General features: G+C 75.1%; 49 protein-coding genes (1 of these 49 cut by a window edge). 18 read left to right on the top strand and 31 right to left on the bottom strand.

The window, feature by feature from the left end:
• The 4 genes from ABT014_RS16640 to ABT014_RS16625 form a co-directional block, all read right to left on the bottom strand.
• Positions 1–731 carry the beginning of a beta-ketoacyl synthase N-terminal-like domain-containing protein gene (locus ABT014_RS16640; RefSeq protein ID WP_350639483.1) on the bottom strand. Its footprint begins 2,035 nt before the window's first position, so only the first 731 of its 2,766 coding nucleotides appear in the window; the start codon lies at positions 729–731; the stop codon falls past the left edge of the window.
• Positions 724–3,903 carry a non-ribosomal peptide synthetase gene (locus ABT014_RS16635; protein WP_350639482.1) on the bottom strand — a complete coding sequence of 1,060 codons (3,180 nt, stop codon included), beginning with the start codon at positions 3,901–3,903 and terminating at the stop codon, positions 724–726. Before ABT014_RS16635 ends, ABT014_RS16640 begins: the two co-directional genes overlap by 8 nt.
• A gap of 333 nt (positions 3,904–4,236) precedes the next feature.
• On the bottom strand, positions 4,237–5,331 hold the full coding sequence (locus tag ABT014_RS16630; protein ID WP_350639481.1) for an alpha/beta hydrolase: 1,095 nt from the start codon (positions 5,329–5,331) through the stop codon (positions 4,237–4,239).
• 82 nt (positions 5,332–5,413) lie between these two features.
• The gene (locus ABT014_RS16625) at positions 5,414–5,662 is read right to left on the bottom strand and encodes a hypothetical protein (RefSeq protein WP_350639480.1); all 249 of its coding nucleotides are present in this window, start codon (positions 5,660–5,662) and stop codon (positions 5,414–5,416) included.
• A 206-nt stretch (positions 5,663–5,868) separates the two neighbouring features.
• Between ABT014_RS16625 and ABT014_RS16620 the strand changes: the two genes are divergently transcribed.
• The 3 genes from ABT014_RS16620 (at position 5,869) to ABT014_RS16610 (ending at position 11,822) form a co-directional block, all read left to right on the top strand.
• Positions 5,869–8,325, top strand: a complete 2,457-nt coding sequence (locus tag ABT014_RS16620) for a helix-turn-helix domain-containing protein (RefSeq protein ID WP_350639479.1) — start codon at positions 5,869–5,871, stop codon at positions 8,323–8,325.
• Between the two features lie 107 nt (positions 8,326–8,432).
• Positions 8,433–11,168 (top strand): SpoIIE family protein phosphatase, encoded by a 2,736-nt coding sequence (locus tag ABT014_RS16615; protein WP_350639478.1) that lies wholly within the window; start codon positions 8,433–8,435, stop codon positions 11,166–11,168.
• 87 nt (positions 11,169–11,255) lie between these two features.
• Positions 11,256–11,822 (top strand): GNAT family N-acetyltransferase, encoded by a 567-nt coding sequence (locus tag ABT014_RS16610; RefSeq protein ID WP_350639477.1) that lies wholly within the window; start codon positions 11,256–11,258, stop codon positions 11,820–11,822.
• Between the two features lie 75 nt (positions 11,823–11,897).
• Here the strand turns inward: ABT014_RS16610 and ABT014_RS16605 are convergent, their stop codons facing one another.
• The gene (locus ABT014_RS16605) at positions 11,898–12,518 is read right to left on the bottom strand and encodes a hypothetical protein (RefSeq protein ID WP_350639476.1); all 621 of its coding nucleotides are present in this window, start codon (positions 12,516–12,518) and stop codon (positions 11,898–11,900) included.
• A gap of 94 nt (positions 12,519–12,612) precedes the next feature.
• Here ABT014_RS16605 and ABT014_RS16600 point away from each other — a divergent pair, with 94 nt between their 5' ends.
• Both ABT014_RS16600 and ABT014_RS16595 read left to right on the top strand, forming a co-directional pair.
• On the top strand, positions 12,613–13,032 hold the full coding sequence (locus ABT014_RS16600) for a helix-turn-helix transcriptional regulator (protein ID WP_350639475.1): 420 nt from the start codon (positions 12,613–12,615) through the stop codon (positions 13,030–13,032).
• 10 nt (positions 13,033–13,042) lie between these two features.
• A complete protein-coding gene (locus tag ABT014_RS16595) occupies positions 13,043–13,459 on the top strand; it encodes a VOC family protein (RefSeq protein ID WP_350639474.1) in 417 nt (138 codons plus the stop codon).
• A gap of 43 nt (positions 13,460–13,502) precedes the next feature.
• On the opposite strand, the gene ABT014_RS16590 is transcribed toward ABT014_RS16595, so the two are convergent.
• The 7 genes from ABT014_RS16590 to ABT014_RS16560 form a co-directional block, all read right to left on the bottom strand.
• Entirely contained in the window at positions 13,503–16,406 is a 2,904-nt protein-coding gene (locus tag ABT014_RS16590) for an ATP-binding protein (protein ID WP_350639473.1), read from the bottom strand.
• Between the two features lie 185 nt (positions 16,407–16,591).
• The gene (locus tag ABT014_RS16585; RefSeq protein WP_350639472.1) at positions 16,592–17,341 is read right to left on the bottom strand and encodes a hypothetical protein; all 750 of its coding nucleotides are present in this window, start codon (positions 17,339–17,341) and stop codon (positions 16,592–16,594) included.
• 64 nt (positions 17,342–17,405) lie between these two features.
• Entirely contained in the window at positions 17,406–17,894 is a 489-nt protein-coding gene (locus ABT014_RS16580) for an NUDIX domain-containing protein (RefSeq protein WP_350639471.1), read from the bottom strand.
• A complete protein-coding gene (locus tag ABT014_RS16575; protein ID WP_350639470.1) occupies positions 17,891–18,406 on the bottom strand; it encodes a DUF5958 family protein in 516 nt (171 codons plus the stop codon). Before ABT014_RS16575 ends, ABT014_RS16580 begins: the two co-directional genes overlap by 4 nt.
• A gap of 128 nt (positions 18,407–18,534) precedes the next feature.
• A complete protein-coding gene (locus ABT014_RS16570) occupies positions 18,535–21,003 on the bottom strand; it encodes an RICIN domain-containing protein (RefSeq protein WP_350639469.1) in 2,469 nt (822 codons plus the stop codon).
• 562 nt (positions 21,004–21,565) lie between these two features.
• Positions 21,566–23,149, bottom strand: a complete 1,584-nt coding sequence (locus ABT014_RS16565) for an MFS transporter (protein WP_350639468.1) — start codon at positions 23,147–23,149, stop codon at positions 21,566–21,568.
• A gap of 161 nt (positions 23,150–23,310) precedes the next feature.
• On the bottom strand, positions 23,311–23,763 hold the full coding sequence (locus ABT014_RS16560; protein WP_350639467.1) for a DoxX family membrane protein: 453 nt from the start codon (positions 23,761–23,763) through the stop codon (positions 23,311–23,313).
• Positions 23,764–23,988: 225 nt separating this feature from the next.
• Here ABT014_RS16560 and ABT014_RS16555 point away from each other — a divergent pair, with 225 nt between their 5' ends.
• Positions 23,989–25,122, top strand: a complete 1,134-nt coding sequence (locus ABT014_RS16555; RefSeq protein ID WP_350639466.1) for a magnesium and cobalt transport protein CorA — start codon at positions 23,989–23,991, stop codon at positions 25,120–25,122.
• 77 nt (positions 25,123–25,199) lie between these two features.
• Here the strand turns inward: ABT014_RS16555 and ABT014_RS16550 are convergent, their stop codons facing one another.
• From ABT014_RS16550 to ABT014_RS16520, 7 genes are all read right to left on the bottom strand, one after another.
• A complete protein-coding gene (locus tag ABT014_RS16550) occupies positions 25,200–26,027 on the bottom strand; it encodes an RNA polymerase sigma factor (RefSeq protein WP_350639465.1) in 828 nt (275 codons plus the stop codon).
• A 533-nt stretch (positions 26,028–26,560) separates the two neighbouring features.
• The gene (locus ABT014_RS16545) at positions 26,561–27,067 is read right to left on the bottom strand and encodes a hypothetical protein (RefSeq protein ID WP_350639464.1); all 507 of its coding nucleotides are present in this window, start codon (positions 27,065–27,067) and stop codon (positions 26,561–26,563) included.
• Positions 27,064–28,095 (bottom strand): SCO0930 family lipoprotein, encoded by a 1,032-nt coding sequence (locus ABT014_RS16540; protein WP_350639463.1) that lies wholly within the window; start codon positions 28,093–28,095, stop codon positions 27,064–27,066. Before ABT014_RS16540 ends, ABT014_RS16545 begins: the two co-directional genes overlap by 4 nt.
• 166 nt (positions 28,096–28,261) lie before the next feature.
• Positions 28,262–29,698 (bottom strand): NADH-ubiquinone oxidoreductase-F iron-sulfur binding region domain-containing protein, encoded by a 1,437-nt coding sequence (locus ABT014_RS16535; protein WP_350639462.1) that lies wholly within the window; start codon positions 29,696–29,698, stop codon positions 28,262–28,264.
• Positions 29,695–30,444, bottom strand: coding sequence for a ferric reductase-like transmembrane domain-containing protein (locus tag ABT014_RS16530; RefSeq protein ID WP_350639461.1), 750 nt, complete (start codon positions 30,442–30,444; stop codon positions 29,695–29,697). Before ABT014_RS16530 ends, ABT014_RS16535 begins: the two co-directional genes overlap by 4 nt.
• Before the next feature lie 217 nt (positions 30,445–30,661).
• Positions 30,662–32,047, bottom strand: coding sequence for a DUF1996 domain-containing protein (locus tag ABT014_RS16525; protein ID WP_350639460.1), 1,386 nt, complete (start codon positions 32,045–32,047; stop codon positions 30,662–30,664).
• An 82-nt stretch (positions 32,048–32,129) separates the two neighbouring features.
• The gene (locus ABT014_RS16520) at positions 32,130–32,861 is read right to left on the bottom strand and encodes a DUF4142 domain-containing protein (RefSeq protein ID WP_350639459.1); all 732 of its coding nucleotides are present in this window, start codon (positions 32,859–32,861) and stop codon (positions 32,130–32,132) included.
• Positions 32,862–33,450: 589 nt separating this feature from the next.
• Between ABT014_RS16520 and ABT014_RS16515 the strand changes: the two genes are divergently transcribed.
• Together ABT014_RS16515 and ABT014_RS16510 are read left to right on the top strand one after the other, a co-directional pair.
• Positions 33,451–34,353, top strand: coding sequence for a LysR family transcriptional regulator (locus ABT014_RS16515; RefSeq protein ID WP_350639458.1), 903 nt, complete (start codon positions 33,451–33,453; stop codon positions 34,351–34,353).
• Positions 34,354–34,418: 65 nt separating this feature from the next.
• Positions 34,419–35,477 carry an alpha/beta hydrolase gene (locus ABT014_RS16510; protein WP_350639457.1) on the top strand — a complete coding sequence of 353 codons (1,059 nt, stop codon included), beginning with the start codon at positions 34,419–34,421 and terminating at the stop codon, positions 35,475–35,477.
• 41 nt (positions 35,478–35,518) lie between these two features.
• Here the strand turns inward: ABT014_RS16510 and ABT014_RS16505 are convergent, their stop codons facing one another.
• Positions 35,519–36,112, bottom strand: coding sequence for a TetR/AcrR family transcriptional regulator (locus ABT014_RS16505; protein WP_350639456.1), 594 nt, complete (start codon positions 36,110–36,112; stop codon positions 35,519–35,521).
• A 124-nt stretch (positions 36,113–36,236) separates the two neighbouring features.
• Between ABT014_RS16505 and ABT014_RS16500 the strand changes: the two genes are divergently transcribed.
• Entirely contained in the window at positions 36,237–37,346 is a 1,110-nt protein-coding gene (locus ABT014_RS16500) for an FAD-dependent oxidoreductase (protein ID WP_350639455.1), read from the top strand.
• Positions 37,347–37,382: 36 nt separating this feature from the next.
• Here the strand turns inward: ABT014_RS16500 and ABT014_RS16495 are convergent, their stop codons facing one another.
• Positions 37,383–38,150: an AraC family transcriptional regulator gene (locus ABT014_RS16495; protein WP_350639454.1), complete on the bottom strand. Its 768-nt coding sequence runs from the start codon at positions 38,148–38,150 to the stop codon at positions 37,383–37,385.
• 55 nt (positions 38,151–38,205) lie between these two features.
• On the opposite strand from ABT014_RS16495, the gene ABT014_RS16490 reads away from it, so the two are divergent.
• Positions 38,206–38,778 (top strand): class I SAM-dependent methyltransferase, encoded by a 573-nt coding sequence (locus ABT014_RS16490; protein ID WP_350639453.1) that lies wholly within the window; start codon positions 38,206–38,208, stop codon positions 38,776–38,778.
• A gap of 83 nt (positions 38,779–38,861) precedes the next feature.
• On the opposite strand, the gene ABT014_RS16485 is transcribed toward ABT014_RS16490, so the two are convergent.
• Both ABT014_RS16485 and ABT014_RS16480 read right to left on the bottom strand, forming a co-directional pair.
• Complete coding sequence (locus ABT014_RS16485) at positions 38,862–39,386, bottom strand: carboxymuconolactone decarboxylase family protein (protein ID WP_350639452.1); 525 nt, start codon at positions 39,384–39,386, stop codon at positions 38,862–38,864.
• A 143-nt stretch (positions 39,387–39,529) separates the two neighbouring features.
• Positions 39,530–40,207 (bottom strand): Tat pathway signal sequence domain protein, encoded by a 678-nt coding sequence (locus ABT014_RS16480; RefSeq protein ID WP_350639451.1) that lies wholly within the window; start codon positions 40,205–40,207, stop codon positions 39,530–39,532.
• Between the two features lie 249 nt (positions 40,208–40,456).
• Between ABT014_RS16480 and ABT014_RS16475 the strand changes: the two genes are divergently transcribed.
• Complete coding sequence (locus ABT014_RS16475; RefSeq protein ID WP_350639450.1) at positions 40,457–40,945, top strand: glutathione peroxidase; 489 nt, start codon at positions 40,457–40,459, stop codon at positions 40,943–40,945.
• An 82-nt stretch (positions 40,946–41,027) separates the two neighbouring features.
• Here ABT014_RS16475 and ABT014_RS16470 read toward each other — a convergent pair whose 3' ends face one another.
• A complete protein-coding gene (locus ABT014_RS16470) occupies positions 41,028–41,672 on the bottom strand; it encodes an HNH endonuclease family protein (protein WP_350639449.1) in 645 nt (214 codons plus the stop codon).
• A 333-nt stretch (positions 41,673–42,005) separates the two neighbouring features.
• Between ABT014_RS16470 and ABT014_RS16465 the strand changes: the two genes are divergently transcribed.
• Positions 42,006–44,096, top strand: coding sequence for an AMP-binding protein (locus ABT014_RS16465; protein ID WP_350639448.1), 2,091 nt, complete (start codon positions 42,006–42,008; stop codon positions 44,094–44,096).
• 25 nt (positions 44,097–44,121) lie between these two features.
• Here the strand turns inward: ABT014_RS16465 and ABT014_RS16460 are convergent, their stop codons facing one another.
• From ABT014_RS16460 to ABT014_RS16450, 3 genes are all read right to left on the bottom strand, one after another.
• Positions 44,122–45,603 carry a cytochrome P450 gene (locus ABT014_RS16460; protein ID WP_350639447.1) on the bottom strand — a complete coding sequence of 494 codons (1,482 nt, stop codon included), beginning with the start codon at positions 45,601–45,603 and terminating at the stop codon, positions 44,122–44,124.
• 440 nt (positions 45,604–46,043) lie between these two features.
• Positions 46,044–47,423, bottom strand: a complete 1,380-nt coding sequence (locus ABT014_RS16455) for an ATP-grasp domain-containing protein (protein ID WP_350639446.1) — start codon at positions 47,421–47,423, stop codon at positions 46,044–46,046.
• A gap of 75 nt (positions 47,424–47,498) precedes the next feature.
• Positions 47,499–47,771 carry a hypothetical protein gene (locus tag ABT014_RS16450; RefSeq protein ID WP_350639445.1) on the bottom strand — a complete coding sequence of 91 codons (273 nt, stop codon included), beginning with the start codon at positions 47,769–47,771 and terminating at the stop codon, positions 47,499–47,501.
• Between the two features lie 150 nt (positions 47,772–47,921).
• On the opposite strand from ABT014_RS16450, the gene ABT014_RS16445 reads away from it, so the two are divergent.
• Together ABT014_RS16445 and ABT014_RS16440 are read left to right on the top strand one after the other, a co-directional pair.
• A complete protein-coding gene (locus tag ABT014_RS16445; RefSeq protein ID WP_350639444.1) occupies positions 47,922–48,521 on the top strand; it encodes a hypothetical protein in 600 nt (199 codons plus the stop codon).
• Between the two features lie 136 nt (positions 48,522–48,657).
• A complete protein-coding gene (locus tag ABT014_RS16440; RefSeq protein WP_350639443.1) occupies positions 48,658–49,068 on the top strand; it encodes a YkvA family protein in 411 nt (136 codons plus the stop codon).
• 71 nt (positions 49,069–49,139) lie between these two features.
• Here the strand turns inward: ABT014_RS16440 and ABT014_RS16435 are convergent, their stop codons facing one another.
• A complete protein-coding gene (locus tag ABT014_RS16435) occupies positions 49,140–49,676 on the bottom strand; it encodes a GNAT family N-acetyltransferase (protein WP_350639442.1) in 537 nt (178 codons plus the stop codon).
• A 152-nt stretch (positions 49,677–49,828) separates the two neighbouring features.
• Here ABT014_RS16435 and ABT014_RS16430 point away from each other — a divergent pair, with 152 nt between their 5' ends.
• From ABT014_RS16430 to ABT014_RS16415, 4 genes are all read left to right on the top strand, one after another.
• Positions 49,829–50,158 carry a hypothetical protein gene (locus ABT014_RS16430; protein WP_350639441.1) on the top strand — a complete coding sequence of 110 codons (330 nt, stop codon included), beginning with the start codon at positions 49,829–49,831 and terminating at the stop codon, positions 50,156–50,158.
• Positions 50,155–51,099, top strand: a complete 945-nt coding sequence (locus tag ABT014_RS16425) for an aminoglycoside phosphotransferase family protein (RefSeq protein ID WP_350639440.1) — start codon at positions 50,155–50,157, stop codon at positions 51,097–51,099. The genes ABT014_RS16430 and ABT014_RS16425 overlap by 4 nt, the downstream gene beginning before the upstream one ends.
• A gap of 129 nt (positions 51,100–51,228) precedes the next feature.
• Positions 51,229–52,317, top strand: coding sequence for a hypothetical protein (locus ABT014_RS16420; protein WP_350639439.1), 1,089 nt, complete (start codon positions 51,229–51,231; stop codon positions 52,315–52,317).
• Positions 52,318–52,417: 100 nt separating this feature from the next.
• Positions 52,418–53,593: an alpha-hydroxy-acid oxidizing protein gene (locus tag ABT014_RS16415; RefSeq protein ID WP_350639438.1), complete on the top strand. Its 1,176-nt coding sequence runs from the start codon at positions 52,418–52,420 to the stop codon at positions 53,591–53,593.
• Positions 53,594–53,738: 145 nt separating this feature from the next.
• On the opposite strand, the gene ABT014_RS16410 is transcribed toward ABT014_RS16415, so the two are convergent.
• The 3 genes from ABT014_RS16410 to ABT014_RS16400 form a co-directional block, all read right to left on the bottom strand.
• On the bottom strand, positions 53,739–54,890 hold the full coding sequence (locus tag ABT014_RS16410) for an ATP-binding protein (protein WP_350639437.1): 1,152 nt from the start codon (positions 54,888–54,890) through the stop codon (positions 53,739–53,741).
• 407 nt (positions 54,891–55,297) lie between these two features.
• Complete coding sequence (locus ABT014_RS16405) at positions 55,298–56,200, bottom strand: Gfo/Idh/MocA family protein (protein ID WP_350639436.1); 903 nt, start codon at positions 56,198–56,200, stop codon at positions 55,298–55,300.
• A 73-nt stretch (positions 56,201–56,273) separates the two neighbouring features.
• Entirely contained in the window at positions 56,274–56,942 is a 669-nt protein-coding gene (locus ABT014_RS16400; protein ID WP_350639435.1) for an O-methyltransferase, read from the bottom strand.
• Positions 56,943–56,994 lie beyond the last annotated feature (52 nt).

Here is a 56,994-nt window from a genome sequence, read left to right as displayed (position 1 = left end):
TTGACCGTGCCGGAGGAGGCGGCGTCGAAGACCCGGCAGTGGCCGTCGCGGGACAGGATGCCGCCTTCCTGGTAGGCGTGGCCGGCGGTCTGCGGCAGGGTGATGCTGACGCCGCCGGCGAGGGCCAGGTCGCTCTCGCCGCGGCGCAGCGAGGCGCAGGCGAGGTGCACCGCGGTCAGCGAGCCGGAGCAGGCGCTCTGCACGGCCATGCTGGGGCCGGTCAGGCCGAGGCGGTAGGAGACCCGGGTGGTCAGGAAGTCCTTGTCGTTGCCGATCAGCACGGGGTAGCTCAGCGCGGAGTCGGCGTACTCGGCGCTGCGCAGGACGTTGGTGAGCAGGTAGGTGCTCAGGGTGGTGCTGCCGAAGACGCCGGTGCGCCCGGTGAGGCGGGTGGGCGGGTTGCCGGAGTCCTGGAGGGCCTCCCAGGCGCAGGTGAGGAACAGCCGTTGCTGGGGGTCGGTCAGCATGGCGTCGCGGGGTGTCATGCCGAAGAACTCGGCGTCGAACAGGTCGGCGTCGGCCAGGTCGGCGCCGTACGGGACGTGGGTGGCGGCGGCTGCCTGCCCGTCCGGGACGCCGGCGGCGCGCAGCTCGTCGGGCTTGAACTCCCGTACCTGCTCCACTCCTTGCAGCAGGCCGGCCCAGAAGGCGCGGACGTCGGCGGCGCCGGGGAAGCGGCCGGCCATGCCGACGACGGCGATCGCGGGGCCGGTGGCGGTGGGCTCAGGCACGGGGGTTCACCTCCGCCGCGGCGAGCGGGGCGTCGGCGCCGAGCGCGTCCAGGTGGGCGGCGAGCCGGCGGACGGTGGTGTGCGCGAACAGGTCGGTGATCTCCAACTCCTTGGCTCCGGCCTGCTCCTGGAGGCGCTGGAAGACCTCGATCACGTGGGCGGAGGAGCCGCCGAGGTCGAAGAGGTTGTCGTCCGGGCCGACGGCGGCGCCGGGCAGGGCCTGCTGCCAGGCGGCGCGGACCAGTTCGTGGTTACCGTGGTTGCCGTGGCAGCGCGGGGCGGCGGGCGCGGGCGCGTCGTCGGTCGGGAAGGGCAGGGCCCGGTCGTCGACCTTGCCGTTGACGGTGAGCGGGAGCGCGTCCAGCCGGACCAGCCGGCCGGGGACCATGTACCCGGGGAGCAGGTCGCGCAGTGCGGCGCGGACCCGGGCGTCGGGGCCGATCGCGCGGCCGGCCAGGAAGCCGACCAGCTCCGGCTCGCCGCTCGCCGAGCTGGACAGCCGCACGGCGCACTCGCGGACGCCGTCGACGGCCAGCAGTGCGGACTCGATCTCGCCGAGCTCGATCCGGAAGCCGCGCAGCTGCACCTGCCGGTCGATCCGCCCGAGGTAGACCAGGGTGCCGTCCGGGCGGACCACCCCGAGGTCGCCGGAGCGGTAGAGCCGCTCCCCCGGCCGCTCCCCCGGCCGCGCGCCGGGCCCCGCGGCGGACCGGGTGCCGGGCAGGAAGCGCTGGGCGGTGAGTTCGGGCCGGTCGAGGTAGCCGAGCGCGACGCCGGGGCCGCCGACCAGGAGTTCCCCGGGCACCCCGATCGGGCAGGGGTGCAGGTCGCGGTCGACGACGGTGACGGTCAGGTCGGCCAGCGGCCGGCCGATCACCGACTCCCGGGTGTGCCGGGCGTCCTGCTGCCGCACCGGGTGGTAGGTGGTGTGCACGGTGGTCTCGGTGATGCCGTACATGTTGACCACCTGGGCCCGCTCGCCCATCAGCTCGTACCAGGGGCGCAGCGCGGCGAAGGACAGCGCCTCGCCGGCCAGCACGACCTGCCGCACGGCGAGCGCCTCGGCCCGCTCCGGGGTGAGCACCTTGAGCAACTGCCGGAAGGCGGAGGGGGTCTGGTTGAGCACGGTGACGCCGGTGCCGGCCAGCAGGGCGAGCAGGCGGTCCGGGGACTTGGCGGTCAGCTCCGGCACCACGACCAGGCGCCCGCCGTGCAGCAGCGCGCCGAACAGCTCCCACACGGACACGTCGAAGGCGTACGAGTGGAACAGGCACCAGGTGTCGGCCGGCCCGAAGCCGAAGTGCCGCCGGGCGGCGAGGAACAGGCGCATCACGTTGGCGTGGGTCACCCGGACGCCCTTGGGGCGGCCGGTGGAACCGGAGGTGAAGATGATGTACGCGGGCTCGGCCCGGCGGTCCCCCGCGCCGGGCGGCTCGTGGTCGGCGCCCGCCGGCTCGTGGTCAGCGCCGGGGGCGAGCAGCTCGCCGGCGTCCAGCAGCCGCATCCCGGTGTCCGGCCAGCGGACCTGGTCGGCGACCAGCGGCAGGCCGCCCGGGAAGTCGGCGACGATGTGGGCGATCCGGGCGGCGGGTGAGGCGGGGTCCAGCGGCACGTACGTCTTGCCCGCCTTGAGCACGCCGAGCAGCACGGCGACCAGGTCGGTGCCGCGGCGCATGGCGACCGCGACGCAGTCGCCGGGGACCAGGGCCGCGATCCGGCGTGCCGCCCGGTCGGCCCGGGCGTTCAGCTCGGCGTAGCTCAGCCGCTCCTCGCCGTCCTGGACAGCGGTGCGCCCGGGGTGCTCGGCGGCGGTCCGCGCGAACCAGGCCGCGAGCGACGGTGGCAGCTCGAACTCCTCGGGCTCGCCGATCAGTTGCCGGATCCGCTGTTCCTGCTCGGGGGCCATCGCGGGCAGCGCGCGCAGCTCGGCCCCCGGGTCGTCGGCGACCAGGGTGAGCAGGTGGCGCAGCATGCCCTCGGGGTCGGCCTCGGCCAGGCAGTGCCCGTACTCCAGGTTGACCGCGAAGCGGCCGCCGAAGTCCTCCACGGTCATCCCGAACGGGTACCGGACCTGCCGCCTGGGCACCGCCAGCGGCTCCACCGCGCAGCCGGGGATGCGGAGTTCGAGCGGCTGGCGGTAGTAGGTGAACGCGTTGTCGAGGGTCAGCAGGGTGCTCTGCATGCCCCCGGCGACGGTGCGCAGGTTGGCGCCGAGGTCGAAGTCCTGGTGCCGCAGCATGCCGACCGAGGCGTCCTGCACGGCGCGCACCAGGTCGACGAAGCTGCGGTGCGCGGTCAGGTCGACGGCCAGCGGCAGGGTGTTGACGAAGTAGCCGAACGCCCGGCGCAGCCGCAACCCGCGCCGGTTGCCGAGCGGCACGCCCGCGACCAGCTCCCGGTTGCCGGTGAGCCGGGAGAGCATCACCAGGTGGGTGGCGAGGAAGAAGGCGAACGGGCTGACGCCGTGCTCGGTGAGCCGGGCGCGGATCCGCGCGGACAGCTCCTCGTCCAGCTCCAGGCGGCGCTGGGTGCCGGTCAGCACCCCGCCGGAACGCGGCTGCCCGAGCCCGTCGTTGGTGAGCGAGGAGAGCGCGCCGAGGGTGCGGCCGAAGTACTCCAGCGCGGCCGGGCCGGCCGGCGCCGACGCCACCAGATCGGCGGGGTGCAGGGCGGCGGTGTCGGGCAGGTCGGCGTCCGGGTCCTGGTAGAGCTGCTCGACGGCGTCCACGAAGTTGTAGAAGGTGTAGGCGTCGGCGACCAGGTGGGAGAAGAGCAGCGAAACGTGGACGCCGTCCGCGGCCCGGTGCAGGGCGAAGTCCACCTGCGGCCGGTCCTGCGGGGCGATCGGCGTGTCGGCCAGCGCGGTGAGCCGCTCGACGACGGGCACCCGGCCGGGGCCGGGCAGGTCGATCACGGGCACGGTGAACCGGGCCGCCCGGTCGGCGTCCTCGACGCTGACGGTCGTACCGGCCCGGTCCTGGAAGCCGACCCCGAAGGCCGCGATCCCGCGGCCCAGCCGCTCCAGCACCGAGCGCAGCCGCTCGACGTCCACCTCGCCCGTCACCCGCAGGCAGACCGGCAGGTTGAACGAGGCGTCGTCCGGGAAGAGGCGGTGGTGCGTGACCAGCCGGAGCTGCGCGGGCGTGGTCGGGCGGACGGTCTCCGCTGTCATTGGTCCCCCATGGATGATGACGAGTTCGGATCAGGACGGCCTGGGCGTGCCGGGCCGCCGACGGCAGTTCAACCGGGAGCGCTGGGGCGTCGCTGGAGCGCGCGTTCGGCGGCGGTCGACATCGGGTCGCGGACGCACGGTCGCTGCGGCGTGCGGACGGGCGGATCGCCGGGGCGTCCGGGCACGCCGGCATCCCCGGCGGACGCGAGGTCCGCCGGGGATGCCGCGCCGGGTCGGGTCGGGCCGGTTCCCCCGCGTCGGGCGCGGCCGTTCCCCGGCCGGCGCCGGGTCGGCCGGCCCGGCCGCGACCGGTGCCCGCCCGCCCGGCGCGGGTCAGGCGGTCGTGGGGAAGGCGCTCTGCAGCCGGTTCACGTAGTCGGCGAGGGCGGGGGCCCAGCAGCCGTAGTCGTGGCCGCCGTCGCAGCCGGGGTCGAGCGCGGCGCCGGTGCCGTAGTCGACCAGGCGGCCGGGCAGCCCGAGCTGGTCGAGGCGGCCCTTGACGGTGGCGGCGGCGATCTCGGTGAAGTGGTCGATCAGGCCCTGGCTGCCGGTGTACAGCGTGATCCCGGTGCCGGACAGCCTGGCCAGGTTGGTGGCGGCGGCCGGGTTGACGGCGTTCCAGACCCGGTCCGCGCCGAAGAACGGGTAGGGCGAGCCGTAGACCGCGTCACTGTCGACGGTGGGCCCGTAGCCGGTGCAGGTGCCGGTGCCGGACGGGGTGGAGGTGCTGACGGCGCACCAGGCGCCGGTGAGGTTCAGCTCGGTGGCCAGGACGGCGCCGCGGATCTCCGCCATGCCGAAGTCCAGGCCGCCGGAGAGCGAGGCGACCTGGCCGAACAGGTCGGGCCGCGCCTCGGCGTAGTGCAGTGCGCCGGAGCCGCCCATCGACAGCCCGGCGACGGCCCGGTGCGACCGGTCGGCGGCGGTGCGCAGGTTGGCGTCGATGAACGGGACGACCTGGCCGAGGTGGAAGGACTCCCAGTTGGCCGCACCGACGGGGGTGTTCTGCATGACCCAGTCGGCGTACCAGCCCTTCAGGCCGCCGTCCGGCACCACCGTGATCATCGAGTCCGAGTGCAGGGCCGGGGCGGCCGCGGCGTCGTCCACGGTGCCGCCGCCGCCGTGCAGGAAGTACAGCACCGGCCAGCGGCGGCCGGGGTCGGCCGCGTAGCCGCTGGGCAGGAAGATCCGGATCTTGTGCAGGCCGGCCACCTGGCGGGTGGTCACGGTGATGGTGAAGTCGGTGGCGGAGTGCACCTCGGTGGCGCCGGGCACCTGGGTCAGCCCGTACCCGTCGGTCAGCACCGGCGGGGCCGCGCTCGCGGCGTGGGCGGCGGGCACCGGCGCGAGCAGCGCCGTCACGGCGAGCGCGGCGGCGGCGACGGCCGCCCTCGCGTGCCGGAGCCAGGTGGTGGGGAGCGTGGTCATCAAGGAGTCCCTCTCTGGGAGCGGTCGGGTGTCCGTGCGGTGCGCGCCCGGCCGGAATACGGCGTTCGGCGGTGGCAGGCGGTCAGCGGTGGCAGGCGGCCGCGAGGACGAGCAGGAGCAGCAGGACGCCGGCCACCTGCAGGCAGCCGGAGCCGCAGCCACCGCCGCCGCTTTGGCTCACCGGGGATCTCTGGTTGGTCTCGACCTGCCCGCCGGGCAGAATTCCCGGATGGTGCTTGGCGTAGTGCTCGATCTGCTGGTCCGCGCCCTGGGATTCGGTGAGCCAGGCCGTTTTGAATCCGCACTCGCCGCACCAGTAGCGATAGGCCATCTCGTCTCCTCGGGTGCCGTACCGGAATGGGATTCGTACGCGATGGCCGGCCGCCGCGCTCCCCGGGGCCGCTGCCGGACCGGGGCGGCTGCCACCGATCCTGCTGTTCCCGCTGGTCCGGGGGACAGGCCATGGCACCGGCCATCCGTGGCCGGTCGTACCGGTAGGCTGCTCGCCGCCGCGCACGGCGGTCGAGGGGGTGCGAAGTGACGGATCAGGTGGGGACGTTGTTACGCCGGCTGCGCAGCCGGGCCGGGCTGACGCAGGAACAGGTGGCGGAGCGCTCCGGGGTCAGCGTGCGGACCATCCGGCGGCTGGAGACCGGAAAATCCAACGACCACCGGATGGGGACGCTGAACCTGCTGGCGAACGCGCTGGAGGCCGGGCCCGAGGACCGGCAGCGGTTGATGGCCACCCTGACGAACGCGCGGAACCCGGCGGACGGTGATCCGGTCACCGGAATTCCGGCGCAGCATTCCGCACCGGCACCGATAGCCGCATTCGCTCCCGAACAATCCGCGCCGCCGCCCGAGATCGCCGCGCCGCCGCCCGGGCCGATCCGGGCCGCGCTCACCGCCGCCACGGAGGAGCTGGCGGCGGAGGTCCGGCGCCGCTGGAAGCGCGAGGAGGAGCAGCGCGGGGTGCACGACCCGTTCCCGCTGCCGGTGCGCTGGCAGGCGGCGCCGGCCGCGCTCACCGACCACTCGGAGAACATCCAGCGCCTGCCGCCGGGCGCGACCTCGCCCGGGGTGGACCTCAGCGGCGACCTGCGCAGCGTGACCGAGGTGTACCGGCGGATCTCCTCCGGACGGCTGGTGGTGCTCGGCCGGGCGGGCTCGGGCAAGTCGGTCCTGACGATCAGGTTCGTGCTGGACCTGCTGGCGGCCGCGGCCCCGGCCGACCGAGTGCCGGTGATCTTCAGCCTGGGCTCCTGGGACCCGACCGCCAGCACCCTCCGCGACTGGCTGATCGACCGGCTGCTGCGCGACCATCCGTACCTGGCCCGCCGGGCGCCGGGCGGCTCGACGCTGGCGTCCGCGCTGGTCGACGCCGATCTGGTGCTGCCGGTCCTGGACGGCTTCGACGAGCTCGCGGAAGGCCTGCGCCGCCCCGCGCTCGAGGCGCTCAACGCCACCTCGTTGCCGCTGGTGCTGACCAGCCGCCGGGGCGAGTTCGCCGAGGCCGTGCAGGCGGCGCGGGCGCCCCTGGTCTGGGCCGCCGGCATCGAGCTCACCGATCTCACCCCGGACGACCTGGCCGCCTACCTGCCCAGGACCGCCCGCCCGGTCACCCGGGCCGCCGGTGGCGGAAGCGGCAAGGAGGACGGCGGCACGCTGTGGGACGCGGTCCTGGCGGAGCTGCGGGCCCGGTCCGGCGACCGCGGCCCGCACCTCGCCCGGGCGCTCGGCACCCCGCTGATGGTCGTCCTGGCCCGGACGATGTACAGCGAGGCACCCGAGCGGGACCCGGCGGAACTGCTGGACGCCGGGCGGTTCCCGGCCGAGCACGCGATCGAGGAGCACCTGCTGGCCGGTTTCGTGCCAGCGGTCTACCGGCGCCGGATCCCCGAGCGCCACGCGGGCCCCCGCCGGCGGCCGGAGCCCGACCCCGGCCCGGAGCGCGCCGAGCGCTGGCTCGGCTTCCTGGCCCACCACCTGGTCCGGCTCGACCGCGAGCGGCACGACCTCGCCTGGTGGCAGCTGGGCGACTCGCTGCGGCGATCGACCCGGATCCTGGCGGTGGTGCTGACGACGGCGCTGTGCGTCGCCGTCACCGAGTGCCTGCTGGCCTCCTCGTCCGGGCCGATCGGGTGGGGCGAGATCCTGCTCCAGGGCGTCCTGACGGGGCCGGCGGCGGGCCTCGCCTTCGGCGCCGTGTACGCGGCGATGACCTGGTCCGGCGGCGGATCGTTCCCACCGGTCCAGGTACGGCTGCGGCTGCCCGGCCGGCACGCCGGGATCGGCCGGCGGCCGGTGCGTGCCTTCGCCGCCCGGTTCGGGTCGGTGCTGCTGGGCGGTTTCGTGCTCGGGGTCGGGGTGGCGAGCGCGATCACCCTGGAGCGCGGGCTGTACGACCGGCTGGAGCTGCTGAACCCCGCCGTGCTGCAGGGCACGCTGATCAACATGCTGGTGTTCGGCCTGATCTTCGGCTCCGGCGCCGGGCTGGTCTTCGGGCTGCTGGCCGCCCTCGAAGCACCGCTGGACGTCAGCTCGGCGGCCACCCCGTCGGCCCTGCTGGCCACCGACCGCGCCACCGTGTGCCGCCAGCTGCTGGTCCTCGCACCGCTGCTCACGGTGGCGATCGCGCTCGGCGGCCGGGTGGTGGTGGTCCTGCTGGACGGGCTGCTCGGGCCGCTCACCTGGCCGCTCGCGGACGGGCTCTTCGTGGGCGCCGTCGGCGGGATCGGCGGCGCGCTGGCGTACACCTTCTCGTTCACCGCGTGGGGGCAGTGGGTGGTGGTGTGCCGGGTGTGGCTGCCGCTGACCGGCCGGCTGCCGTGGGATCCGGTCGCCTTCCTGGACGACGCCTACCGCCGGGGCGTGCTCCGCCAGACCGGCGCGGTGTACCAGTTCCGGCACGTCCGGCTGCAGCACCACCTCGGGCGCTCGTTCCGCGAGCGGCACGCCCGGTACGCCCCGGCCCGGTTCGCGCGCCGCCCGTAGCGGTGCCGCCCGTAGCGGGTGCCGCGATGGGCCCGCGCGCGAGCCGGCCGCCGGGGCCCGGCGTCGACACCTCGTGGTCACTCGGGAAGCGGTGCTAGAAAGGAGCCATGGTCGAACAGCCCGACCGACCCCGGACCGTGTCGAACCGGTCGCCGACCGCCAGGGGCTCCCGACGCAAGAGCCCCCGCAGCGTCGCCGGCCAGGTCTTCGTGCTCCAGGTGTCGGTGGTGGTGCTGCTCGTCCTCGGCGCGATCCTGGCGCTGGTGCTGGAGTCGCGCCGGGCCAGCACCGACGAGGCCGTGAACCGGTCGGTGGCGGTCGCACAGACCTTCGCCAACTCCCCCGGCGTGCAGGTGGCGCTCAAGTCGCCCGACCCGAGCGCGATCCTGCAGCCGGTGACCGAGAAGACCCGGCAGAAGGCCGGGGTCGACTTCATCGTCGTGATGGACACCCACGGGATCCGCTACACGCACCCGCTGCCCGACCGGATCGGCAAACCCTTCGTCGGCACCATCGGCCCGTCGCTGGCCGGCCAGGTCTACACCGAGAGCGTGCACGGCCCGCTCGGGCACGAGGTGCAGGCGATCGTCCCGGTCACCTCCCCCGACGGCTCGGTGATCGCCCTGGTGTCGGCCGGCATGAAGGTCAAGAACGTCACCACCGCCGGCGACCGGCAGCTGCCCGTCATCCTCGGCACCGGCGCCGCCGCGCTGGCCCTGGCCACCGGGGGCACGGCCCTGGTCGCCAGGCGGCTGAAGCGGCAGACCCGGGGGCTCGGCCCGGCCGAGATGACCCGCATGTACGAGCACCACGACGCGGTGCTGCACGCGGTCCGCGAGGGCGTGGTGATCGTCTCGCCGGACGGCCGGCTGCTGCTCGCCAACGACGAGGCCAAGGAGCTGCTGGGCCTGCCGGCCGACGCGGACGGGCGGCACCTGGACGACCTGACCGGCCTCGACCCCGACACCGCCGAGCTGCTCCGCTCGGGCCGGACGGCCACCGACGAGATGCACCAGTGCGGCGGGCGGCTGCTCGCCGTCAACCAGCGGCCGACCGACCGGCACGGCGGCGCGATGGGCACGGTGGCGACCATCCGCGACTCCACCGAGCTGCTGGCGCTGTCCGGCAAGGCGGAGGTGGCGGGCAAGCGGCTGGCCCTGCTCTACGAGGCCGGGGTGGGCATCGGCGCCAAGCTGGACGTGGCCCGCACCGCCGAGGACCTGGCCCAGGTCGCGGTGCCGGGGTTCGCCGACTTCGTCACCGTCGACCTCGCCGACCCGGTGCTCCGGGGCGAGGAGCCGACCGGCGGCGGTGACCTGCGCCGGGTCGCGGTCAACGGCATCCACGAGGATCACCCGTTCTACCCGCGCGGCCGGCTGATCGCCTTCGTCCCGTCCACCCCGCAGGCCCGCGGGTTCGGCAGCGGCCGCTCCCAGGTGGTGCCCGACCTGTCGACCGACCTCGGCTGGCAGGCCCAGGACCCGCAGTGGACCCGCCGGATTCTCGACCACGGCGTCCACTCTCTGATCGCCACCCCGCTCACGGCGCGCGGCATCGTACTCGGCGTCGCCAACTTCTGGCGGTCGCAGAAGCCGGAGCCGTTCGACGACGAGGACCGCTCGCTGGCCGAGGAGCTGGTGGCGCGGGCCGCGGTCTCCATCGACAACGCCCGCCGCTACACCCGCGAGCACGCGATGGCCGTCACGCTGCAGCGCAGCCTGCTGCCGCACGCCCTGCCGCCGCAGAGCGCGCTGGAGGTCGCGCACCGCTACCTGCCCGCGCAGTCCGGCGTCAGCGGCGACTGGTTCGACGTGATCCCACTGCCCGGCTGCCGGGTCGCGCTGGTGGTCGGCGACGTGGTCGGCCACGGCCTGCACGCGGCGGCCACCATGGGCCGGCTGCGCACCGCCGTGCACAACTTCGCCGCGCTGGACCTGCCCCCCGACGAGCTGCTCGGCCACCTCGACGAGCTGGTCAACCGGATCGACCAGGAGGAGACCGACAGCCGCACCGGGATCGGCGTCACCGGCGCCACCTGCCTGTACGCGATCTACGACCCGACCTCGCGGCAGTGCACCGTCGCCCGGGCCGGGCACCCGGCCCCCGCCCTGGTGCGGCCCGACGGCAGCGTGGACTTCCCGGACCTGCCGGTCGGACCGCCGCTGGGCGCCGGCGGCATGCCGTACGAGACGGCGCAGGTCCTGCTGGCCGAGGGCACCCAGATCGTGCTGTACACCGACGGCCTGGTCGAGGAGCGCACCCGGGACTTCGACGTCGGCATGGAGCTGCTGCGCACGGCGCTGGCCGAGCGCCCGCGGGAGCCCGAGGAGCACTGCCGGGCGGTGCTGGAGGCCCTGCTGCCGGCCCGCCCGCAGGACGACGTGGCGCTGCTGATCGCGCGGACCCGGGTGCTGGGCGCGGACCACGTGGCGGAGCTGGAGGTGCCGCCCGACCCGGCCGCGGTCGCCGACGTCCGGGCCTGGAGCAGCGCCACCCTGGAACGCTGGGGCCTGGACGAGCTGGCCTTCGCCACCGAGCTGGCGCTCAGCGAGCTGGTCACCAACGCCATCCGGTACGGCACCCCGCCCGTGCGGGTACGGCTGCTGCGCGACCGCACCCTGATCTGCGAGGTCTCCGACGGCAGCAACACCTCGCCGCACCTGAAGTACGCGGCGGCGACCGACGAGGGCGGCCGCGGCCTGTTCCTGGTGGCGCAGCTGACCGACCACTGGGGCACCCGCTACACCCCCGAAGGCAAGATCATCTGGGCCGAGCAGCCGCTGCCCGCCCCGGCCGCGGGCGAGGACGAGCAGCAGCGGGCCCCGTCGGCGGCCCTCGGCTGAGCCCGGCCGCCGGGCGCCGGGCGCCGGGCGCCGGGTGCCGGGTGCCGGGTGCCGCCCTCCTCGCGGCCGCGGGCCGGCGGGGGCATCATGGCCAGCAGGGACACCGAGGAGGTACCGGCGATGGGCATCCCGTTGACCACCGATCGGCTCATCGTCCGGGACTGGTCGGTCGACGACGCCGAGGACGCCCTGGCGATCTACGGGTCGCCGGACGTCGCGCACTGGCTCACGCCGGTGATGGAACAGGTCGCCGACCTGGCGGCGATGCGGGCGGTGCTGCGGGCCTGGCAGGAGGCGCAGCCGAACCTCGCCCCGCCGCGCGGGCGCTGGGCGGTGCAGCGCCGCGAGGACGGCAAGGTGGTCGGCGGGCTGGGGATCCGGCTGCTGCCGCCCTTCGAGGACGACCTCGAGATGGGCTGGCAGCTTGCCCCCGGCGCGTGGGGGCACGGCTACGCCACCGAGGCCGGCCGGGCGCTGATCGCCTGGGCCTTCACCCACGACGCCGAGGAACTGTTCGCGGTCGCCCGGCCGAACAACGCGCGCGCCATCGCGATGTCCAAGCGGCTGGGCATGCGCTGGGTCGGGGAGACCAGCAAGTACTACGGGCTGAGCCTCCAGGTCTACCGGGTCCGGCCGGGCGACCTCCCCGACTGAGCACCGGCGGCCGCCCCTCGGCCCGGCCGCCCGGCCACCGTCCGCTCGGCCGCCCGGCCGTCCTGGGAGTGGCCGTCAGGCGGTCAGCTCCCGGCCGCGCTCGAAGAAGGCCAGCACGCCGTCCATCCCGCCGAGCTCCTCGACGGTGGCCACCGCGCCGAACGGCGCGTTCCAGAACGCGCCCCGGCGCGGCGCGTGCGGGCCCACGTAGGCGTACGGCTCGGCCTGGAAGTCGTCGCCCGGGCTGACGCCGTAGTTGACCTCGTCGGCGGTCGCACCGATGTCGAAGTGCTCCGGCCAGATCACCGGATCGGCCTGCGGCAGCAGTCGGCGCAGCGCCGCGTCGCCGACCGCGAAGGCGTGCGCGATCCGGCGCGCCGCGGCCGGATCGGTCTCGATCACCTCGTCCGGGCGCACGCCGGACCCGTCCGGGTAGAGCCCTTCGGGGGCGCCGGCGGTGATCCCGAGCTGCCCGGCCAGCTCGGCGCAGCTGGTCCGCTCCAGGAAGATCCGCTGCCCGGGTGAGACCAGGTCCGCGCCGACCACCTGGAGGTCGGGGTCGGCCCGGGTGGCGAAGCCGCCGAGGGAGGCGCGCAGCCGGATCGTGCCGCTGGCGCGCAGCTGCGGGCCGGCCAGCACCAGTTCCGCCACGGCGTGCAGGGCGCGGCGGGTGCGTACATGCGTAGCGATGTCCATGACGGCATGCTCCCGCACCCGGGCGCCCGGTGGCCGGACCTCGGGGCGGGTGCCGTGCGCCCGGTCCGCCGGGCGGGTCTGTACCGTGTCGGGTGTGCCCCTCTCCGACCTCGTCCGGCTGCGCCGGGCCCGCGACCGGATGGACCGCGACTACGCGCAGCCGCTGGACGTCCCGGCGCTGGCCCGGGTCGCGCTGATGTCACCGGGCCACTTCTCGCGCAGCTTCCGCGCCGCGTTCGGCGAGACGCCGTACAGCTACCTCATGACCCGCCGGATCGAGCGCGCGAAGGCGCTGCTGCGGCGCGGCGACCTGACGGTCACGGAGGTCTGCATGGAGGTCGGCTGCACCTCGCTCGGCTCGTTCAGCTCGCGGTTCACCGAGCTGGTCGGCGAGAGCCCGAGCGCGTACCGGGCCCGCGACCACGCGGACGGGGCCGCCATCCCGGCCTGCATCGCCAAGATGTACACCAGGCCGATCCGGAACGGAGCAGCGAAACCCGCCGGCGATCCGTAGCGTGACGGGCATGGATCTCAAGCTCTCGCAGTGTTTCATCGCCGTCGACGACCACGACAAGGCGCTCGCCTTCTACCGCGACGTGCTCGGTCTGGAGGTGCGCAACGACGTCGGCTTCGAGGGGATGCGCTGGGTCACCGTCGGCTCGCCCTCGCAGCCGGACGTGGAGATCGTCCTGGAGCCGCCGCTGGCGGACCCGCACGCCCCGGCCGCCGACCGGCAGGCCGCCGCCGAGCTGCTGGCCAAGGGCATGATGCGCGGCGTCATCTTCCGGACCGAGGACTGCGACGCCACCTTCGAGCGGATCAGCGCGGCCGGCGCCGAGGTGCTCCAGGAGCCGATGGACCAGCCGTACGGCGTGCGCGACTGCGCCTTCCGCGACCCGGCCGGCAACCTGCTGAGGTTCACCCAGCCGCGCGGCAGGTGACCGGCCGGGCCGGGTGGCTGCTGCTCAGGGGCGGTGGGGCCGCTCAGGGCCCGGCGGGGGCGGCCAGCGCCTCGGCGAGGCCCGGGCGGCCGTCGATGCCGAGCTTGCCGTAACCGTTCGTCAGGTGCACCTCCACGGTGCGCAGCCCTACGAACAGGTGCTCGGCGATCTCGCGGTTGGACAGGCCCTCGGCGGCCAGCACCGCCACCCGGTGCTCGCTCGGGGTGAGCGCCGCCACCCCCTGGAAGGTGCGGGTGCGCGGACGGTCCCCGGCGGCCCGCAGCTCCGCGAGGGCGCGGTCGGCGACCGCGGCGGCGCCGAGGCCGTGCGCCGCGGTGGCCGCCTCCTTCAGGTGGCCCCGGGCCTCCGCGACCCGCCCGGAGCGGCGCAGCTGGGCGCCGAGGTCGGCGAGCGCCTGGGCGTGCCGGAAGCGGGCCGGGCTGCCCTCCAGCATCCGTACCGCCTCGCGCAGCAGCTCCAGGCCCTGCTGGCCGCCGGTGGCGAGCGCCAGCGCGCGCAGCGCCGCGCCGACGGCCTCGGGCACCCCCCAGCGCCGGGCGAGTGCCAGCTCCTGCCCGGCCAGCTCCCGGGCCGCGTCCCGCTCGCCGAGGGTGAGGTGGACCAGCGCCGCTTCGGAGCGCCAGGGGTAGATCCACGGGCAGGGCAGGCCGCGGGCCTCGGTCCGCCCGCCGCAGGCCCGGAGGTCGGCGAGTGCCTCGGCGGGCCGGCCCTGCGCGGCGTGCACCTGGGCGCGGACCAGCTGGACGTAGTCGGTGATCCAGTGCCCGTTCAACTCCCCGGCCAGGCCGCTGTGTTCGAGCCGGGCGCGGGCCTGCTCGACGTGGCCCTGCTTGAGCAGCGCGTCGGTCAGCGCGGCCGTCGCGAGCACGCTGTGGGCGTGGCCGGGGTCGACCCCGATCTCCCGCAGGGTGCGCAGCGCGGCCTCCGCCTCCGTCCGGCAGTCCAGCACCCGGCCGAGCTGCCCGTAGACGCAGGCCCGGATGATGCTGCTGTGCGCGAGGGTGAAGGCCGAGCCCTGCTCCCGGGCCCGGGCCACCGCGGCGTCGGCGTGGTCGAGCGCCAGCTCGGTCTCGCCGGCCGAGCCCAGGAACAGCACGGCGCCCGCGTAGACGAAGGACTCGTCGTCGGGCGGGTTCATGCCGTGGCTCAGCGCCAGCCGGGCCAGGTCCACGGCCTCGGCGGGCGACTCCCCGCGCATGATCGCGCGCAGGCCGAGCAGGGCGGCCAGCGGCCGTTCGACCGGGGTGCCGGCCGCGTCGGACAGCCGCAGCTCCATCAGCCGGGGCAGCACGGCGGGGGCGGAGGCGGCCTCGTGCAGGCCGGCGTAGATCAGGTCGATCTCCAGCCGCAGCGCCCGGCCGGGGTCGGTGCCGCGCAGTGACGCGGCGGTGTGCCGGAGCAGATCGAGCCCGTCCGGGTAGCGGTCCAGGGCGAACAGCGCGCCCGCCAGGCGGCGGGCCGCGGCGGTCCGCTCCGCCGGGTCGTGGGAAAGGTCCAGGCCTTGGCGCAGGTGGTCGACGGCCGTCGCCACGTCGCACGCCAGCCCCGCCTCGCCGAGGCCGATCAGCGCGGTGGCCCGGGCCCGGTCGTCCAGCGGCTCGCGCAGGAGGCGCCGGAGCAGGGTGGCGGCGCGCTCGGGCTCGCCGTCCCGGACGGCCTCGGCGGCGGCCCGGCACAGCAGGTCGGGCACCCAGGGCAGGCCGAGCGGGGCGGGCCGGGCGTGCGCCGCCACTTCGCGTACCGGCGCACCGCGCGAGAGCAGCAGTTCGGCGGCGCGGGCGTGCACCTGCTGGCGGGCGCTGGGCAGCACCTCGCCGGCGACGGCGGCGCCGATCAGCGGGCAGGCGAAGGCCGCGCTCTCCTCGGTCCGGACCATCAGGGCGGCCCGCTCCAGCAGGTGCACGGCGTCCTGCACGGCCGGTTCGGACCGTCCGGTGACATGGGCGACCAGGTCGACGGCGGGGGCGCCGCCGAGCACGGCGGCGGCCCGGGCGACCACCTCCGCGTCCGGGCCGACGGCCGTGACCAGCGAGCGGACGGCGCGCGCCACCTCCCCCGGTAGGTGCTCGGCGAGCCGGGCCACGGCTGCCGCGTCCGGGGGGTGGCCGGCCGCCGCGACCGAGCGCAGCAGGCAGTGCAGCAGGTACGGGTTGCCGCCCGTCGCGGCCCTGGCGGCGGCACGGAACGGCTCGTCCCCGGGGGCGCCGAGGAGTTCCTCGACCACGGCGGCGACGGCTGCGGCGTCGAGCGGGCCGAGGGCGAGCCGGTGCCGGAAGAGCGCGACCACCCGGCTGAGGACGTCCGTGTCGGGCGGCGCCGGCATCGGCCCGAGGGTGGCGACCACCACCACCGGCAGGTCGTCGGCCCGGCGCAGCAGGCACTGGAGCCAGCGCAGGGTGGCCCGGTCGGCCCACTGGAGGTCGTCGATCGCCAGCACCAGGCGGCCGCGGGCGGCCAGGCGCGCGACCAGCCAGTACAGCCCGTGCAGGGTCGCCATCTCGGCGCCGGGGGCAGCGGCGGCGGTGGTGGGGTCGGGGTCGGTCAGGGCGGCCGCGGCGGGCGCCGCCGGCCCTGCGAGCAGGGCGTCCTGACCGCCCGCCGGATCGATGCGGACGGCGTGTTCGAACAGCTGGCGCACCACGCCGAAGTCCACCCCGCTCTCCAACGGGTCCGCGCCGGCGGACAGCACCACGGCCCCGCGCCGCCGGGCCCGCCCGAGCACCTCCCGCAGCAGGGCGCTCTTGGCGCTGCCGGGGTCACCGTGCACCAGGACGAAGCTCCCGCGCCCGGTGTCCTGCTCCACCAGGGCCAGCAGGGCGGCGAGTTCCCGCTCCCGGCCGATCAGCACGGGATCACCGGGGTACGCGGCCGGGGCGCCCGGGCGCGACGGGTCGGGGGCGGGCGACGGGACGGGGAGATCGGGCATGAGGTGCTCAAGGGGTGCCAGTGGGGGGTCCGCCCCGACGGTTCACCGGGCCGGCGGCGCCCGTACGGCGCCGACCCGATCCTGCCGGGTGCGTGTAACGGGACGCTAAGTTCGCGGTAGGTGCGGCCGGGAACCGCCCGGACCGGTGCCGCGGGCGGCGACCGGCGCCCGGGCCCGCACGGCCCTCACCAGGCCGACGCCGGCAGAGCCGGACTCCCCAGGGCATCGGCGAGCGCATCGCTCTGCGAGCGGGTGAGGTCGAGCGCCCACAGCACCGCCGATGCGTCCGGGTCCGCCCCGGTGCGCCGAGGGCTGCCACCGCTCAGCGGGGAGTCGGCGTCGTCACAGCCCCGCGCTGCAGGCCTTCTGTTGCGCAGGAGATGCTCGGCCGTGCGCCGGGCGGTGTCGTCGGGCGCTCCGACGGCCGTGAGAGCGGCGCCCACTCGTGACGGGGCGTCCGGCGGCAACTCGTCGTCGGCGAGGATCGGCAGCAGCAGGAGGAGTCGGGCCTCGCTGTCCTGCACCCCGGGTACGGCCGGGTCGGGCGTCTCGGCCAGGTGCACCAGGTCGCGCCAGGACAGCCCGGGACCGTACCGGTCACCGCCGACGCCGGCGAGTACCTCGGCCCGAGGCCAGCCCGGTCGGGCCAGCAGGAAGTCCGTCCCGAAGTCACCGACGAGGTTCCGCTGGACGACAACCGCGCTGTGACCGCCCTGGAACGGGATGCGCAGCACCGGCCAGGCCCGATCGTCCAGGAGGACATCGGCCACGGCATCGGTGTCCGCGCCGTCGACCCCGAACCACTCGGGTGACGGCCGGACCTCTCCCCCGGTGAACCGGCACATGGCCAGGAGGTGATTCGACCAGAACCCGGCCCGCTCGAGCAGCCACTCGCCCGCGACCAGCGGCCCGAGGTCATATCCCTTGATCAGCACGGACGGGAGTCTCTCAGGCTCCGCCGACACTCCCACGGTCCTGCCGGGTGCGTGCAGCAGGGCGCTAGGTTCGCGGTAGGTGCGGCTCCGTGGGGCCGGGCCGGCGGTCGACGGCCCGACTCGCGGAGATCAGGTCGCGGACCGCGTCACTGACCTCGGGAAGGGCGCCCGGGCGCGCCCACCGGTGGGCGTCGTGTTCGGTGAGGACGACCGGCCCGGTCGCCCCGACGGTGACGGCGAAGGTGAACTGGCGGGTGGTGCCGCCCCGGCTGTTGCGGTAGTCGAAGTGGCCGAGGTAGCCGGTGACCCGGTCGATGGTCAGGCCGGTCTCCTCCGCGGTCTCCCGGTGGAGGGCGGCCAGGACGCTCTCGCCGGTCTCGACCGTTCCGGAGGGAATCTCCCACATCCCGCCCATGAAGTCGTCGGGGCGGCGCCGCACGAGCAGGACCCGGCCGTCGTGCTCGATCACGGCGGCGGCGACGAAGCGGGTGATGCCGGCGGCTTCGGCGTCGGCCACCAGACCGGCTACGAACTCGGGCGAGGTGACGGTCACAGCAGCTCCTGGTGGTGGTGGCTGATCTTCCTGGCCGCGCGGCCGTCCTGCTCGGCCACGTCCAAGCCCTGCTCACGTTGCCGGGCCGGGAGCTCGGAAGGCGCCCGGGCTTCCGGATCGGCCCAGGCCGCCGACAGGTGCCAAGCATGGGTGCACCCGTCGGCGCAGAACCGCTCGCGGCGGCGCCTGTCCGCCACCCCGAGCAGCGCGACCAGCAGCCGGAACGCCTTCACCCGCTCGTCCTGCGGCAGGTTGACGATCTTTGTCAACTGCCCGGCCAACTGCCCACGGGTGACCAGCACCGCCGGAGTATGCGTGGGCCGAAGACCGGCGAGTCGCACGCTCTCGGGCCCGTCCTCCACCGTCGCGCCCGCCTGGAGGCAGTATTCGCCCAGATCCCGCAGGACTTCGAACTGGCCCTCGGGAGGCAGGGCTTCGAACCACGCGACACCGTGCGCGAGCGGGCGCAGCCCCTGCGCGAGTCCGTTCAACAGGACCGTGCGCTCGTCCATCCGTCAACCTCCGCGACCCGGTTGGGGCCGGGGACCCCGTGGGGTCATCGAAGCAGATCGCGACGGGTGACCGGAGCGCGGGCAGGGCCCCGCGGGGTGGCCGCGGGGCCCTGGGGGGTGCGGTTCGGTCAGGCGATGGTCCAGCGCTGGAGGGTGGAGCCGGTGGCGGGCTGCTGCGTGACCAGGGCGCCGTCGGAGGTGGAGGCGGTGGTCAGCAGGAGTCCGGTGGCCTGGGAGGTGACCGTGTAGCCGCCGGTGACGGGGGTGACCACCCAGTGCTGGTTGGCGCCGCCGGTGCAGGCCCACTGGATGATCTGGGCGCCGGGCGCGGTGGAGCCGCCGTTGACGTCCATGCAGAGGTTGGAGAGCGCGTTGACGATCTGGTAGCTGCCGTCCGCCTGCTGGGTGAAGACCCACTTCTGGTTGCTGCCGGTGTTCGGGGTCCAGGTGATGAGCTGGGTGCCCTGGGCGGTCGAGTGGTTCGGGTCGTCGAGCGCCTTGCCGCCGGCCTGGAGGGTGTGGGTGCCGGCGAGCGCCGGGTTGACCGTCCAGGTGAAGGTGGTGGACCCGGTGGCGGTGCCGGAGGTGGCGTTCACCGTGACGGTGGCGGACCCGGCGGTGGTCGGGGTGCCGGTGATCAGCCCGGCCGGGCTGATCGACAGGCCGGCGGGCAGCCCGGTGGCGGAGAAGGTCAGCGCCTTGCCGGCCGAATCGGTGGCGGCGAGCTGGAGCGAGACGGCGGTGCCGAGCTTGCCGGACTGGTTGCCGGGGGCGGTGACGGTGACGGTCTCGGGGGCCGCACCCGCCGGGGTGAGCGTCAGGGTCTGCTCGCCCGGGGTGCGGGCCGCGCCGACCGCGCTGCCGGTGGTGTCGCTCCAGCTGCGGGTGGGCGTGGTCTCGGCGAGCCGGCCGGTGGTCGAGGACAGGCCGATCACCAGCCCGCTGTAGCGGTTGACCAGCCGGTACGTCCCGTCGGGCACGTTGCCCGCCGAGGTGCCGGGCACGACGAACCACTGCTGGCCGACGACCGGTCCGCTCGGACCGGCGGCGGTGACGGTCGGCCGGGCGCCCCAGGCCCGCCCCGCGACGGCGCCGGAGTCGACGCCGAGCAGCTGGCCGGTCGAGGAGTTGACGACCCGGTAGGACCCGTCGCCGTTGCCCGCGAACACCCACGACTCCAGCGCAGATCCGGTGGCCGCCGCCAGCGAGGTGGTGCCCGAACCGCCGGACACCTGGGCCAGCACCCGGCCGCCCGCGCTGCTGATCCGGTACGCCTTGGTCTCGTCGACCGGCGCGGCCACCCGGGCGGAGGCGCCGAGCGTGATGTCCACGTACTCCCCGGAGGCCCCGCCCGCGCACTCGAACGCGCAGTACGAGCGGAAGCTCTTGCCGACGATGGTGGAGTTGGTCCGGTTGGCGCCGTCGAGGAACCAGCGGTACCAGGAGTTGGTGGTGTAGCCGCCGGTGTCGCCGATCAGGTGCCACTTCTGGCTGGAGAGGTCGTCGGTGACGTAGAAGCGCTGCGGCGCGACCCCGGACACGGCCTCCGGCTCGCCGATGTACAGCCGCAGGTAGGCGTTGTAGGCGATGTTCATCACGAACAGCGGCGACTTCGAGGGCAGCTTGCCGGCCGCGATCTGCTGGGCGGCGGTGCCGGTGTTGGCGGGGTTGTAGTCGCCGGCGACGGGGGTGAATCCGGTGCTGCCGGCGGCGTCCACCGGGACCTGGTTGCTCTCCAGGCCGCCCACACCGGGCTGCGACCAGGCGCCGTCGTACCACTTCTGCCAGGAGCCGGGCGCCATCTTGGCGGAGATCGGGGCGCGGGCGACGTGGGCCAGGCTGTCGGTCCAGTTGCCGCCCTTCTCGACGATGCGCGAGCCGTAGAAGACGTAGAAGTAGCCCGAGGCGGTGTCGACGAACAGGCGCTGGTCGCCGTCGCCGTAGGAGTACGTCTGGTTGGGGAACTGGGCGCTGTCGCCGCGCTTGGTGGAGTACGGCGAGGTGAGCACGTGGTCCTTGATGGTCCAGGTCCGGCCCTGGTCGGTGGAGACCGCGTAGTCGATGGCGTCGAAGTGGATGCCGTCGGAGAACGGCGACGGGGTGAACTCGTTGTGCACCAGCCCGTACCAATCGCCGGTGTCCGGGTCGACCCAGACGCCCGACAGGTCGCAGTAGTTCTTCTGCGAGTAGCTGGCGTTGCCGGTCGAGTAGGTCGCCGCCATACCGGTCGGGCTGTTGTTGCAGCGCCAGGTGGTGTCGTTGTTGCGGTCGTTGGCGTTGGCGGGGTTCACGGCGTCACTGACCGCGCCGGAACGGGTGGCGGTGTCGAAGTCGGTCCCCGTGAAGAAGTCCCAGTACCGGGGATCGCTCGCGCCGTAGAGGGCGGCGGACTGCTGGAACCAGAAGGTGCCGTCCTTGTCGACGAAGGTGGACGCCGGGGTGTCGGTCGGGTGCGCGTACCGGACCGGCGCGCCGACGCCGATCGTGTAGGTGGCGGCGGGCGGGGTCGCCGAGGCGGGTGGCGCGAAGAGACCGGACAGCGTCAGGACGGCGGCGGCGAGCACGGCCGCCGGGGCGCGACGGGCAGGGGAGGACACGGGTACTCCTTCGGTGGCGACGCAGGGCGTGGGGGAACCGCCGCACGGGCGGCGGGCCGCGTCCCGGACCGGCCGCCGCGGCGGACGGGCAGGGGGGACGGGCCGGCCGGGCCGGCTCGCGGGGGTGACGGAAGCCCGATCGGTGCGCGCCGCGGCGGCCAGGCGTGCGGACCTGGCGCGGTGGCCGTGGCGACCGGTCGTGCGAACACCCGCGGCGGCGGGCTTGCAACAAGCTGCTCGTTTCCTGGGGGCTTCGAGCAACGTGGTGACGACCGTGACAGCACCCGGGGCGGGAAGTCAAGAGACCCGCGGCGGGCTCCCCGGTGGCGCGACGAAAGTCCAAGTCCGGCCCACGGCTGTCCGTTGACGACGGCTCTCGCGCTGGTCAGGCTGGCGGACAGGCGCGGACCACGGTGGTGGCCGGCGCTCGCGAGGACCCGGGGTGCGTGCCCGGGCCCCCGCGCCCCACTCACCTACTCGCGCCCCGACCCGCCCGACCCGCCCACCGCCGCCCGCGTACGAGAGAGGCCCCGGATGCCCGTCCACCCCCCGGCCGGACCGGTCAGCCGCCCGCCGCCGCGGGACTCGCCGCCGCACCTCCGGCCGCCGCACCGCCCCCGGACACCTCGTCCTCGGGCGCCTCGTCCTCGGGCACCTCGCTGAGCGGCCGGGCCAGCTCCTCCAGGCTGCGCCGCTCCGCGCGCACCCCGATGGCCGCCTCCACCAGCCCGGCGAGCGTCATCAGGCCGGCGCCGATGCAGAAGGCGAGCGTGGTGTCCGACGGAGTCCCGCTGCTCACCAGCCCGTTGAAGATGAGCGGGCCGGTGATCCCGCCGATCGCCGTGCCCACCGCGTAGAACAGCGCGATGCACAGTGCCCTGGTCTCCAGCGGGAAGATCTCGCTGACGGTCAGGTACGCGGCGCTCGCACCGGCGGACGCCAGGAAGAGCACGGCCGTCCAGCAGGCCGTCATGGTCACCGCGCTCAACTGCCCCTGCTGGAACAGGTACGCGGTGACGAACAGCAGCACCCCCGAGCCGACGTAGGTCCCGGTGATCATGGGTTTGCGGCCCACCGAGTCGAAGAGGTGGCCGAGCAGCACCGGGCCGAGGAAGTTCCCGACCGCGATCACCACGAAGTAGTAGCCGGTGTCGCCCTCCGGCACCTGGAAGAAGGTGGCCAGGATCGCCGCGTAGCCGAAGGTCACCGCGTTGTAGAGGAAGGCCTGTCCGATGAACAGGGCGAGGCCGAGCACCGTGCGCCGCGGGTAGCTGCGGGTCACCGTGCGGGCCAGGGTGACGAATCCGACCGGGCCGCGCGGCCGGATCAGGATGCTGCCCGAGGGTTCCGGGAGCGGCGTCCCGGTCTGCTCCGTCACCGTCCGCTCCACCTCGGCGACCAACTCGTCGGCCTCCTGCGCGCGTCCGCGCGAGAACAGCCAGCGCGGGCTCTCCGGCACGTGCCGGCGCACCAGCAGGATGACCAGGCCGAGCACCACGCCGATCGCGAAGGCGAGCCGCCAGCCGACGTCGGTGGCGAACAGGTCCGTGTTCAGCAGGGCGATCGAGGCGAAGGCGCCGAGCGCCGCCCCCAGCCAGAAGCTGCCGTTGATCACCAGATCGATCCGGCCCCGGACGCGAGCCGGGATGAGCTCGTCGATCGCGGAGTTGATCGCCGCGTACTCGCCGCCGATGCCGAAACCGGTGAGGAACCGGCACAGGAAGAAGAACCAGGCCGTCCAGGACAGCGAGGTCACCGCCGTGGCGGCCAGGTAGACGGCGAGCGTCACCATGAACAGCCGCTTGCGGCCGAGCCGGTCGGCCAGCCGGCCGAAGAACAGCGCGCCGGCGCACGCACCGGCCACGTAGAGCGCCGCGGCGACGGTGGTGACCTGCGCCGTGCTGATGTCGATGCCACTGCCGGACTCGGCCAGCCGCCCGGCCATGTTGCCGACCACGGTGACCTCGAGGCCGTCGAGGATCCAGACCGTCCCCAGCCCGATCACGATCCGCCAGTGCCAGCGTGCCCAGGGCAGCCGGTCGAGCCGGGCGGGCACGTCGGTACGGATCGGCGCGTCCTCGGCCTGCGGCGGGGGCTGCGCTCCGTCGGCGGCCGGCCGGGCGTGCGGTGATGGGTGTGCGGCCATGGGTCCCTCCCTGCGGTTCCCGCGCCGGGCGGACTGCCCGGATGCGACCTCCGTCTGCCCCGAGCCGGCGAACGCACGCCTGGCACCGGCGGCCCGGTCGGCCGGCGCGGTGCCAGGGCGTGCGTGGTGAGGGTGCCAGGACGTGCGGGGGGGTCGGGCCGTCAGCTCCCGGTGGCCCGGTGCAGGCCGTGCCGGGCCCGCCAGGCCAGGGTCGGGCCGGCGCCGTTGTCGGCGGCGGTGACCAGCAGGCCGCCGAGCATGGAGAGGTTCTTGAAGAAGTGGATGCGCTGCCGGGCACGCTCCGCCTCGTCCTCGGCCGCCCAGAACCGGTGCCCGGCCCAGGTCACCGGGACCAGCGTGGCGGCCAGCGCGAGCGCGGACAGCCGGGTGGCCCGGCCGGTGGCGAGGGCCAGTGCGGCCACCACCTGGACCCCCGCGTTCAGGCGGATCGCGGTGACGGTGTCGCGGGGCACCACCGGGACCTGGCCGGCCAGCGTGCGGACCACCGGTTCGGCGGCGGCCGCCACCCGGTCCGGTCTGCGCAGCGCGCCGAGGCCGCCGTACAGGAACATCGAGGCCTGCAACGGCCGGGCCGTGGCTCTGATGAGGGACATCGCGGGTGCCGCCCTTCTGGAGGTCTCCTGCTGCCGCGTATGCCCGCGATCGGCGGCCCGACCCCTCCCGGACCGGCCGGCCTCCGGCAGGCTCGCCGCGGGCCGGGCGCTCGCGGGGACATTCCGGCCGGACCGGAGGAGGATCTGGAGCGGTGGGGTGCTCGGGCGCGGGTACGGCGCGCCGCGCCGCGGGCGGCCGACCGGCCGGACGCGAGGAGGAAGGCCATGATCGTCGACTGCGCGCACTACCGCGACGGGCACCGCCAGCAGGAGGGCCCGATCCCGCTGGAGCAGGCGGCCGCCCGGTGCGAGCCCGGTGGTTTCGTGTGGCTCGGCATGTTCGAACCGGCCGCCGAGGAGCTGGACCGGGTACGGGAGGTGTTCGGCCTGCACGAGCTCGCCGTCGAGGACGCCCAGGCCTTCCACCTGCGGCCGAAGGCGGAGCAGTACGAGGACGGCACCGAGCTGATCATCCTGCGGACCGCGCGCTACGACGACGAGCGCGAGGAGGTGGACACCGGCGAGATCAGCGTCTTCCTCGCCGAGCACTTCGTGATCACGGTCCGGCAGGGCATCGCCAGCGAGCTGGCCGGCGCCCGCAGCCGGCTCGAACGCCGCCCGGAACTGCTGCGGGCCGGCAGCGCGTCCACCCTGTGGGCGATCCTGGACCAGGTGGTGGACGGCTACGCGCCGGTGGTCGCCGAACTCGACCACGACATCGGCCAGATCGAGGCGACGGTGTTCTCCGGCACGATCGCCCCGACCGAGCGGATCTACTTCCTGCGCCGGGAGGCCACCGACTTCTACCGCGCCGTGCACCCGCTGCTCGCCGTGCTCGCCCGCCGGCTCCAGCCCGGCCGGACGCCGGGCGAGCTGCTGCCCTACTTCCGGGACGTGCACGACCACCTGCTGCTGGTGAACGAGGAGGTCGCCGCCCAGCGCGACCTGCTGACCACGGTGCTGGAGGCGAACATCGCGGTGATCTCGGTCGAGCAGAACACCATCAACCTGCGACAGAGCGCGACCATGGAGCGGCTGACGATCGTCGCGACGGTGTTCCTGCCGCTCTCCTTCGTGGTGGGCTTCTTCGGCCAGAACTTCGGCTGGCTGGTCGACCGGATCAGCGGCTTCGGGGCCTTCCTCACGCTCAGCGTGGTCGGCCTGCTGCTGCCGTGCGTGGCGCTGTACCTGTGGCTGCGTCACCAGCGCCGCCGCCCAGCGCCGCAGGCGCGCGAGGCGGACGGCGCCGGCGCGCCCGGCCAGGACCCGCAGGCCCCCCGGGCCGGGCCGGCCGGTCAGGGCCCCCCGTCCGGCCCCCACCGCGGTGGCCCGCACCCCGGCGGCCCCCGTCCCCGCTGACCCGCCGGCCCCCGTCCGCGCCGGCCGCAGGGCCGCGCTCCCCGCCGACCGGCCGCCCGCGACCGCACCCCCCGTGCTCAACAGGGCCGCACCGCCTCGGCGCGCACGGCCACCAGCGGCGAGGGCACGATCCGGTGGTTCGCCGCCCGGAACTCCTCGGCCACCCGCACGCAGCCCGCGCACTCCTCCAGGTGCCGGGCCAGCTCGCGGCCGCGCCGCCGCCCGGGCCGGCGGACCGCGCCGGCCAGCAGCGAGGTGAAGTAGCGGCACTCCTGGGCGGTCCCCTCGTCGACGTGCGCGCGCAGGTACGCCTCGCGCAGCCCCTCCCGGGCCCGGGCCGCCAGCGAGCGCACCCCGCTCGGCGTCATGCTCATCCGCTGCGCCACGGTGGTGGCGGGCTCGCCCTCCACCACCAGGAACCAGAGCAGCACCTGCCACCGCTCGGGGAGCGCCCGGTAGGCCCTGGCGACCAGTGCCGCCTCCTCCGCCGCCAGCAGCTCGCCGTCCGGCTCCGCGCTGTCGGCCAGCCGCTCGGCCCAGGCGTTGAAGTCCTCGGTCAGCACCACCCGGTCGCGGCTCTGGACGCTCCACTCCATCGCGGTGCGCCGCACGCACGCCATCAGGTAGGGGCGCCACGCGTGCCGCGGGCCGCTGCCGCGGGCCACCGAGAGGTAGGTGCTGGCGTAGGCCTCGGCGGCGAGGTCCTGGGCGGTCTGCGGGTCGCGGCAGTAGCCGCGGGCGTAGGCGAGCACGGCGCCGTGGTGACGGCTGAACACCTCGGCCATCACCTCCCGGATCCGGGAGCGGGAGCTGCCGGCCGCGGGCGAGGCGGGAAGCGCCGCCGCGAGTTCGGCGTCGCTCAGCTCGCTGAGCGACGACTCGCGGGTCGTGGTACGAAGGGTCACGGGTTCCTCCTCAGGTCGGGCCTTCTCCTGGCGGGGAGTTCGCGGACCCGGCCGGCGCGGGGGCGCACGGATCGGGACGGGGAACTTCCCGGACGAAGGGCATCGCCGGCGGCCTGCTGCTCGGGCCGTCGGGACGGTGTGGCAGGAAGAGCCACAGCACACCAGCCCCACGTGTTTCCGGGCAACAGTCCGCCGGCCGAGCGCGCATCCGGTGATTCCGGATCCGAATGTGGGGAATCCGCGTGCGGGGTCACGCACCGGCTCCGCAGGGTGCCGCACCGCCCGCCGACGGAGCCGCCGGGCCGGTCAGCGCGATGGCAAGGCCGCGTCAAGTTAGATCTCGGGCTGATAACACAAAACTTCATACAGCTTTCGCATGGTTGAACCGACCTGCGAAGACGATTAACTGACAGGGCGTCAGTTGTCTGCTTCGTCCGGGAACGGAAAACGGCGAGGGTTCCCGCCGGCCTGCGCCGGCGGGAACCCTCGCCTCCTGCTCTCGTCCACCTCTCGTCTCGTCGCCGGGTCGGCGGTCAGCCGCCGGCGGCCTGCGCGTGACCGGTGTGGTCGACGCCGTTCACGATCTCCCCACCGAGCAGCCCGTGCAGCAGGTCCGCCGTGCTCTCGGAGAGGACCACCGCCCAGCCGTCACCGACCAGGTACGAGCCCCCGTAGGCCTTGGCCTCGGTCGTCCAGGAGTCCCGGGCACCGGAGTTCGGGAAGGTGGCGATCCAGATCTCCTCCCCGGCCGAGGTGCACACCCCCTGCCGCAGGTCGGCCGTCGTGGCGGTGATCTCCGCCGTGCAGCCGATCCGCCGGGCCAGCGTCTCCACCGAACTCGTGCCGGCGGAGGGTTCCGCCGCTCGCGAGGATCCCACCAACCCGCCTGTGCCACCGAAGAGTTCGAGCACCCCGAGGAGGAACAGGACGGCCAGCGCGGACCACTGGAACGCGGTGCGCAGGGAGCGGGTGGTACCGACCGGCGCGATGTCGGCCGCGGCGGGCCCGGCTGCCGTCAGGGCGCCGCCCCCGGCGCTCACTTGCCGGTGGCCGGCTTGCCCGACGGGTTGATGGCCGACCACTGGCCGTCGATCCCGTTGCCGAGGGCGTCACCGTAACCCTGATCGCCCGAGTAGACGTAGGCCGGCGTGCAGTTGATGCTCAGCTGCCAGGTGCCGTCCGGCCGCTGCATCTTGCCGACCAGCTTCGGGTCGACGCCCTTGATCTTGTCGGCGTCCACCGGCGCGGCCGGCATCCAGGTCTTCAGGCACTGGCCCTCGCAGTTGGAGCGCATCGGCCAGGCGGTGTCCTTCCCGTAGTGGTAGAGGGTCCGGCCGGCCGAGTCCACCATGATCGGGCCGAGCTGGGGGTGGACCATGACGGACAGCTGCACCTTGGCGCCGGCCTGCTGGGTCGGCTGCGGCATCGCGGTGGCGGTGGGCGCCGGGGCCGGCGCGGGGGTGGTCGGCGCGGGGGTCGCGGAGGTGTCGGCCCCGGCGGCCTTGGCCTTCGATCCGTCCGGCGCGAGCGCGTTCCAGGTGCCGCCCACGCCCTGGCCCTTGGTGTCACCGGGCGCGGTGTCCTGGGCGTAGCGGTAGGCCGGCCAGCCGCCGACCGTCAGCTGGTGCGTGCCGTCGGCGCGGGTGATCTCGCCGAGCTTGCTGGGGTCGATGCCGTTGCCCGGCAGGGTGCTGCCGTCCTTGAGGACCGGCGGCCAGGTGGTGGCGCAGGTGCCGGAGCAGTTGGACGTCGGCGGCTTGGCGGTGTCCTTGTCGAAGCGGTACAGGGTGAAGCCCTGACCGTCCGTCATGACCGAGCCGAGCTGGTCGTCGAGCCGGACGGCCAGCTGCCCGCCGGGCCTGGCCCCGCCGCCCGCGGCCGAGGCGCCGGAGTCACCGTAGGAGCCGTACGCACCGGCCGCGGGCTGCGTGCCGCCGGCGGACTGGCCGGAGCCCGGGTAGGACGTGCTGGCACTGCTGTTGGCGCTCCCGAAGGCCGCCATGAGGACGAGGCCGGCCAGCAGGAGGCAGGCCGCCACGAGGCCGTACCGTTTCGTTGTGGTGGTCAAGGTCTTCCTTGCCTTTCCATCGGTGGAGCGGGGACGTTCGGGGACAGCTACACGGGGTCGTAGGGGTTCGGGGTCAGGGGAACTCGGGGTCGCGAAGGGCCGGGGTCGCGAAGGGCCGGGGTCGCGAAGGGCCGGGCACGCGGGCCGGGTGGCGGGCGGGCGCGGCTCAGGTGATCCGCAGCGCCAGTGCGGGGCAGCGGTCCACCGCACGGCCCGCCTTCTGGAGCAGCTGCGGCGGGACGGGCATCACGCCCGCGGCCGGGAAGCCGTCCGCCCCCAGGCTGATCACCTCGGGCAGCACGCTGGTGCACAGGCCGTGGGCCTCGCAGAGGGTCCAGTCCACGACGATGGACCCGGCGCTCTCGGCCACCGGCATCGGCAGCACGTCCTGCACGGACCGGCCGCAGCCGTACTGGTAGGAGTGGAGTTCGAGGTCCTCGGCGAAGACCTCCAGGGACGAGGCGACGAACCGCGAGGCAGCATCGGGGTGGCTGCACGCGCCCCGTCCGGTGACCTCCCGCATCCGGGTCTCCACCAGCTCCAGGGCGGCGCGCCCGCCGCCCCGCACCACCTCCTCGAGCGCCTTGACCAGGGCCGGCAGCCCGAGGTAGCACGGCCCGCACTGGCCGGCCGTCTCGTCGGCCATCCAGCGGGCGACCCGGAGCACCTCGCCGAGCGGGCAGGTGGTGCCGGGCAACGGCAGGATCGCGCCGGCGCCCAGCGCACCACCGAGGCGCTGGAAGGACTCGCGGGACACCACGGCGACCGCGGCGGCCTCCGGGGTGAGCCACTTGCCGTGGTAGCCGCCGACCAGCACGCCCTGGCCGATCTCCAGGTCGAACAGCGCGAGCAGCTCGCGCAGCGGTACGCCCGCGGGCGTCTCCACCACCTGGGCGCCGGCCAGCGTGAGCAGGACGGTCCCGGGTTCGGCCGGGGTGCCCACCTCGCGGTACGGCAGCGCCCCCAGCCGTGCCGCTACCGCGAGTTGGGCGTAGGTCTCGGCGTTGGACAGCAGGGTGGGCATGCCCCCGACCCCGCTGTCGCTGGTCCGCACGCCGCCGCCGCGCGGCAGGGCGATCCCGCTGGTGATCCCGCGGGCCAGCGCGCTCCCCTCCCCCGAGACGAACCGCTCGGGCAGCCGGACCACGGAGACCGGGAGGCGGGTCGACCGCCGCTCGGCCAGCGCCCGGCGCAGCGACTGCTCGGTGTCCGCCCGGGTCACGCCGAGCGCCACCTGTTCGGCGTCCAGCGACTCGGCCGCCAGCAGGGCCCCGTCCAGCACCAGGTGGGGGGTGCGCAGCAGGAGTGCGGCATCCTTCAGGCAACTCGGTTCTCCTTCCGTTCCGTTGACCACCACGATCGGGCGGCCCTTGCGGCGTGCGGCCGCCTTGACCACGGCGCGCAGCTTCCTGGCGAACGGGAAGCCGGCCCCGCCGCGGCCGCGCAGGTTGACGTTCTCGGCCAGTTCGGCCAGCTCCTCGGCCTGCATCGCCGGCAGTTGGCCGTGGACCACCAGGTGGGAGCGGTAGTCCAGCCGCTCGGCGTGCTCCAGGCCGGCGAACAGGACCGGCCGGCCGAGCCAGGCGATGGGTGCGCCGCTCATCCGTCCAACCGCCGTCGTCCGGTGCCGGCGCCGACCGGCTGGCGGCCGGGCAGGTCCTGGCCGAGCCTCGGTGCGGCCGCGGGCGGCCGGGCCTCGGTCCGCTCGCGGCCCGGCAGCGGGATCCGCAGCGGCGCGCCGGGCCGGCGGGCGGCGCCGCGGTCCTGGAAGGCCAGCCGCAGGCCGAGCGCGCCGATCACGCCCAGCACCGCGAGGCCGTACAGGACGGTCACCCAGGTGGCGGCCATGCGGCCGGCGTTGAGGCCGTGCACCAGGCCCGCGCCCCAGGCCGGGTAGGCGCAGATGTGGACGATCCGCCACCGGCCGGCCTCGCCGGTCCTGGCGAGCACCCCGCGGGCCGCGCCGGCCAGCGCCACGGCCAGCAGCACGTAGCCGGAGAGCACGCCGAGGCCGAAGATCACCGGCCGGTTCGGGTCGGTGAACGGCACGAAGGCGGCGATCGCGCCGATCTGGTGCTGGATCAGGTTGACCCAGACGTGCAGGACGAGGAAGACCACGCCCGAGACGCCCATCGTGCGGTGGATCGCCTGGGCGACCAGCCGGTGGACCGGACGCAGCACCAGCCGGTCGGTCGCCGCGAGCCCCCACAGGACCGCGGAGGAGAAGGACACCAGGGCCATGACCCCGGCGGCCACCCCGAGGAACGCCTGCAGGGCGCCGTTGACGGCGACGGCCGTCACGCCGAGGCCTGCTGCCAGCAGCGGCAGGAGCGACCACAGCGTGGCCACGCGCCGTCCCCCGGTGCCGGACTGCTCGCCGGCGGCCCCGTCCGGCGCCTGCGCCCGGCGGCTTCCGCTCCCCCGCCCTTGGGCGGAACGGCGGGCCCGGTGCCCTTGCTCTGTCACCATTGCTGTGTCCTCCGGCGTTTTCTTGCTCCGGTCGTGTGGGGGCCCGTGGCCCCCGGGGCCGCCGGGTTTCCGTCCCGGTGGCGGCCCGTTCGGGCGATCAGCAGCGACGGCCCTCGTTGATGCAGCCGACCATCCGGTCCAGCAGGTCGCGGTTCATCACGTTGATGAAGTCCCCGTGGTCGGTGATCGGGTTGTGCAGTTGCTCGGGGAAGCTGTCGACGGCGAAGCGCTGCCCGGTGGGCACGTCGTAGGCGACCCGCTCCACCAGCTGCGGGATGGCCCGGAAGTTCTTCGGGCAGCTCCCGTTGGCCTGGGAGAAGGCCGTGTGGGTGCGGTGGTTGGCGCTGTCGATGTTCTTGCCGTCCCAGCAGTCCGGGAACTTCAGGGTCCGCACCACCCGGCTGCCGTTGGGGCAGATCGGGTACTTGTCGGCGAGCTGGCGGTCCTCGAAGCCGGTGCAGCTCCAGGAGGCGTGGGCGTTGGCCGGTCCGTTGGTGAGGGCCTTGGCGTCGCCGGTGATGATCCGCAGGAAGCGGGTCATCGACTGGACCTTGTTGCCGGTGGCGGAGCTGTAGGTGATGCCGACCTCGGCCGGCTTGAGGATCCGGCCGACGTTGCGGTCCTTGCCGCCGCCGGGGGCCTTGAAGTCGCTCTCGTTGACGCCGTTGAGCAGGCGCAGCACCGGCCAGTAGTAGGCGGACTGGTCGCCGTTGGAGCAGCTCGTGCCGGCGGCGGCGAGGCGGTTGTTGGAGGAGAACGCGCTGGTGGCGAGGTTGCCCACGTAGTCGTGCATGTGGTGGGCGCCGTTGCTCACCCCGGGTGCCACGATCACGTTGTCGGGGTTGAGGTGGCGGTTCTCGTTGCGCCCGCACTGCGAGGTGAAGGTACCGCTCGCCGGGCCGGTACGGGCAGGCTTGGCGACGTTCGGGGAGACCGACCTGATGTCGACGAACCCGCGCCCCGGGCCGGACTTGCCGCCCGAGCTCTTGCTGCGGTCGGCCGCGACGCCCTGCCCCTCGGGGCCGTACTCCTTGGCGGAGGCGTCGACGACCAGGTCCCGGCGGATCGAGCAGCGGGCCAGCCCGCTGACGTCCGCGGGCAGGCCGGCGTCCGGTCCGGCGCTCGCCGAGAGCTTGCGCAGGGTCGCCGACCGCTGATCGGCGAGGGTGGCCATGACCCGCTGCTCGCCACCGCCGGAGCCGGGCTCGGAGAGGGTGCGGTAGGCGTCCGCCACCTGGCCGTCGAGGTCGGCGAGATCCTGGTCGACGTCGGGTTGGGCGGCCTCCGGCACGGTGGCCAGGCTCGCGCCGACGTCGGCGCAGGCCACCGTGCCCACCTGCGCGGCGGCCGCCTGCGACCGCCAGGGCCGCTGCCCGGCGAACGCCGCCGCCGCGAGTACCGACGCGCCGCTGATCGCCAGTACGCCGGCCACCAGCACCGCCAGCAGTCTCCGCTTCGACCTGCCACGTTTGTGAATCCTCATGCTTCGCATCCTCGGAACGGGATCGGGGCCTGCCGGTGCAGGCCGTGGACAGCCTTGGAAGGCCTTTTCGGGCCGGATTCCGCTAACGCTGGGTCGTGCCGGGCGCCGGGACCGGGCTCGTGCTCGGCGACGCGGTGCCGGACGGCGGTGCGGCGAGTTTGCCGAATTCCACCAACTTGGTGTCCTCCAGCACCGTCATGTGGTCCAGCACGGTGGAATTGGCCAGCGTCGCGAGGTCCCGGACGGTGGAATTCTGGGTGCTGGCCCGCACTTGGGCGACGACGGCGAACACCTGGCCGTGCGCACTGCGCACGATGTTGGCGAACTGCCGGTCGAAATCGTCGCCCTGGGCCGCGTCCAGCGTCTGCAGCCAGGCCTTCTGCTGGGCGTTGGGTTCGTCGGGGACCTCGAGCCCCAGGGTCCGGGCGGTGTCCAGGTCGGCCCGGTCGAGCTCGGTGTGCCCGTCGATCAGGTGCTGGCCGGCGGTCTTCACCTCCGGGGTTCCCCCCTTGGCGAGGGCCATCCGACCTGCGGGGATCTCCCACAGTCCGGCGAGCCGGACCCGTTTGACGAAGTCCCGGTCGAGCGGTGTCAGCGGGCCGGACGGGGTCTGGACCGTCCCCGGTGCCTGCTCCGCCGCCGCCGGGGTGCGGTACGCGCCCGCCGAGCGCAGCACGGGCAGCAGCAGCGCCGCCGCCGTGGAGAGCATGGCCACGATCACCAGAAGCGTGGCGAACGATCGCGGGAACCGGCTCACCTGCGGCAGGCCGTAGGCGGAATTCCCGGATCCGCGCTTCTTCCTCGAAGATGACATCTGTTTCCTCATCACGCCGGGGCTGGGGATCGCGCGGCCCGCCGCCGGAATTCCTTCCGGCGGCTGCCGGGATCGCGGTGGAGCATCGCCCCGGTCGACATCACGGAATTCCGGAACGGTCAGGAACGGGTGGCGCGCACGGTGGTCGCGTGGCGTCTGCGGCGCCGCTGCGCCGGCCGACGGCCGAGCGGCAGAGGGCTGTGGGACGGAAAGCTCGCTGCCGCTCGACCGTCGGGGCAGGGGTGCATCGGAACACCTCCCTGGGATCTGCCGGCCACGTGCGGGCCGGTCATCAGAGAAAGAGGCCGGTTCCGAGGTTTCGTCCCGTCACTTTGCCTTTTCTTTACCATCGGGCGCGCTGTGCACCCCGCTCCCACCCGTTCGCGGCCGGGCCCCGGCGCGGCCGTCGGCGCACGTGGGAGGAGTGCGCGGGCAGCACCCGCGGCCCGGCCGCCGGGCCGGACAACTCCGCAGGTGGATCCGTACTGTGGCGCGGACCCGGCCGCACGGTACATTGCCCTACCGGCCGGGCCGCCGTAGCCCCGCGCCGCCCCTGTGTCCCACACCTTCCGGACGCGAGCGAGGCCGCATGCGACTGAACCTCAATCAACTGGCGATCTTCGCCCAGGTCATCGAATGCGAGGGGTTCTCGGCCGCCGCCCAGGTCCTGTTCCTGAGCCAGTCGTCCGTCTCGAAACAGGTGCAGAGCCTGGAGATAGCCCTGCGCACCCAGCTGGTCGACCGCTCGGGCCCGAAGATCCGGCCGACCCTGGCCGGTGAGGTCCTGCTGGCACAGACCAAGGAGGTGCTGGCGCTGGCCGACCAGGCGGTGGAGGCGGTCCGCGCGGCGGCCCTGCTGCACCGGGAACCGCTGGTGATCGGCAGCACCAGCACCCTCGGCGGGCAGTTCCTGCCGTCCGTGCTGCGGGAGCTGCGGCGCCGGGAGCCGGAGGCGCAGTTCACCCTCGCGATCAGTACCGCCGACCAGCTAGCCGCCGCCCTGGAGGAGGGCCGGACCGGCATCGGCCTCAGCGCCGGCCCGCTGCCGCCCGGCCGGTACCGCTCGGAGCGGCTCGCCGAGGACGCCATGCTGCTGATCTGCCCGCCCGACCACCGGCTGGCCGGCCGCCGGCTCACCCCCGCCGACCTGGCGGGCGAGACCTTCCTGCTGCGCGAGAACGGGTCGCAGACCCGCAGCCAGCTGAAGGACCTGCTGCACGGCTGGGAACTGTCCGGCGCCCGCACCCTCGACCTGTGGGGCACCGACGGCATCAAGGAGGCGGTCCGGATCGGCCTCGGGATCGGCCTGGTGCCGCAGAGCTCGGTGCGCCTCGAACTCCGGCACGGCGCGCTGGCCGCACTCACCGTCCACCCCGGGCCCGAGCACCGCACGGTGACGGCCAGTTGGACCCTGGCCCGCCCGCTGACGACCTACGAGCAGATCCTGCTGCCGCTGCTGCGCGAGGTCGCCGCCACGGCCCCGACGCCGTGAGCCGGCCGGCGATCTTCACCCGGAGCGACCCCGGCGGCCGTCCACCGGGTGGTTGACTGCTCGGTATGGACACCACGCGAGCGATCCCCGCGCCCACGCACCCGGCGACGGCCACCCCGGCCCCCGCGGTCGCACCGCCGCTCGACCACGAGCTCGCCGCCGTGCTCGACGAGTTCGGGGACGCCCTGCGGGACCCGCTCACCCCGGAGAACCTCGCCGCCCGCCAGCAGCAGGACGCCGCCGTCCGGCCGCGCCCCACCCTGCGGGAGCTCGGCGCGGACGGCCGCTTCGAGGTGGCCGAACACCGCGTGCCGGGGCCGCCGGACGCGCCGGAGGTCACCCTGATCAGCGCCCGCCCCACCGGGATCGCCGGGCCGCTGCCGGTCCTGTACTACCTGCACGGCGGCGGGATGGTGATCGGCAACGCCGCCTCCGTCCTCCCCCAGCTGCTGCGCGAGCGCGACCTCACCCCGGAACTGGCGGTCGTCTCCGTGGAGTACCGGCTCGCACCGCAGACCCGCTACCCGGGCCCGCTGGAGGACTGCTACGCCGGGCTGCGCTGGGTCGCCGCGCACGGGGCCGGGCTGGGCCTGGACCCGGAGCGCATCGTCATCGGCGGCAAGAGCGCGGGCGGCGGGCTCGCCGCGGCGCTCGCCCTGCTGACCCGCGACCGCGGCGGCCCGCGGCCGATCGGGCAGCTGCTGCTCTGCCCGATGATCGACGACCGCAACGCCACCTTCTCCGGTCACCAGATGGCCGGCGTCGACCTGTGGGACCGCACCTCCAACGCCACCGCCTGGCAGGCCCTGCTCGGCGACCGCTACGGAGCCCCGGACCTGCCCCCGTACGCGGCGCCCGCGCGCGCCACCGACCTGACCGGGCTGCCCCCCGCCTACATCGAGGTCGGCTCGGCCGAGACCTTCCGGGACGAGGACGTGGCCTACGCGAACGCGATCTGGCAGGCCGGCGGCCAGGCCGAACTGCACGTCTGGCCCGGCGCGTTCCACGGTTTCGACTCGCTGGCGCCGGACGCCGCCCTGGCCCGGGACGCCCGCAACGCCCGGGCCCGCTGGCTGCGCCGCGTCCTCGACGCACCGGCCGGGCGGCCGGGCCCGGCCGCCTGACACCGGCCGCCTGAGACCGGCCGGCCCGCACGGCGAGGCCCTCAGCTGTCCGGGTGCGCCGCGGCCCAGCCGTGTTCGAGCAGCGCGAAGGCCTCGTCGGCGGCGCGGCGCGGCTCGGCGTGCCGCTGGATGAGGGTGCGGGACTCCAGCGCGAACCGGGCCAGCGCCGCACAGCCGATGTCGTCCGCGGGCGCGCCCACGGCCTCGGCGATGGCCCCCGCCAGCGCCGCCTCGTGGCGCATCCACATGCGGTGGGAGTAGTCGGACAGCGCCGGGGTGTCCCGCACCATCCGCTGGAAGTCACCGAACCGCGGGTCCGCGGCCTGGACCGCGAACCGGGTCTGCGCCAGCAGCAGGTGCTCGCGCAGGGCCTGCGGGATCGTCCGGCCCGGCGGCCGGTCGCGCACGGCGGCCACCAGCCCCGCCTCCTGGTCGTCCTCCTGGTCGAAGACCAGCGCCTCCTTGCCGGAGAAGTGCTTGAACAGGGTGGTCACCGAGACGTCCGCGCGGTCGGCGATGTCCTTGACGCCGACCTGGTCGTACCCGCGCTCGAGGAAGAGTTCGAGCGCCGCGTCGGCGAGGGACTGGCGGGTCTGGGCCTTCTTGCGCTCGCGGCGCCCGGTCGATTCGGTCACCCGCCCACCCTACCCCGAGGTGAATCCACCCCAAAAGTTGAGTCATTGCACTTATTGAGTGAGTGTGGTTTCGTGAGGGTGCCGGGACTCGCCGGCACCACACCCACCTCCCCAAGGACGTCCCGTGCACCCTGCCCGCACTCCCCGCATCGCCGTCGTCGGCGCCGGCCTCGGCGGCCTCACCTGCGCCCGTGTCCTCCAGCGGCACGGCCACCCCGTCACCGTCCTCGAACGCGAGGCGTCCGCCGACACCCGACCGCAGGGCGGCAGCCTCGACATGCACGCCGACACCGGCCAGGCCGCCCTCCGCTCGGCCGGACTGCTCGACCGGTTCCACGACCTCGCCCGGCCCGAGGGCGACGAGTGGCGGGTGCTCGACCCCGCCACCGGCGCGCTCGTGGCCCGGCACGGACCCACCCCGGACGGCGGCCGGCCGGAGATCGACCGGGGCCAGCTGCGCGGCCTGCTGCTCGACTCGCTCGCCGAGGGCACCGTCCGCTGGGGCCGGGCGGTGCGCGCGGTCACCCCGCTCCCGGACGGCAGCTGCCGGCTGCTCCTCGGGGACGGCAGCACCGAGGACTTCGACCTGGTGGTCGGCGCCGACGGCGCCTGGTCCCGGGTCCGCCCGGCCCTGTCGTCCGCCGTGCCCCGCTACACCGGCGTCACCTTCCTCGAGACCGGCTTCGACGACTGCGACACCCGGCACCCCGGGCTCGCCCGGCTGGTCGGCAACGGGTCGCTGCTGGTGAAGGGGGCGGGGCGCTCGCTGGTCGCCCAGCGCAACAGCAACGGCCACATCCGCGCCTACCTCGCGCTGCGCGCACCGGAGGACTGGCACCGGACCGGCGGCGTCGACCTCGCCGACCGGCAGGCCGTACGGGACCGGCTGGCGACCCTGCTCGACGACTGGGCGGAGAGCCTGCGCGACCTGCTGCGCACCAGCGACCACGGTTTCGTCAACCGGCCGCTGCACGTCCTGCCCGCCCCGCACGGCTGGGAGCACGTGCCCGGCGTCACGCTGCTCGGCGACGCCGCGCACCTGATGCCGCCGGTCGGCCTCGGCGCCAACCTGGCCATGCTCGACGGCGCCGACCTCGCCCACGCGCTGGTGTCCGGCGCCGGGATCGGCGAGGCCGTCCGCGCCTACGAGCGCACCATGCTGCCGCGCTCGGCCGAGGCCGCGACCGGCAGCGCGCAGGGGCTCGACCACCTGGTGCCCGCCGCGGCCGGCTGAACCCCGGCGGCCCGGGCCAGGCTCGGCACGGCCTGGTCAGCCCGGCCGGTCGCCGCCCCGCACGTACTGGCGCGGGGTCAGGCCGAGGGTGCGCCGGAAGGCCGCGACGAACGAGCTGGCCGAGGCGTAGCCGACCCGCAGGGCCACCGCCTCGACCGTCAGCCCCCCGGCGAGCAGCGGGATCGCGGCCTGCATCCGCAGCTGCTCGCGCCAGCGGCCGAAACTGACCCCCGTCTCGGCCGCGAACAGCCGGGCCAGGGTTCGGCCGCTCGCCCCCACGACCACGCCCCAGGACTCCAGCGTGCGGTCCTCGCCGGGGTCGGCGGCCAGCGCCCGGGCGACCCGGCGGGCGCGCGGATCGGTGGGGTGGACGACGGTGACCGTCCGTACCGGGAGCGGGTGGAGCAGGTCGAAGAGCACCGCCTCGGCCCGCCCGCGCGCGGCCGGCGCCAGTTCGGGCCGGCCGAGGTGCTCGATCAGGTCGCGCAGCAACGGCGGCACCGCCACCACCGTGGGATCCGGCCAGCCGAGCGGGCACCGCTCGGGGGCGACGTACGGGCTGCGCATGAGCGCCCCGTCGGTGGTCCCGGTCGCGTGCCGCACGCCGCAGGGGATCCACAGCGCCATGGTGGGCGGCAGCAGCCAGCTCCCGGCCTCGACCCGGACGGCCAGCAGTCCGGTGCTCGACCAGGCCAGCTGGTGGACCGGGTGCTCGTGCAGCGGGAACCAGTGGCCGCGCGGCAGGGAGAAGGTCCCGACGGCCACCGCCGACGGGCCGGCATCCTGCTGTCCGGAACGCGACATCGGTTGGCAGCCTAGCCCGTCGTGCTCGAAGCCGGGCCCCGGCAGGCTTCGTCGCATGCCGATGAATTCAGCGCACAAGAGACTGTGCAGCTCGCGCACGTGGGCGCGGACGACCGAGGAACAGATCCTGCCCTGGGCCCTGGAGGGCCTCGACCTGGGCGACGACGTGCTGGAGCTCGGGCCCGGGTACGGGGCGAACCTGCGGGTGCTGGTGGAGCGGGTCGCGCGGCTGACCGCGGTGGAGATCGACCCGGCCACCGTACGGCTGCTGGAGCGGCGGTACGGCGACCGGGCCCGGGTCCTGCTCGGCGACGCGGCCGAGCTGACGCTGCCGGACGGCGCCTTCTCCGCGGTGGTCTGCTTCACGATGCTGCACCACGTGCCGACCGACCTCCACCAGGACCGGATCTTCGCCGAGGCGTTCCGGGTGCTGCGGCCCGGCGGCGTGTTCGCGGGGAGCGACAGCCTGCCCAGCGTGCCCTTCCGCGCCCTGCACGTCGGGGACACCATGAACACCCTCGACCCGGACGGCCTGCCGGCCCGGCTGACGGCGGCCGGGTTCACCGGTGTCGCCACCGGCCTCGACGGCCGGGGCCGCCGGGTCCGCTTCCGGGCGCACCGGCCGTGACCGCCCGGTCGGCCGGTCGGGGCCGGTCGGGGCCGGTCGGGGCCGGTCGGCCGCCCCGGAGGCCCGGGGCGGCCGGCGGCCGGTCAGGTCCACTGCTCCGACTGGGCGACACCCGGCACGGGCTTGCCGATCAGGGCGAGCGGGACGAAGAAGTTCACCTGTCCGATCGCGATCGTGAGGGTGGCCAGCGCGGTGGGGTCGTAGTGCCGGGCAGCCTCCTCGTACAGCCCGTCGGGGACCCGCTCGCCGTCCGGGTTCGGGGTCAGGACCGCCTCGACCAGGGCCAGCGCGGCCAGCTCCGCCCCGGTGAAGCAGGTGGCGGTGCGCCAGGCCGCGACGGCATCGATCCGCTCGTCGCGCTCGCCCGCCTTGCGCAGCAGGCCCGAGTGCATCGCGGTCAGGTAGGCCGAGCCGACGAGCTGGCCCGCGCGCAGGTGGACCAGACCGATCGTGGCGCGCGGGACCGACCGGTTCCCGGTGGCCCGGTAGAGCCAGCCGCCGAGTTCCTTGAGCTCCGGGACCAGCTCGGTCGGATCCGGCATCCGCGACCCGGGCGCGGCCTGCTCGGCGGTCATGGTGGGGGTGGTGGGGGTGGTGGTCGCGTTCATGGCGGGGCCTTCCGCTCGGTGGTCGCTGCTGCCTCTACCGGGCTGACGGATCCCGTCGCCCGGATGTGACGAGCCCCGACCGGACCGCCCCGACCTCCGGACCGTGCTCGCCCCGGCGCCGGACGGGCACCGGGGCGGGCCGGTCAGTTGACCTGGACCGCGGGGCCGCCGGGCAGGCTGGTGTCGGCCACCGGCCCGTAGGTCGCGGAGAAGTAGCCGTCGGCGGGGCACAGGACCGAGCCGCCGCTCTTGGCGAAGTGCTCGTTGTGGAAGGCCAGGCTGTGCGCGGCGTTGTCGGCGTTGCCGGAGAACGCGCCGCTCAGCTGGTAGCTGCAGGTGAGGTTGCCGAACCAGGAGTTGAGCACGGCGGTGGCCTGGATCGGCGCGGCGCCGCCGGTGAGGGTCACCGGGAGCCCGGGGCCGTCGTCGACGGCGACCCGGTAGGGGAGGCTGCCGACCGTCAGGCTGCGCACGGAGGTCACGCCGGTGACGTTGCTGGTGCAGGAGCCGAAGGTGAGCCCGGTCAGCGACTCGGTGGCGGTGCCGGGGGCGGCGGGGTTGCCGAGCACGGTGGCGGCGAGCTGGGAGGTGGTGCAGGTGACGCCGGTCGTGCTGGTGGCGGTGGAGTAGAAGGTGGCGCGGGTGCTCGCGGCGAGCGGCGCGCCGAGCACGTCGCCCACGGCGACGGCGGTGCCGGCGGCGCCGGCGGTCAGCACCGGGGTGGCGGCGACGGGGCCGGGCGCGGCGGTGGCGGGCAGCGTACCGAGGGCGAGCAGGGCGACGGCGGCGGCGGGGACGGCGAGCTGGCGGTGGATGCGCATGGGAAAGCCTCTTCCTCGGTGAGGGGGGATCGAGAAGACGAACTTTCGCTGGCTCCCGGCGGACGCGGGGACCGGGGAGCTGACTACGTTGTAGAGCGGTGTCCGTGCACCGTCAAGGCATGGCGTCGAACTTGCTGACTTTTTGTCAGTAAGAGTGGAACCGCCACTGCGCCCCAGCTGGGAACACCCGGACCGGCCCATCGGTTGTCGCACTGCGGAAGACTCCCGCACCCGACCGAAGGATCCCCGTTGAGCCTCTACGACATCCCGCTGCACACCCTCGCGGGCGCGCCCGCCTCGCTGGCGGACCACAAGGGCAAGGCCCTGCTGCTGGTGAACGTGGCCTCCAAGTGCGGCCTCACCCCGCAGTACGCCGGCCTGGAGCGGCTGCAGCAGCGCTACGCGGAGCGCGGCTTCACCGTGCTGGGCTTCCCGTGCAACCAGTTCGCCGGCCAGGAGCCCGGCTCGGAGGAGGAGATCCAGACCTTCTGCTCCACCACCTACGGTGTGTCCTTCCCGCTGTTCGAGAAGCTGGACGTGAACGGCGAGGACCGCCACCCGCTGTACGCCCGGCTGACCGAATCCGCCGACGCCGAGGGCGCGGCCGGGGACGTGCAGTGGAACTTCGAGAAGTTCCTGATCGCCCCGGACGGCACGGTGGCCGGCCGGTTCCGCCCCCGCACCGAGCCGGAGGCCGAGGAGCTGATCGCCGCGATCGAGGCCCAGCTCCCCGCCTGATCGACGGCTTCCCGCCCGATCGACGGCAACCGCCCGGGTGGCGCCCCGCAACCGATGCGGTGCGCCACCCGGGCGGAACGTTTCAGCAGCCGTTCAGCAGCGAGGTCAGGGCGGACTTCTCGGCGCTGTCCACGCTGAGGCCGTAGTAGTGCTTCACCTGCACCCAGGCGCGGGTGTAGGTGCAGCGGTAGGAGGCCTGCGGCAGCCAGGTCGACGGGTCCTGGTCGCCCTTGGAGCGGTTGGAGCTCGCCGAGACCGCGAGCAGCTGGGGCCGGGTGAGGTCGTTGGCGAAGGCCTGCCGCTGCGCGGTGCTCCACGCCCAGGCACCCGAGCGCCAGGCCTCGGCCAGCGGCACCAGGTGGTCGATGTCGAAGCTGGAGGAGTTGGTGGTGGTGGCCCCGTCGTACACCGAGGTCCAGCTGCCGCTGACGGCGGCGCACGCGGAGTCCACGCTCACCCCGCTGCCGTCCCGCTTGAGCACGGTCTCGCGGGTGTTGCAGGTGCCGGAGACGGTGATCCAGAGCGGGAAGAGCGCGCGGTCGTAGGTCGAGGTGTGCGATTCGGCGGTGACCGACAGGGTGGCCAGGTAGGTCTTGGCGGTGGCGGTGGAGACCGGGGTGGGCAGCGCGGCCTCGGCCGAACCGGTGCCGGCCAGCAGCGCGGTGGCGGTGAGCAGGGCGGTGGCGACGGCGGCGGCGGTGCGGCGCAGCGGGCGGTTCGCGGGCATGCGGGACTCCTGGGGGCGCGGCGGGGGCGAGGGTCCGACATGTACCTGTCGGACGGTCAACCAGCCTGGCGTGCCACGGGTTTACGCGCATAGACCCGGGAGGTGAACACTTTCCCCCGGCTGCGGAGGCCCTGTGTGGCCCTCCCTCGACGGCTCCCCCAACGGCTCCTGCGGGGCGGCGCCGGGCCCCCGTCCGATCGAGGTCCCGAACCGGTGACGGAAGTGCAACTACCGCACGACCTGCGGGCGTCACAGTGGAGTACCGGATGCACACTGTCGGTGGGGGCGGGCAGGATCGGCGTGGTCCTGCCGACGCAGGGAGGGGAATCCGCGATGACGACGACGACACAGGCGCAGACCGTGCACGGCCTGTTCGAGGAACAGACGCGCAGGTCACCGCAGGCGGTGGCGGTGGTGTGCGGGCGCGAGCAGCTCACCTACGGTGAACTCGACGCCCGGGCCAACCGGTTGGCGCACCGGCTGGTGGCACTCGGGCTGGGGCCGGACCGGCCGGCCGCGGTGGCGATGGGGCGGGGGCCCGCGGTGCTGGCGGCGCTGCTCGCGGTGCTCAAGGCGGGCGCGGCGTACCTGCCGCTGGAACCGACCGGGCCGGACAAAATGATCCGCCACGTGCTGGCCGACGCGGACCCGGCGCTGGTGATCACCGAGGAGGTGCACCGGGTCCGGCTGGCCGACGCCGGCCGCTGTCCGGTGCTCTGCCTGGACACGGTCGAGCCGGAGCTCGCCGAACTGCTCGCCACCGCACCGCCGGTGACGGTCGGCCCGGCCGACCCGGCCTGCGTGTTCTACACCTCGGGCTCCACCGGCCCGGCCAAGGGCGCGCTGGTCGAGCACCGCAACCTGCTGTCCGCGTACCGGGGCTGGCAGCAGGTGTACGGGCTCACCGCGGCCGACCGGATCCTGCAGACCGCCACGCTGGAGTTCGACGTCTTCACCGCGGACTGGCTGCGCGCGCTCGGCACCGGCGCCACCCTGGTGATGGCCCGGCGCAACTACACCCTCGACCGCACCGCCGACCTGCGCGAGCTGCACGAGCTGGTGGTCGGCGAGCGGGTCACCGTGATGGAGACCAACGTCCATCTGCTGCGCCGGCTGTTCGACCACATCCAGCCGCTCGGTCTGGAGCTGGGCGAGGTCCGGCTACTCACCGTCGGCGCCGAGAAGTGGTACCTGGACGAGCAGTTGCGGATCCAGCGCTACCTCGGCCCCGGCGTGCGGCACATCAACGTCTACGGGGTCGCCGAGGCGGCCGTGGACAGCACCTACTTCGACCCGGCCACCCTGGCGGACCCGCCGGAGCACCCCGAGCGGATCTCGCTGATCGGCGTGCCCTTCCCCGGGACCGAGGTGCGGCTGCTGGACGCCGCCGGGCAGCCGGTGGCACCGGGCGAGGTCGGCGAGATCTGCCTGGCCGGCCCGGGGGTCGGCCGCGGCCACCTGCACCGGCCGGAGGCCGCCGGCGCCGTGAAGGGATCCGCCGGCGTCGCGGAGGGGGCCGGCGGGCGGCTGCACCGCACCGGCGACCTCGGGCGGCTGCGACCGGACGGCCTGCTGGAGTTCGTCGGCCGCGACCTCGGCCCGCAGACGGTGACGGCCGCCGAGATCGAGGCGGTGCTGCGCGGCCATCCGCAGGTCCGCGAGTGCGCGGTGGCCCCCGTGGCACCGGTACCACCGGCCGTCCCGGCCGCACGGGCCGGCCGGACCCCGGCGCGGCCGCCCGCCCTGGTCGCGTACGCCGTGCCGGTGGCGGGCGAGGTACTGGACCCATGGGCGCTGCGCGCCCACCTCGCCGAGCGGCTACCCGCCGGCTCGGTGCCGGCGGCCGTGGTGCCGCTGCCCGAACTGCCGCGCACCCGGGCGGGCAAGCTGGACCGCGCCGCACTGCCGGTCCCGGCCGCACCGGCGGACGGCGCCCGGTCGGGCAAGACCGGCCGGGCGCACGCCGGCAAGGGCGCGGGCTCCTGGCCCGCGTCCGGACCGGGCCCGGGCGCGTGGTTCGCCGTGACCGCCCTGTTCGCCGTGCTGTCCTGGCTGTTCACCGATCTGCTCTGGCCCGGCTCCACGGACGTGGACCTGGTGCCCCAGCCCTGGGCCATCCTGTTCCAACTCCTGTACGTCTGCGAGTCGGTGGGCTTCGGCCTGGGCATCGCCGTGCTGTTCCTGAGCGGCTCGGCGCTGGCCCGGCACGACCGACCGGCCGGGCTGACCTTCCTCACCCGGCTGGCCCTGGTCTGGCTGCTGGCCTCCTGGTGGCCGCAGGACAACCTCTACCGCACCACCGGCCGGCACGACTGGCCGGACCAGGCGGCGCTGGGCTACGCCTTCAACGTGGCGCTGATGGTGGCGGCGGCGGTGGTGCTGCGCTTCCTCGCCCGTCAGGCCCGGACGCCGGTCCGGGCCTGACGGGCGGGCGCGGGGCGGGCCGCGCTCAGCGCCGGTACCTTCCGGTCAGCAGACTCCACCAACTGCGGCGCTGGCGCGGGACGGTGGCGGTGCTGCCCGGTTCGGCGGCCGGCGCGGCCGGGCGGCCCGCCCGGTGGCGCGGGCCGCCGGGCTGGGCCGGCGACTGCGCCGCGGAGGCCCGGCCGGTGGGGGCCGTCGCCGCCAGCGGCTCCTGAGCCGGCGCCGCCGGCCGGGTGCCGGCCCGCGGTGCGAAGCGCACCGGCAGCTCCACCAGGTGCCGCGAGATCCAGGCCGAGGTCCAGGTCAACTCGTCCTCGGTGACGGCGAGCTGGAGGTCCGGCAGCCGGGTGAGCAGGATGTCGATGCTGGTCTCCGCGATGGCCCGGCCGATGTCCTGGCCGGGGCACTCGTGCGGGCCGCCGCCGAACGCCAGGTGCGAGCGGTTGCCGTAGAGCGGCTTCGCCAGGTCGGGACGGACCGCCGGGTCGACGTTGCCCGCGGCGAGGCCCAGCAGCAGCATGTCGCCGGTCCTGATCTGCTGTCCGCCGAGCTCGGTGTCGCCGGTCGCCCAGCGGCCGGCGACCAGGGACATCGGCACCGAGTCCCAGAGCACCTGGTCCAGCGCGTCCGGCAGGGTCATGTGGCCGCCGGACAGGTCGGCGCGGAACCGCCGGTCGGTGAGCAGCAGCTTCAGGGTGTCCGCGATCAGGTTGACGGTGGTCTCGTTCGCGGCGAGCACCACTACCCGCAGGTGCTCCAGCACCTCGTCGTCGGTCAGCCCGGCCTGGTGCTGCATCAGCCAGGACACCAGGTCCGCGCCGGGCGCCACCCGCTTGCGGTCCATCATCCGGCGCAGCGTCGCCACCACGTAGTCGTTGCTGGCGATCGCCGTCTCGGTGCCCTTCATCAGGTCCCGGGCGGCCTCGACCAGCCGGGGCCCGTACTCCTCGGGCATCCCGACCAGCTGGGTCATCACCAGCATCGGCAGGTGCTCGGCGAACTGGGAGACCAGCTCGGCGTGCCCGGTCGGCCCGAACTCCTCGATCAGCTGGTCCGCGAAGCGGGTGACGTAGCGGCGGATCCCGCGCCGGTCGAAGCGGTTCAGGCTGTCGGTGACCGCGCCGCGCAGGCGCTTGTGCTCCTCCCCGTCCGCGAACACGCACAGCGGCTGCCAGCCGATCACCGGCATCAGCGGCGAGTCCGGGGTGACCAGGTCCTGCTGGAACGCCGTCCAGCGGCGGGAGTCCCGGGAGAAGCGGGAGGGCGTGCGCATGGCGGTCAGGTTGGCGGCGTGGCCGAGCACCAGCCAGGCCGGCAGGTCGCCGTGCACGAGGACGGGCGCCACCTCGCCGTGCTCGGCGCGCAGCGTCTCGTACAGGGCCGCCGGGTCGGCCTCGGCCTCCGGTCCGTAGATCCGGCGCAGGCCGGCGGTGCCGGAGTGGTGGGCGGGGCAGCCGGGCGGCGGGGTGGGCCGGGCGTCAGGGTCGTCAGGGTACGGCGTGGTCAAGGTGTCTCCGGGTCGTGGTGGGGCGGGGCGCGCGCGGCTGTCGGGGACGGGCGCGGCGCGGCCGGTCGGGGGGTGACCGGTGCGGCGCGGGCGGGCCGGCAGCGGATCGCGCGGGCGCGGTGCCGGCCGGACGGGGCGCGGGCACCGCGGTCGGGGCGGGCGTCAGGGGCCGCGGGCGGCGGCCGCCCGAAGACGCCACCGGTTTCCAGAATGATGCGGCACCTTCCTGCCGGCCGTCCCAGACCTCCCGAGCGCCGGACGGCGGGCCGAACTCCGGCCCGCGCCGCACCGGTACGCGGGAGCGCTGCCACCAGCCTCGCCCGCCCCGGTCCCCCACCGAGCGCACTCCGCCCCGGGTTCGCCCGTGCGTGGGTTCTCCCGCGGATTCCCCACCCGCACCCAGCGCCACCGTGCTACAGCCGGATCGTCCTCCGGGCCGGTCAGTCCACGTCGAGCGGGGTGAAGGGGTCGCCCAGTGCCAGGTTGGCCGCGCGGGTGACCGCTTCCGCCGCGTCCAGCGCGTCGTGGTCGGTCGCGGCCAGCGCGATGCCCACGGTGGGCGCCGGGTCGAAGCCCGCGGTGGGGATGGTCGGCAGCAGCAGCGCGCCGAACCGGGCGCAGCGCACCGCGACCCGCTCCAGGTGTGCGAGCAGCGCCTGCTGTCCGAGCCGTGCCCCGAGCGGGAGTTGGTCGACGGTGCGGACCAGGTGGCCGGGGCCGCGGACGGCGTCCAGCCGGGCCTTGAGCAGGAAGGCGACCGCGGGGCCGGTGAGCCGCAGGTTGGTCTCGGTCGGTGACAGCCGCCCGTCCCGGCCGGTGACGAAGTCGACCTCGTACCAGCCGCGGTGGCCCGCGGCCGCCAGCTCGCGGCCGACCGCCAGCCCGAACGCCACTGCTGTGGTGGCGAGTTGCTCCGGCAGCAGGCCGGGCCCGACCGTGGCGCCGCGGTAGCCGGTCCCCTCGACCGCCATCAGCGCGACCCCGACCGGGTGCACGCCGCCGTCCTGGTCGACCAGACCGTCGAAGCTGGGGTGGCGCAGCCGGCCGCCGCCCGGCACGTACTCCTCGACCAGCAGGTCGGCCCCGGCGGGCAGGATCCGCTGCCCGATCAGGGCGCGCAGCAGCGGCCCCGCACCGCCCGCCGCGGCGATCTGCTCGGGGGTCAGGACGGCGGTGCCGAAGCCGCCGACCCCGTGCCGGGCCTTGAGCACGGTGGGTCGACCGCGGGCCGCCTGTCCGGCGATCAGCCGGGCCAGCCGGCGCCCCGGGCGGACGGCCTGCTGCGCCGGGACGTGGATCCCCGGGTGGGCCGGCGCGAGGCGGGCGAACAGGGCGTGCGAGTGGTCCTTCGCCTCGTAGCGGCGCACCGCCGCCAGCCGCGGGTCCGGCCCGGCGCCCGACCCCGACCCCGGTCCCGGTTCGGCGCCCGACCGCGCCCGGTCCGCGCTCCCGGTGGCGCCGCTGCGGCCCCAGCGGTGGATCGGCAGGCCGAGGCCGTCGATCCGCTGCCGCAGCGCCGGGCGGGCGGCCAGCGCGGCCGCCATCAGGTCGCCGTCGCCCGCGAGGCCGCTGTGCAGCTCCACCGCGGACCAGTCCAACTCACGTTCCAGCAGCCGGGTCCAGCCCTCCTCCACCTGGTGGGGCAGGACCAGGAGGGCCGGGTGGGGGCTGTAGAACGCGGCCAGGCAGGAGTAGTGGTGGCCCTGTCGCCTGGTCAGGTCGGTCTGCGGGATGAACTGGGCGTTGAAGTCGGCGACGTCCCCGATGTGCACGGCCCGCCGGCCGCCGGTCCACGCCTCCAGCCACGCTGCGCTTCGCATCCGCCGAGCCTACGGCTCCGCCCGGCCGGGCGGAGCCGGTTGCGCCCACCCCGGCCGGAGCGCCGTAAGGCGCCGTCAGGCCTCGCCGGGCCGCCAGGCCGGCCACTCCCACGGCCGGTCGGCCCAGCGCACCTGCTGCGCGTCGTGCGGATCGAGGTCAGGGAAGTGCTGCTTGAGCTCGGGTTCGAACTCCTCCGGTGCCAGCGGCTTCCAGCCGATGCCCTGGAAGTGGACCAGCCGGTAGCGGCTGTCGGTCCGGAACTCGGCGATCTCGACCAGCGGCTGCGCCGCCTTGCTCGACTCCATCGTGCTCTCCCTGGTCCCACGGGTCTGCGTCAGGTTCTCCATCCCGCCAGGATCGGGCCGGGCCCGGCCACCCGCATCCGTGCCTCGGCCGGGTGGACGCACCCGGCCGGCCGTTCCGCAACCGCCGGTCCGTCGTTGGGCACGGTGAGGCCCGGCCTGAGCAGTGACCGGTCGGACGGCGGAAGGACGCACGTGGACGAGCAGTGGCAGGCACCCTGGCGGTACTCCTGGGAGCAGCAGCCGGCCGGGCCGCCTCCCCCGCCACCGCCCACGCCGTGGGAGCCGGCGCTCACTCCCCCGCCCCGGCGGGCGCGGCAGGTGGTGCGGGTGGTCGCGGTGCTCGGGGGCGCGCTGGCGCTCGGCGGGCTGCTGGCCACCTGCGGGCCGCTGGCCGCCGAGGACACCGGCACCCTGGTCACCGGCTCCACGGGCGCCGACGCGACCCCGCTCGCCCCGCCGCCCCGAGCCTCCCCTGCCCCCGCACCGGCCGGGGCGCCCGGAGGCGTGCCGGGCCCCGCCGACGGCTCGGCGTCGCCCGACCCGTCCGCCGCCCGCCCGTCCGCCGCGCCGGCCTCCGCCCCGGCGTCCGCCCCGGCGTCCGCCCGCCGGAGCGGCCAGGCCAAGCCGTCACCGTCCACCCGCCGGCCCGGGCCCACCGCGGCCCGTCCGAAGTCCGACCCCTCCCCGGCGCTGCTCGCCGAGCTGAAGGTCTGCGCCGAGGCGGAGCGGCTCGGCCAGTGGGCGCCGGGCTCCGAGCAGGCCCGGGTCTGCCGCAGCCTGTACGGCGGGTGAGGTCCGCACCGCGAGGTCGGCACGGATCGGTGGCCGAACAGGTACCGAACGGCGACCCGGACCGGCATCCGCGTCGCGTACCGTGCGTACGGGCCGCCCGCGCGGGTACGCGGCCCGTACGCGGAGGGAGACCGTCATGGGCAGAGGGGCACCGTCGAAGCGCACGGCCGGCCGGGGTGCGCGCGGGCTGGACGGCGCCGCCGTCTCCCGCTCGGCCTGGGGCCTGTACCGGGAGACCCGCCGCCCCGGCGCGCCCGGCCTGGGCAAGCGGGTGGTCGCCCTGCCGGGCCTGGTGACGGACGTGCTGCGCGGCCGCTACCCGGGGGTCGGCCCCGGCAAGCTGGCCGGCCTCGGGCTGCTGGTGGCGCTGTACCTGGTGAGCCCGCTGGACGCCGTCCCGGACATCATCCCGGTGGTCGGCTGGACCGACGACACCGCCGTGCTGCTCTGGTTCCTGACCGGGCTGACCAGGGAGTCCGGCCGGTACGTGGAGTGGCGCCGCGGCGAGCGGCCCGACCCCGCCCGCCCCGGCCCGGACCTGGCCTGACCCCGGTCGACCGCCGCCGGCCCGACCAGACCCGACCCGGCGGGACGACCACGCGCGGCCCCCGCCGCTGCTCAGGACGCGTGCAGCGCCTTGGCCAGCCGTTCGAACCGCAGGTCGGGGCGGAGCGGGACGCCGAAGCGCTCGTCGCCGTAGGGGAACGGGGTGAACTCGCCGGTGCGGGTGAAGCCGCGCCGCTCGTACCAGGCGATCAGGTCGGCCCGCTGCTCGATCACCGTCATCTCCAGCTCGGCCGCGCCCCACTCGTCCCGGGCCAGCTGCTCGGCCCGGGCCAGCACCGCGCGGCCCAGGCCGCCGCCCTGCTGCTCGGGGCGGACCGAGAACAACCCGAAGTAGGCGACCTCGCCGCGGTGTTCCAGCTGGCAGCAGGCCACCAGCTCGCCCGCCCGCTCGGCCAGCAGCACCAGCGAGTTCGGCCGGGCGAGCACCGCGGCGAGCGTCTCGGCGTCGGTGCGCTGGCCCTCCAGCAGATCGGCCTCGGTGGTCCAGCCGACCCGGCTGGACTCGCCGCGGTAGGCGGACTGGACCAGGGCCCGCAGGGCGGGGATGTCGGCCGGTCCGGCGGTCCGGAAGATCAGGTCGCTCGCCACGTGCACCACTCCCGTTCTCCGAGCGGCGGCCCCCACGGGCGCCGCGCCGTCATCGTGCCACAGCCCACCCCACCGCTGTCCGGTGCTTCGGCGGATGCGAGGGCCGCCCACCGCGATCCTGTGTGAGGATCGGCCCCGGGTACCGGAGGCCGGTGCCCGCACGGGTGGCGAAGGCGGCGCGGATGTTCGGCGGGGAGACCTCGGAGCTGGTGATCACCAACGGCGGTGACGTGCCGCTGGAGCTGATCGTGGAGCCAGGGGAGGACAGCTACCCGATCCTGCCCGGGCAGTTCTGCGTCCTGACCACCCACGCACCGGCGCAGGCCGGCGGCCGGTCCGGTGCACGGTACGAGCACCGCCGCTTCGAGGTGGTCCAGCGCCCGGACTCGATCACGGTCCGGCCCATCGCCACCTGCTTCCACCTCGTCGACCAGGACTGCGGCGCGATCGACGCGGCGGACCAGCAGTGCCCCGCCCGGTGACCGCGGACCACGGGTCGTCGCAGCCGACCCACCTCGAGACCGGGATCACCGCCGAGCTGGTCCGGGAGCTGCTGCGCGAGCAGCACCCCGACCTGGCGGAGCACCCCGTGGCGCTCGGCGCGCGCGGCTGGGACAACCAGCTGTGGCGGCTCGGCGACGACCTCGCGGTCCGGCTGCCCTGGGCGACCCCGTCCGCGGACGAGCTGCTGCGCAAGGAGCACGCCTGGCTGCCCCTCCTCGCTCCAGGGCTCCCGCTGCCGGTCCCCGTGCCGCAGCGCCTCGGCGAGCCCTCCGAGCGGTTCCCCCGCCCCTGGATCGTCACCACCTGGCTGCCGGGCACGCCCGCCGACCGCGCGCCCGCCACCCGGGCGGAGGATGCCGCCGACGCCCTGGCCGGCTTCCTGACCGCGCTGCACCGGCCCGCCCCCGCCGGTGCGCCGGCCGGCCGCGACCGCGGCGGCCCGCTGGCCGACCACGCCGAGGGCTTCGCCCGGGCGCTCGCCGCGGCGACCGGATGGGGGCTGATCCCCGACCCGGAGGCCGTCCGCGCCGTCTGGGCCGACGCCCTCGCGGCACCGGGCCACCGGGGCCCGGCGGTCTGGCTCCACGCCGACCTGCACCCGGCCAACGTCCTCACCGCGGACGGCACCTTCTGCGGCGTGATCGACTTCGGCGACCTCTGCGCGGGCGATCCGGCGTACGACCTGGCCGCCGCCTGGCTCCTGCTGCCGGACGGGGCCGCCGACCGGTTCCTCGCCGCCTACCGGCCCGCGCCGGACGCCGCGACCGTGCGCCGCGCCCGCGGCTGCGCGGTGCTGAAGGCGCTCGCCTGCATCCACATCGGCGAGGCCGGCGTGCAGGGCCGCCCCGGCGGCAAGGCCGACTGGGGCCCGCCCGGACAGGCCACGCTGCGCCGGCTGGTCGCGGAGGCCCGCCGCTGACGCGGCCGCCGAGCGAGCGTCCGCGACACCGGCAGCATCGGCGACACCCGCGACACCCGCGACACCCGCGACGCCGGCAGCATCGGGCCCGGCCACGACCTGCGGGGCGCGCGGGACACAATGGGCCCCATGAGGTTGATCATCGCCCTGGCCGGGCTGGCCCTGCTCTGGGTCACCGCCGCGAGCATCCTGCGCACCCTGGTGGTGCCGCGTGGGCTCTACTCGATCCTGGTGAACCGGCTCTGGGCGGTGCTGCGCCGGCTGCTCCTGCTGCTCAGCGCCCCGTTCCGCAGCTACCGCACCATCGACCGCGCGCAGACCTGGCTCGCCCCGCTGATAGTGGTCTGCACGCTCGCCACCTGGCTGCTGGGCACGCTGCTGGCGTACACCATGCTGCTGTTCGGCAGTTCGGGTCTGAGCTGGACGGTCTGCCTGCGCGAGGCCGGCTCCAGCCTGTTCACGCTGGGGTTCGCCAGCGGCGACCGACTGCGGCTGTCCGCGCTGGACTTCGTGGCGGCCGCCACCGGCCCGCTGATCATCGCGCTGCTGATCGGCTACCTGCCGACGCTGTACGGCGCCTACAACCGGCGCGAGGTGGAGGTCACGCTGCTGCAGTCGCGGGCCGGCGAGCCCGCCTGGGGGCCCGAACTGCTGGCCCGGCAGGCCCTGGTGGGCACCGAGACCGCCCTGCCCGACCTCTACCGGGCCTGGGAGCGGCTGGCCGCGGACATCGGCGAGGGGCACTCCAACTACCCGGTGCTGCTGTCCTTCCGCTCCCCGCAGCCCTACCGCAACTGGGTGGTCGGGCTGATGGCCGTGCTCGACGCCGCCGCCATGCAGCTCGCGCTCTGCCCGCGCAGCGCCCCGCCGGAGGCCCGGCTGGTGCTGCGCGCCGGTTTCACCGCGATGCGCGACATCGCCGACGCGCTGCGGATCCGCTACAACCCGGACCCGGACCCGGACGACCCGATCCGGCTCAGCTACGCAGAGTTCGACGCCGCCGTGGCCCTGGTGGGCGCGACCGGCTTCCCCGCCGAGCACGGCGCCGCCGAGGCCTGGCCGCAGTTCCGCGGCTGGCGGGTGAACTACGAGAGCATCGGCTACGAACTCGCCCGCCGCAGCGACGCCGTCCCTTCGCTGTGGACCGGCCCGCGGGACTTCCCGTCCGTGCCGATCCCGCCCCGCCGTCCCGCCGACCGCCGTCCGAAGGCCGCCTGAGCACCTGCCGCACCCGCCGGACCGCCGCCCCACCCGCCGCGCCCTTCCCCCGGACGCCGGGGCACGGCACGGTGGAGGTCCGCGACGGAGAGGCGACCCGATGGGCCAGCAGCAGTACGGCGACTACCAGTACGAGATCTACGGCGAGGGACTGCACGGTGTCCTGCCCCGGTTCCCGATGACCTTCGAGGGGCTGGCGGCGGGCGCCGAGGCCGCCCTGCCGCCCTCGGTCTGGTCGTACGTCGCGGGCGGGGCCGGCGACGAGCGGACCCAGCGGGCGAACGTGAGCGCCTTCGACCGCTGGGGCCTGGTCCCCCGGATGCTGGTCGGGGCGACCACCCGCGACCTGTCGGTGGACCTGTTCGGACTGCGGCTGCCCGCACCGCTGTTCATGGCCCCGGTCGGGGTGCTCGGGCTGTGCGGCCAGGACGGGCACGGCGACCTCGCCGCCGCCCGCGCCGCGGCCCGGACCGGGGTGCCGATGATCGCCTCGACGCTCGCCGAGGACCCGCTGGAGGCGGTCGCCGCCGAGTTCGGTGAGACCCCCGGCTTCTTCCAGCTCTACACCCCCACCGACCGCGAACTCGCCGCCAGCCTGGTGCACCGGGCCGAGGCGGCCGGCTACCGGGGCATCGTGGTCACCCTCGACACCTGGACCACCGGCTGGCGCCCGCGCGACCTCGCCACCGCCAACTTCCCCCAGCTGCGCGGCCGGTGCCTGGCCAACTACACCGCCGACCCGGTCTTCCGGGCCCGGCTCGGCCGGGAGCCGCAGGCGGATCCGCAGGCCGTGGTGGGACTCTTCGCCCAGCTCTTCGGCAACCCGTTGACCTGGGACGACCTGCCCTGGCTGCGCTCGCTGACCGAGCTCCCGCTGCTGCTGAAGGGCATCTGCCACCCCGAGGACGTCCGCCGGGCCAAGGACGCCGGCGTCGACGGCATCCACTGCTCCAACCACGGCGGCCGGCAGGCCAACGGCGGCATCCCCGCCCTGGACCTGCTGCCGGAGGTGGTGGCGGCCGCCGACGGTCTGCCGGTGCTGTTCGACTCCGGGGTGCGCACCGGCGCCGACGTCCTCAAGGCGCTCGCACTGGGCGCCACCGCGGTCGGCGTCGGCCGCCCGTTCACCTACGGCCTCGCGCTCGGCGGCACCGACGGGGTGGTGCACGTGCTGCGCTCGCTGCTCGCCGAGGCCGACCTGAGCATGGCCGTGAACGGCTACCCGGCACTGCGCGACCTACCCGCCGCTCTGCGCCGGGTGCCGACCGACGACTGACACCGGCCCACACGGCACCGACCCACTCGCACCCGGCCCAGGCCGTGCACGGCGCCTGCGGCGATCCGGGGGTTCGACGTGGCGGACGCCCACCGAAGAGCCCAGGTCGGTGACCGTCCCCGACCTGGGCTGCGGTGTGCCGCTGTCAGTGGCGGGGGGTCCTCGAGATCCGAGCGAGGACGGCGGCCGCCTGCGCCGGGTTGGCGCGGAGCCAGGCGGTCAGGTGCTCGCGGACGGCCTCGGCGACGCAGGCGCGGACGGGCCCGTTGCCCAGTCGGTCGCGGATGGACCCCTCGAACTCGGGGTGATCGAGCTTGACCGAGACGACCGCCGTCAGGCCCGCACCGAGCTGGGCGGGGGTGAAGTCGGGGTCGGACGGGGCGAGCAACTGTTGTTCCCGGGCGCAGGCGTCGACCGCGGTAGCCAGGCCGTCACGGAAGCCGAGCTCGTGCGTGCCGCCGCCGGCGGTCGGCCGGCTGTTGGCGTAGCTCGCGACCTGCTCCTCGCGGGAGTCGCACCAGCGCAGGGCCACCTCGACGGTCCCCGCCATGTCGGGGTCCTCGCGTTCGAAGGCGATGACGTCCGGGTGGAGGGGGGTGCCCTGCTCGGCGATGTGGTCCCTCGGTCCGCCCGGGAAGCGGAAACGGACCGGCCGGGGCGCCGCGGGGTCGCGGTCATCGGTCAGGGTGATGTCCAACTCCCGGTTCAGGAAGGACAATTCCCTCAAGCGCTCGGCCAGTGTGTCGAAGGAGAACTCCAGCGTCTCGAAGATCTCGGCATCGGGCTCGAACGTGATCGTGGTCCCGCTCCCGCCGGCCGGTCCGGTGCGAGCGAGCGGCGCGACAGCCACGCCTCGCTCGTACTCCAGGAACCAGCGGGTGCCGTCGCGTCGCACCTCGGCCGCCAGACGGCTCGACAGGGCGTTGACGACGGCCGGTCCCACGCCGAAGGAGCCGCCGTACAGTGAGCGCCGGTCGGCAGGCCGTACCCCGCAGCAGAGCACGGTCAACCGGGTCTCCAGCGCCGGGCCGTCGCGGTGGCCGGCGTGCTCGACCGGGAGGCCCGTACCGTCGTCGGCGATGCGGACGCCGCCGTCGGCGGTGAGGGTGATCTCGACACGGCTGGCGGTGCCGCCGAGGATCTCCTCCAGCGCCGGCTCTGCGGCCTCGAACACCAGGTGGTGAAGCCCGCGTTCACCGACCGATCCGACGTACATCCCGGGCCGCTTCCGAACGGCCTCCAGGCCCTCCAGAACCACGATCGTGCTGGCGTCGTACGCCTTGACTTCCTCGCTCATGCTGCCCCCTCCGAGGGTGTCCGACAAAGCTCCCCCAGCCTAGGAGATTTCCGAAAAAACACCAGGTCAGAGCCTGTTTGGCGAGGTCGTGGACGGGCTCCTGAAGGGCCACCGGGACCGCCCGGCCGGCAGGGGTGCGCACCGCCACCGCAAGGCCGCCGCGGCCCTCCGGACGCCGTCTGCGGCACTGTTCCGGGCGGCTCCGGGGCAAGGAATTTCGAGAATTTCTCGCGTCGGCCCGGTGTGGTCGTGGGGCACGGGCCCATGGTCGTGCCACCCGTGAGCACACCCGGTCGGCACCACGACTGCTCGCCCGTCAGGTCCGTCGGACATCCACTCCTCACGCCGCTCACGGGGAGCTCGACGAACGCCTCAGCAACGGGGAACGGCAGATCTCGGAAACGGTCTCAGAGATCGAGCCCGGTGCCGGTGGCCAGGGAGCGTTCGGCGGCGGCCAGGATCTCCACCACCCGGGCGCCGAAGGCCGCGTCGCAGGGGTGGGCCGGGCCGCCGGCCGCGGTGGTGTGCAGGGCGTCCAGGGCGCGGGCGTAGGCCTCGGCCGGGCCCTCGTTGCGGGCGGGCATCCTGGTCAGCCCAGCCGCTCCGCGCAGCTCCAGCCCCACCCCGTCGACCGCCGCCTCCGGCGGGGTGGTCAGGCTCAGGGTGAGGGTGGAGCTGGCGCCGGAGGCGTGCCGCAGCACCAGGTGCACGGTGTCGCCCGGGCCGGCCGCCGCGGTCACCCGGCGGACCTCGCCGAGGACGGGCAGCAGCAGGGAGAGTGCGTGCGGACCGACGTCCCACAGCGCGCCCTTCTCCTGCCGCCAGGGCGAGGCCGCGTACGGGCTGTCCGGGGAGGTGAAGACCGCGCCGAGCCACTCGCAGCGGGCGGTGAACCACCCGTCGCGGGCGGCCTGTTCGGTCAGCCAGTCGGCCTGGTCGGCGTTGAACCGCAGCGTGAAGAACACCACCGAGGCGACCGCGTTGGCCTGCGCCGCCTCGGCCACCCGGCGGGCCACCGCCGGGTCCAGCGCGACCGGCTTGTCCAGCAGCAGGTGCTTGCCGGCCTCGGCGGCCCGGATCGCCAGCTCGCCCTGGACGGACGGCGGCAGCGCCACGGCGACCGCGTCGACCTGGTCGAGCAGCGCGTCCAGGTCCTGGTGCACGGGAACCCCGTACGGCCCGGCCAGCTCGGCCGCGGCGGCGGGGCGCCGGCCCCAGACGCCGGCGAACTCCACGTCCGGGTGCGCGGCCAGCGCGGGGGCGTGCACCCGCCGGGCCCAGGGGCCCGTCCCGAGCAGTCCGATCCTCATCCTGGTGCCTCTCCACTGGTGCGTACGGCCCGGTCGGGGGACCGGCCCGGCCGGCGTACCGGCCCGGTCGGGCTCAGCGCTCGACGCGGATCAGGGTGAATCCGTCGTAGCCCTTGGTCCCGACGGTCTGCACGGAGGTGGCCGACACCCGCGGTTCGGCGGCGATCAGCTCGTGCATCCGGCGGACCCCGAGCACCGCGGCGTCCGTGGAGGCGGCATCGGCGACCGCGCCGCCGCGCACCACGTTGTCGACCACGATCAGGGCGCCGGGCCGGGTGAGCTTCAGCGCCCACCCGAAGTACTCGGGGTTGCTCGGCTTGTCGGCGTCCACGAAGACGAAGTCGAACGGCTCGACGCCCTCGTCGGCGAGGCGGGCCAGGCTGTCCGCCGCCTTGCCGACCACCACCTCGGCGCGGTCGCCGAGGCCGGCCCGCTCGAGGCTGGCCTCGGCAACCCGGGCGTGCGCCGGGTCCAGTTCGAGGGTCACCAGGCTGCCGCCGGCGGGCAGCGCGCGGCCGAGCCAGATGGTGCTGTAGCCGCCCAGGGTGCCGATCTCCAGGATCCGCCGGGCGCCGTTGGTGGCGGCCAGCAGCTGGAGCAGCTTGCCCTGGTTGGGGGCCACGTTGATGGGCGGCAGGCCCGCGGCGTCGGCGGCGGCGAGCGCGCCCTCCAGTGCCTCGTCCGGGCCGATCAGCACCTCGCTGAAGTAGTCGTCGACCGCTGTCCACTGCTGCTGGTCCATGGCCCGCCTCCACGTCACTGCTCGGATCGTTCTCCGGGGTAGATCATCCGCA

Origin of the sequence: Kitasatospora sp. NPDC094015 (genome assembly GCF_040304075.1) — a bacterium.
Taxonomy (GTDB): Bacteria; Actinomycetota; Actinomycetes; order Streptomycetales; family Streptomycetaceae; genus Kitasatospora.
The sequence above is the reverse complement of the archived record's forward strand: the minus strand, read 5'-3'. Positions and strand labels throughout refer to the sequence as shown.

Coding starts and splice junctions, on each gene's coding strand:
- ABT014_RS16635 (WP_350639482.1), bottom strand. CDS start 3,903: ATGACAGCGGAGACCGTCCGCCCGACCACGCCCGCGCAGCTCCGGCTG.
- ABT014_RS16630 (WP_350639481.1), bottom strand. CDS start 5,331: ATGACCACGCTCCCCACCACCTGGCTCCGGCACGCGAGGGCGGCCGTC.
- ABT014_RS16625 (WP_350639480.1), bottom strand. CDS start 5,662: ATGGCCTATCGCTACTGGTGCGGCGAGTGCGGATTCAAAACGGCCTGG.
- ABT014_RS16615 (WP_350639478.1), top strand. CDS start 8,433: ATGGTCGAACAGCCCGACCGACCCCGGACCGTGTCGAACCGGTCGCCG.
- ABT014_RS16610 (WP_350639477.1), top strand. CDS start 11,256: ATGGCCAGCAGGGACACCGAGGAGGTACCGGCGATGGGCATCCCGTTG.
- ABT014_RS16605 (WP_350639476.1), bottom strand. CDS start 12,518: ATGGACATCGCTACGCATGTACGCACCCGCCGCGCCCTGCACGCCGTG.
- ABT014_RS16595 (WP_350639474.1), top strand. CDS start 13,043: ATGGATCTCAAGCTCTCGCAGTGTTTCATCGCCGTCGACGACCACGAC.
- ABT014_RS16590 (WP_350639473.1), bottom strand. CDS start 16,406: ATGCCCGATCTCCCCGTCCCGTCGCCCGCCCCCGACCCGTCGCGCCCG.
- ABT014_RS16575 (WP_350639470.1), bottom strand. CDS start 18,406: ATGGACGAGCGCACGGTCCTGTTGAACGGACTCGCGCAGGGGCTGCGC.
- ABT014_RS16565 (WP_350639468.1), bottom strand. CDS start 23,149: ATGGCCGCACACCCATCACCGCACGCCCGGCCGGCCGCCGACGGAGCG.
- ABT014_RS16560 (WP_350639467.1), bottom strand. CDS start 23,763: ATGTCCCTCATCAGAGCCACGGCCCGGCCGTTGCAGGCCTCGATGTTC.
- ABT014_RS16555 (WP_350639466.1), top strand. CDS start 23,989: ATGATCGTCGACTGCGCGCACTACCGCGACGGGCACCGCCAGCAGGAG.
- ABT014_RS16535 (WP_350639462.1), bottom strand. CDS start 29,698: ATGAGCGGCGCACCCATCGCCTGGCTCGGCCGGCCGGTCCTGTTCGCC.
- ABT014_RS16525 (WP_350639460.1), bottom strand. CDS start 32,047: ATGAGGATTCACAAACGTGGCAGGTCGAAGCGGAGACTGCTGGCGGTG.
- ABT014_RS16520 (WP_350639459.1), bottom strand. CDS start 32,861: ATGTCATCTTCGAGGAAGAAGCGCGGATCCGGGAATTCCGCCTACGGC.
- ABT014_RS16515 (WP_350639458.1), top strand. CDS start 33,451: ATGCGACTGAACCTCAATCAACTGGCGATCTTCGCCCAGGTCATCGAA.
- ABT014_RS16510 (WP_350639457.1), top strand. CDS start 34,419: ATGGACACCACGCGAGCGATCCCCGCGCCCACGCACCCGGCGACGGCC.
- ABT014_RS16495 (WP_350639454.1), bottom strand. CDS start 38,150: ATGTCGCGTTCCGGACAGCAGGATGCCGGCCCGTCGGCGGTGGCCGTC.
- ABT014_RS16490 (WP_350639453.1), top strand. CDS start 38,206: ATGCCGATGAATTCAGCGCACAAGAGACTGTGCAGCTCGCGCACGTGG.
- ABT014_RS16485 (WP_350639452.1), bottom strand. CDS start 39,386: ATGAACGCGACCACCACCCCCACCACCCCCACCATGACCGCCGAGCAG.
- ABT014_RS16480 (WP_350639451.1), bottom strand. CDS start 40,207: ATGCGCATCCACCGCCAGCTCGCCGTCCCCGCCGCCGCCGTCGCCCTG.
- ABT014_RS16470 (WP_350639449.1), bottom strand. CDS start 41,672: ATGCCCGCGAACCGCCCGCTGCGCCGCACCGCCGCCGCCGTCGCCACC.
- ABT014_RS16465 (WP_350639448.1), top strand. CDS start 42,006: ATGACGACGACGACACAGGCGCAGACCGTGCACGGCCTGTTCGAGGAA.
- ABT014_RS16455 (WP_350639446.1), bottom strand. CDS start 47,423: ATGCGAAGCGCAGCGTGGCTGGAGGCGTGGACCGGCGGCCGGCGGGCC.
- ABT014_RS16450 (WP_350639445.1), bottom strand. CDS start 47,771: ATGGAGAACCTGACGCAGACCCGTGGGACCAGGGAGAGCACGATGGAG.
- ABT014_RS16440 (WP_350639443.1), top strand. CDS start 48,658: ATGGGCAGAGGGGCACCGTCGAAGCGCACGGCCGGCCGGGGTGCGCGC.
- ABT014_RS16420 (WP_350639439.1), top strand. CDS start 51,229: ATGAGGTTGATCATCGCCCTGGCCGGGCTGGCCCTGCTCTGGGTCACC.
- ABT014_RS16415 (WP_350639438.1), top strand. CDS start 52,418: ATGGGCCAGCAGCAGTACGGCGACTACCAGTACGAGATCTACGGCGAG.
- ABT014_RS16410 (WP_350639437.1), bottom strand. CDS start 54,890: ATGAGCGAGGAAGTCAAGGCGTACGACGCCAGCACGATCGTGGTTCTG.
- ABT014_RS16405 (WP_350639436.1), bottom strand. CDS start 56,200: ATGAGGATCGGACTGCTCGGGACGGGCCCCTGGGCCCGGCGGGTGCAC.
- ABT014_RS16400 (WP_350639435.1), bottom strand. CDS start 56,942: ATGGACCAGCAGCAGTGGACAGCGGTCGACGACTACTTCAGCGAGGTG.